Raw genomic sequence first — 56,651 nt, 5'->3', positions numbered from 1 at the left:
ATCACATTGAGCGATACCGGCATCGGTATGAACGAGGAAGATCTCGTCTCGCACCTCGGCACGATCGCCCGCTCGGGCACAAAGAACTTTCTCGCGCAGTTATCCTCCGATGCGAAGAAGGACTCGAACCTCATCGGTCAGTTCGGCGTGGGCTTTTATAGCGCCTTCATGGTGGCCGACAACGTCGAGGTGATCTCGCGGAAGGCCGGCGAAGAGCAGGCCTTCAAGTGGACGAGTGACGGCAAGAGCGGCTTCGAGATCGAGCCTGCAGAGCGTCATTCGCAAGGTACGACCATCAAGCTGCACCTGAACGAGGAAGGGAAGCAGTACGCCAATGGCTGGCGGCTGCAGGAGATCGTCAAGAAGTACTCGAACCACATCGCGTTCCCCATCTTCCTGACCTACGAGAAGAGCGAGTGGAACGAGGAAGAGAAGAAGTCCGAAAAGAAACTCGTTACCGAGCAGGTAAACGCCGCGAGCGCCATGTGGCGGCGCAGCAAGAGCGAGTTGAAGGACGAGGACTACAAGGAGTTCTATAAGTCCATCTCTGGCGACTGGAACGATCCGCTCTTCTGGTTCCACACCAAAGCAGAGGGCAGCCTGGAGTACACGACACTCTTCTTCATTCCGTCGAAGGCCCCGATGGATCTTTACAATGCGGACTATCGCGTCGGCGTGAAGCTATATGTGAAGCGCGTCTACATCATGGACGACGCCAAGGAACTGCTGCCGCAGTATCTGCGCTTCGTGCGCGGCGTTATCGACAGCGAAGACCTGCCGCTGAATGTGAGCCGTGAGATTCTGCAGCAGAACCGCGTCCTGACCAGCATTCGAACGGCGAGCGTGAAGAAGATCCTGACCGAGCTGAAGAACGCTTCGGAGTCGCAGCCTGAGAAGTACCTGGAGTTCATCCAGCAGTTCAATCGTCCTCTGAAGGAAGGTCTGTACAGCGACTATGCCAATCGCGAGACGCTGCTGGAGCTTGTCCGTTTCAAGTCCACGAAGGCGGAGGGGTTGACCAGCCTCGCCGATGTGAAGTCTCGGATGAAGCCAGAGCAGAAGGCGATCTATTACATCACTGGCGGGTCAGAGTCACTGCTGAAGTCTTCGCCGCTGTTGGAGATCTACAAGAAGAAGGACATCGAGGTGCTGATCCTCGACGACGACTTCGACGAGATCGTCTTTTCCGGTGTCGACAAGTACGGCGAGATTGAGCTAAAGGCAGTCAACAAGGCCGCAACCAGTGACGACCTGAAAGACGAAGCGGATGCCGATAAATCCGAGACACTGCAGCCGCTGCTCGACAAGCTGAAGGCCACGCTGGGCGATCGCGTAAAGGACGTTCGTGCGTCGGTGCGGCTGGCGGACAGCCCTTCCGTGATCGTGAGCGATGAAGATGAACCTTCCCTCCAGATGCTGCAGATGATGCGAGCGATGGGGCAGAAGGACATTCCCGCGCCGAAGCCTACGCTCGAGATCAATCCCGATCATGAGATCGTGAAGAAGCTGCTGGCTCGGCCGGACGATGCTCTGGCGACCGATGCGGCCTGGCTCCTACTCGACCAGGCTCTGCTGATGGAAGGCGTGCAGTTGCAGGACCCGGCCTCGTTTGTACAGCGGCTGAACCGGGTGTTGAGCAGTTCCATCTAGAAGTCACTTGCTGATTGAGATGACGGCCAGCGGGAATCTCGAAACCCGCTGGCCGTTTGTTATGCGGAGAAGGTACCATGGCAGGCCTATGCACACTTCATCCGTTCGCAAACTCCTGTTCATTATCCTATTCGTGTTGATGATGGGACATGCCTCCGCTCAACAGCCAGAAGCCGTAGCCTGTAAAGGTTTTGATCGCGCTGCCTCCAGTGCATTGCAGACGATGAAGGCGAAGGCCGAAGAGTTGAAGATCGGCGGCGCAGCCGTGCTCGCCTGCTTCGAGGGTGACTCGATTCAGTCGTGGAGTTCAAAGATGCTTGTCGTCGGGCGGATGAAGGACACTCCGACCGCCACAGACAAAGGCTCAAACCTGCTGGCGATTGCTTATGCCAAGGCCGCGGAGATGGCGGACACTCTGAAGGACAGCGGCAGCAAGGTTCGTCCACCGATGACGGGCGAGTTCGGCTGGGAGGGTGGCGTGATCGTCCCGATCAAGGGCGGCCACATCATCGCCGCCTTTAGCGGCGGAAAGTCGGAGGATGACGTGGCGACATCAGGTGCGGGAGCAGCAAAGTTGCAAGAACTCATCCGCAAATAGAAATATCAGAAACCAACGTAAGAGGTGAAGAGCATCTGTAGCTGCGGAACAGAATCAAGCCTCAGAAGCACTTCTGGGTCGCCGTGACGGAATGGTTCATTAAGATTGGTTAGCTCTATCCCATTCGAGACGTTTGGCGAGCATATCGATCATCATTTCGTCTGACCATATGGTGAAAGTGACGATGTTCTTGTGCAGTTGTTGGTCGATTCGCGCGGTCAAGCAAATCTCTCTCACCAAGCCTGCCATCAGATCTGCCACCTGAAGTTGCGGATACAGCTTATCGTCTCCGAAAAACAGGGTCTTCATTACTTTCCCTTTATCGGGGTTCATTGTTTTGAATGCTTTATAGATTTGTAACACGCGCCTAGAAGTATTGGAGTCGTCGGAAACAAAGGCAACCCGGTTTTTCTCTCCACTTTCCTGAGTCCTGTCGGCGCACTCTCCCATTAAGGTTTGCATTGCCGCCTCATACGGGTCTACAGGAAAAATGGAGGCAGCCCTGTCGCTGCTTTTCCTAATAGCGGCGTATGAGCAGAGAGGTATAGCATGAGCCATCCCCCTCACTCCCGAATTTGAGATGATTTCTTGAAGGTCTTGAAAAAGTGCACCGGCGATATGGGAGCCCTTTGGGGGAGGGTACAGGTCAACCTTCCTGAACTTAAAAAACTGGCCCCTAAATGCGCGATATTGGAAATACTTGAAGTATTCGATTCCATCGGCATCGAGTCGTTTATTCCACGAATCGGTGACTGCCTTCCACTGGTTCTTGGTGCCCACAGCGGCCCCAGCCACAGCTATGGCTTGCTTTTTCTGATCCGAACTGTCATCAAGATAAGCTCTGAATAGCATTGCAAATGATCTCATTCAGTCATGGAGTCAATCTCGCCATGAAAAGGCATCTTAATTTCGGCGCACCACCGACCCTCGCGTGAAAGGGTGGGTTCCTATAAGCAATTATGCACTTCCACAGTGAAAGAAGAAGCGCAGCAGGAAAGCCCCGGATTTCTCCGGGGCTTTCTCGTTCGTCTTTGCGCCAAAGGCGCGGTTGCCTGGATGGCAGATCCTAGTACATGCCGTCCATGCCGCCGCCGCCGTGGTTGTGACCGCCGCCGCCCGCTTCCTTCTTCTCGGGGATCTCGGAGATCATGGCTTCGGTGGTGAGCATCAGGCCTGCGATGGAGGACGCGTTCTGCAGGGCAGTGCGCGTTACCTTTGTTGGGTCGATGACGCCAGCCGCGACCAGGTCTTCGTAGACGCCGGTTCCGGCGTTGTAGCCGAAGTTAGTGTCCTTCGAATCGTGGATCTTGCCGATGACCACCGCACCTTCTTCGCCAGCGTTCGAGACGATCATGCGAAGCGGCTCTTCGATAGCGCGACGGATGATAGCTGCGCCGATCTTCTCGTCGCCTTCAAGCGTCTTGATGAGAGCGTCAACAACGTGCGTGCAGCGGATGAGCGCTACGCCGCCGCCGGGGACGATGCCTTCCTCAACTGCCGCACGGGTTGCGTGCATGGCATCTTCGACGCGGGCCTTCTTCTCCTTCATCTCGGTCTCGGTTGCAGCTCCCACCTTGATGACAGCAACGCCGCCAACCAGCTTGGCAAGACGCTCCTGGAGCTTCTCGCGATCGTAGTCAGAGGTGGTCTTTTCGACCTGCGCGCGAATCTCCTTCACACGACCGGAGATGTCATCGTCCGCTCCGCCGCCGTCGACGATGGTGGTGTTGTCCTTGTCGATGGTGACGCGCTTGGCGGTGCCGAGATCTTCGATCTTGACGCCCTCGAGCTTGATGCCGAGGTCTTCGGTGATGGCCTTGCCGCCGGTGAGGATGGCGATGTCCTGCAGCATGGCCTTGCGGCGATCGCCAAAGCCAGGCGCCTTGACGGCAGCGACGTTGAGCGTGCCACGCAGCTTGTTGACGACCAGGGTCGCGAGCGCTTCGCCGTCTACATCCTCAGCGATGATGACGAGGGGCTTAGCGGTGCGGGCGATCTGTTCGAGCAGGGGGAGCAGGTCCTTCATCGAAGAGATCTTCTTCTCGTAGATGAGAATGTAGGGGTTCTCGAGGGCAGCTTCCATGCGCTCTGCGTCGGTGACGAAGTAGGGCGAGAGGTAGCCGCGATCGAACTGCATACCCTCGACGACATCGAGTTGGGTCTCCATGGTGCGGGACTCTTCAACCGTGATGACGCCGTCCTTGCCGACCTTCTTCATAGCTTCCGCGATGATGGTGCCGATCTGCGAGTCAGAGTTAGCCGAGATGGTGCCAACCTGGGCGATCATCTCGCCGGAGACAGGCTTCGAGAAGGTGGAGAGGGCTCCGCCAACGACAACGCCGTTCTCATCGCGCTTGCCGATGATGGCTTCGACGGCCTTGTCGATGCCGCGCTTCAGCGCCATCGGGTTCGCACCAGCGGCGACGGTCTTCACGCCTTCGCGGTAGATCGCTTGGGCGAGAACGGTTGCGGTCGTGGTGCCGTCGCCGGCTACGTCCGAGGTCTTCGAAGCCACTTCGCGGACCATCTGTGCGCCCATGTTCTCAAGCGCGTTGCCGAGCTCGATCTCCTTGGCGACGGTGACGCCGTCCTTCGTGATGGTGGGCGAGCCGAACTTCTTCTCGATGACGACGTTGCGGCCCTTGGGGCCGAGGGTCACCTTGACCGCGTCGGCCAGGATGTTGACGCCGCGCAGGATCGCCTGGCGGGAATCTTCTCCGTGCAGAATTTGCTTTGCCATGATTCGTTGCTCCTAAAATTGTTCTTGCTGCTGCTTCTTAAGGTTTTGCGCCCAAGAGGGCGCGGTACACGGCGCGAAGCGCTACTTCTTCAGGATGCCGAGGACTTCTTCTTCGCGCATGATGAGGAACTCTTCGCCATCGAGCTTGATCTCGGTGCCGGAGTACTTGCCGAAGAGGATGCTGTCGCCAGCCTTGACATCGAGCGGGAAGGTCTTGCCCTCGTCGTTGGACTTGCCCTTGCCGACGGAGATGACCTTGCCCTCTTGCGGCTTCTCTTTAGCGGAGTCCGGGATGATGATGCCGCCGCGGATGCTCTCGCCCTCTTCAACGCGCTTTACCAGGATGCGATCGTGAAGCGGTGTGAATGATGATGCTGCCATAACTCGTATCTCCTTCATTCTTTAGGCGCGAATCGACGGTGCGAGACGCGCGAGTTGCCGGTGCCTTTGAACGACCAAGGCGGATGCCTGTAGATCGCAGTCGTGAGTGGGGTAGAGGCGTTAGCACTCTTACCCTTCGACTGCTAACGATAGGCTATCGCCGAGGGGCGTGTCAACACGGCATTGTGAAATATGAGTGAAAGACGCGCAGGTTTCAAGGAGGGGTGCAGCACGGGGTCGGAATAGCCCTCAGCGCACCTCGGCGGTGAATTGCCTCACCCACTCATGGCCTTTGAGTACAAAGATGGCGGGTGAGACCGTTCCGGCGGGCTCCAGACTGGTGACACTCATCTGCATCCCCAACTTGCCGCCATTCAGTACATCGATCCTGCGTGGTACGCTTACGTCGTTGAAGCTCTGGAAGTCCTGGAGTCGCACCTCTAAGCCGTTGCTGAAGGTCTGCAGTAGTCTGCCTGAGTTGTCGAACCAGTATGCGTTGAACTGTTTCGGGTCCGGGGTTCCGTCCGGGTTTTCGTAACCTCGGGCCACTCGAATGGCCGCAACCCCGCCGACCACATCTCGCTTGATCCTCCAATCGGATTCGACGAAGGTGTCGATCGCGGGTATCGGCTCCATATTGATGAGAACGAGCCGCAGCAGCGGGACCTCCGGGCCTTCAGTGACTACGTAACGCTTTTCGCCGTTTCTCGTCCTGATGACGCGGCTGTTGCCGACTACAGCTTCTCGTCGCCACTGGCTGTCGCTGAGCCAGGTGTCCGTATAGGTTCCTGTCTCCACCGCGCCAGAACTTCCGCGTGTCTTGAATTCAGCTTGCAGAATATAGGGCTGTTTCGATGCCGCAGCAGGAAAGTCTGCCTTTCGACCGTGCTCGAAGTAAGTCCTCGCACTCTCGAAGCTCTCGACACCTGCTGGCCTGCTCGTCTTGAAGGGCATGGTGATCGTCGTGACAACCTGAGCCGGCAGGCCGTTCACAAGATAAGGTTTGAAGCGCATACGCCTGATCCGGTCGCGTGCTGCGTCGCTGAGCCCCGGATTGTCGCTCAGCAGGCTGCCCATGTCGCGGATTTTGCCTTCGCGATCGATGACGACCTCGGCCAGCAGAACTCCCTCGAGTGGGCCTTGCTCCAGCGTGGGCCAGCCTGAGACTTCCTGTGGAAGAAGGTTCTTTCGAACTGCAATTTCATCCACGACGGCGGTCTCCAGGATGGGATCTGACGGATTGGGACCGGGATCGAGAAGCCTTGATGGGGACTCGTTAAGGTCTTCGAGAGAAGTGACCCGTGCGGTGACTTCGGCTCCGCCGCCGCCGGACGTCACCTTGCGAGCGATGTAGCGTCCATGGAAGTCGGTAAGCTCGCTGAGGCCAGCGTCGTAACCGATGCCGCTGGCGAAGGTGACGCCGTTGGGGGCAAGGTCGAGGCCAGCACCGATGCCTTTACTTACGGTCCCGTCGGTGCCCATCACGACCCAGCTAACATGAGTCTCAACAAGTTGATGCTTCTCTTCGCCCGTCTTCACGGTCCCGTCGGTGCCCATCTCGACCCAGCTAACATGAGTCCCACCAAGATTCTTCTCTTCACCTGTCTTCACGTAACGCAGCGTCTTATCGAGATCAGGAACCGGCTTGACCAGGGCGACGGCCGTCTCGCGGAGCCACTCTGGGAAGTAGTCTCCCTCGTTCTTCTGCCAGACCTTTCCATCATGGACAATCTCGATCTGGTGGAACTCTGGCGAGCGCACTTCGCGGCGCCAATTGTCCGGGCTAAACCACCAAATCTCGACTTCGCCGGAGCGCCCGGAAGAGTTGTCGCGCTCGAAGCTTGGCGAGAGGATCGCCTTGAGGTGGAACGGTTTCGTTCCGGGTTGGTCAAGCGTGTTGCGCTCGACGGCCTTTTTGACCCGGGTGGTGATGTCTTCTGCTTTTGTCGAAATGCACGGCAACATGGCCGCCACGATGCATGCTGCGATCAATCTCTGGCGCATGGCCGCAATGTACACTAAGTGGTCGCCTTGTCGATGAAGGCTGGCGAGCTCGAAATCATTCCACCGGCCGGAGTACGAGACCCGGCCCAATATGGAAGCTAATGTGGCACGCGATCCTCAGCATTCTTACGGGGAAGCGTCAATAGAATTCTCGTCAAGATGGACAGGCGTTCGAAGTCGCTTTCGAGCTTGAGCGCAAGCGACTGCTCATCTCCGATGCCGCTCTCCTGCTTCGCGATGTAAAGCAGATTGGTCAGGCTTTGCAAAGGGTTGTTGATCTCGTGGGCCAGATCGTTTGCCATGGCCATGGCAGCCGTCGCACGCGCCTGGGCCAGGAGCTTCTCCTGCTGACGTTGCTGTCTTATTCCCATTGCGGCGAAGTTAGCGAGGATCTGCATAAGATGAAGGTCTTCTGCGTCAAAGGCCTCTGCTTCGGTGTGGGAGATGACAAAGATCGTTCCGCGCATCTCATCGGTCTGCCATGGCAGCAGGATTCCATCCTGGACGAGCGCCGCCTCGACGCCGAGGATGTCGAAGAAGCGCTGATCCACGCGAAATAGCTGCGGCGTCCCACGCTCCAGGCACACTGTACAGGCGCTTGGATAACGGGGAAGTGAGGCGTTAAGGAAGGGACTGTACTCGCCGGCTGTGGCGATCCATTGATAAAACTGCTCGTCGGTACCGCCTTCTCGCTCGATGCTCACGCCTGCACTGTCGGCCCCGCACAGGCGGACGGCCGCGGTAACCAGCTCCTGGATAATCGTCTCGGGGTGATCGACGAAGGCGAGCGCGAGCTGGTTGAGCCCTTCCATCTGCAGGGTGCTGCTGCGGGACTGCCGGTGCCTTGTCGCGTAGGCCGCACCATTGGACAGGTCCGTTACTTCCAGCCCAACCTTGTCGAGTTCATTGTTCTGGATCATCAACGTCTCACGATTGTATCGACTTCGCCGACTGGCGGACCAAAACGAGACACCGAGTCCAAGTTGCCGAGAAGACATGCGAGTGACGGCTCGATCGCGGACCGGCGCGCCCGTGTTGGATCAAGCGGTGCCTAAGACCTCCGCTCCGCTCGTCAGCGCTGTGTCGCCGGGGTAGAATCAGTGCATGTGTCTTCGTCGCTATCTCGGCCTGGCCGGGCTGCTCTCTTTCAGTCTCGCTTCTGTTCTTCCAATGGCATCTGCGCAGGATCATTCGCGTGGCCGCAAGTACAAAGCTCCACCGGATACCTCTCACATTGAGGTCGAAATCGTTCGGGCGAGCAACGGCAAGCCCATTCCGAACGCCGCCGTGATCTTCAATCCGGAGAAGGATGGCAAGGACGAGGGCAATCTCGAGGTGAAGACCGGCCCCGATGGCAAGGCTGCCATCGACGTGATCCCCACCGGTAGCAAGTTGCGGGTGCAGGTGATTGCGGGCGGCTTCGCGACGTTCGCTGAAGATTACATGATCGACACCACGACCAAAGAGATCAGCATTAAGATGCTGCGTCCGCGGGCGCAGGTTTCGGCGTATGTGGACAACTCCGGCAAGGCCTCCGAACGCAAGCCGGGAGTGCAGGAACCTGTCAGGCCGCCCACTACGCCTCCGCCTGCCAGCGTAACTCCTCCAGCTACTCCGGACGCAGAATCGAAGACTCCTCCGGCACCTGAGACCAAGCCAAATCTGTAACGAAAAGTAAGAGACAAGATGAGCAGACCGTTGGCAGGCAAGACCGTGCTCGTGACCGGCGGCGCGAAGAGGATTGGGCGAGAGATCGCGTTGACGCTGGCACGGGCTGGAGCGAACGTTGCGATCACGTTCGGAGGCTCACAGGCTGAGGCGGAGCAGACGGTTGCGGACCTTGCAGCGCTCGATGTGGAGGCGATGGCCGTTCGCTGCGAGCTACGCGACCCTGAAGATGTGAAGCAGACGGTCGGTGCGGTCATCGAAGAGTTTGAGCGGCTGGATATTCTGGTGAACAACGCCGGGACCTTCGAGTCGGTCGCGCTCGAAGAGATCTCCGTGGAAGCGTGGGACAGGATGTTCGAGACGAACACGCGCGCTCCGTTCCTGGTAGCGCAGGCGGCGCATCCGGCACTACAGGCTGCGAGTGGGCGGATTGTGAACATCGGCTCATTGGGCGGGCTGCATCCGTGGGCCACCCATGCGCATTACTGCACGTCGAAAGCGGCGCTGCACATGCTCTCGCAGACGATGGCGAAGGCGTGGGCGCCGGAGATCAGCGTGAACTGCGTTGCGCCGGGGATGATTGTGCAGGGCGAGGTGGGCGCGGGGTACGAAGAGTTTGCGCGGAGAACACCGATGCAGCGAAACGGCTCCGCGGAGGATGTGGCGGCGGCGGTTTTGTTCTTTGCGACCGCGCCCCACTTTATTACCGGACAGTTGCTCGCGGTGGATGGTGGGTTGGGGCTGTAGATATTTGCGTTAGGATGCCCCTATGTCCGACATTGCCCTAACTTCTCTTGCCAGCCCCGACGTACTGGCGCGTGCCCGTAAGGTCAAACTCTTTCTGATGGACGTAGACGGCACGCTGACCGATGGCGGCGTATGTCTCATCTCGTCTACTTCTGTAGATCCCTCTGCAGAGGTGGTTGTTACCGAGATGAAGGTGTTCAACGCTCAGGATGGACAAGGGCTGTCGCTCGCTCACACCATGGGAATTCAGACCGGCTTTATTACAGGAAGGAAGTCACCCGCGGTTGCCAAGCGCGCACAGGAACTGAAGGTGACGTTTGTTTACCTGGGGCAGGCGACCAAGACCGAAGCCTTCGAGGAGTGTATGCGAAAGGCGGGGGTGACCGAGGAAGAGGTTGCTTACATGGGCGACGACCTGCCGGATATTCCCTTGGCGAAGAGAGCCGGTCTCGCGGTCTGCGTTGCCGATGGCGTGCCCGAACTGAAGGCTGTCTGCCACTTTGTCACTCAGCGGTTGGCTGGACGCGGAACCGCCCGTGAGGTCATTGAACTTATTTTGAAGGCGCAGGGGCGCTGGGAAGAAGCGGTACCGCTGGCGCTTGCTTAGTAGAAGCCGGAGGCGCTGTCGCAACTCTGAAGACCAGAACTAAAGAGTCTTGAGAAACGTGATCAGCGCCTGCTTTTCTTCGGGCGATATATCCAGTCCATACTCGTGGCCGGGGACGGCGCTGCTCTTCAGGTTGTAGCCGCGATAGCCGGTGCGAACGTAGTTTTCGTCGAGGCGGTGGACGTCGAACCAGTCCTCCAGCGTTGCGACTTCGCCGTTGTGGCCGAATGGCCCGCGATACCAGACGCCCTTGAGCGATGGCACTTTGTAGAAGCCGGTGCCGCGACGTGTGTTCAGGGCGTTGTAGGGATCGGTGCCGACGACTACGGGCATGATGCGGTAGTTCGCCTTCGCTTCATCCGTGACCTTGAAGCCTTCGACCGGCGTGAGCATGTTGTTGGTGTAGAGCGGCGGGGTGTGGCACTTTGGGCAGCCCTCGCGGGTGAAGACTTTCTGGCCTTTAGCTGCGAGCGCGTCGAACTTGTTCGGATTCTCTGGTGGCTTCAGCGAGTAGAGATACATGGCCAGCGCGTAGAGCGCGCGGTCGCTGTCGCGGGTCTGGGTCTTCGCGTCGGGCAGCTTGGTATCGCCGGGATCGTTGTTGGGGATGAAGCCGTCGTAGCTGGTGATCTCCTGGATGAAGTTGTTGATCGCGTCGTACCGCATGAGGTCGGCGATGTTGCGGTTCTGTTCGAGGCCAGTGCGGTCGAGGTAGAGCCGATCCCTGACGCCGATGAGGTCGGGGATCTGGATCGGGTACAGAAGACTCGTTCCCTGGCGTGGGTTGACGCCCTGAGGCAGCGAAGCGAGTTGATCGTGGAAGGGCTTGATGCCACCGCCTCCGAGAGGAAGTGATGGATCCGGCTTGATCCAGGGCGCTGCGTAGAAGACATCGTTGAAGGGCGCGGCTGGCGTCTTTTCCGGAATGTTGTGGATGGCGTAGGCGAACATTTGGCCGAAGGGGACGTTGCCCTGCGCTCCGCGAATGACCTTGCCGTCCGGCATTACGCGTGTGTGGCACTCGGCGCAGGCGTCCGTGGCGACCTCGACCTTGCCTTTCTCGCGGATGACATAACTTTCAAAGGGCATGATGCCCTCGGGCGTGGTCGGAGGGTTCACGGCCTGCCACCAGCCGGGATCACGCACGGGCATGAAGCCCTTATCCGGGGGGCCGTAGGTGTTGGCGGAGTCGAAGACGATGGAGCCTGCCTTGATCCAGTCCTCCTCGGTCTTCAACTTATCGAAGTCGACAGCGACCTGCGGCTCCTGCCGCTGCAGCCACTCCCAGTAGCCTTTGGGCTCCTTGCCGGGAGCGTAGACGGGATAGGTCTTCCAAAGAGTGCGCTCGGGGATGGTGTAGTAGTAGGCGCTGGAGAGCGGGCGTACATCGACCTTGGCGGCGCGAGGGAGCTCGATGGAGGCCATGGCAGCGTCGTCCCAGACTTTGGGAATGTCGGGAGTGAAGGGCTTTTTGCTGGAGGGAGACTGGGCCTGGGCGCAGAGCAGGGCGCTGCAGAGGAGGATTGCAATGCGTCGCATAGGGAGAATTTATGCGATGTTCGATGTCACGTCCAAGTAAAAGTTGAAGCAGCATGCGCTATCTTCGCTACGATCAGGCGTATGCTACTCCGCAAGGAGATCGTGCCATGCGGAGAAGAGACTTTCTTAGCAGGTCGGCCCGAGGTTTGGGCGCAGCTATCCTGGGTGGTTCAGCCGTTGCTCGCGCGGCGTTGTTCGAGCCCGAACCGCTTCCGAATAAGTTCAAGGCAAGTGACGAGGTCGTGCTGGGTAAGACCGGCATCCGAACCAGCCGGCTGGCGATGGGGACGGGCACGTTCGGTTACGGCGGACGGTCGAATCAGACGCAGCTTGGGATGTCTCCGCTGACAAGGCTGTTGTTGGATGGATATCACGATAATGGCCTGCGATTCTTCGATGCGGCGGACTCGTATGGCAGCCATCCTTATGTTGCGTCCGCGCTGAAGCAGCTGCCGCGCGACAAGGTGACGGTTCTGACGAAGACGGACACGCGAGATCCTGCTGGAGTGCGGGACGATCTCGACCGGTTTCGACGGGAGCTGGGTGTGGACTACATTGATGTGGTGCTGGTTCATTGCGTGACCGAGGCGGATTGGACGACGCGTTATCGCGGCGTGATGGATGTGCTTTCGGAGGCGAAGCAGAAGGGTGTCATTCGAGCGCATGGCGTCTCTTGCCACAGCTTTTCGGCGCTGAAGGCTGCGGCTGCATCGCCTTGGGTAGAGGTCGATCTCGTGCGGCTGAATCCGATTGGGTCGCACATGGATGCGCGACCGGAGGCGGTGATTCCGGTGATCCAGCATATGCGGGAGGAGGGTAAGGGCATCGTCGGGATGAAGATTCTGGGGCAGGGTGATCTGCGCGACAAGCCGGCAGAGGCGATTCGTTACGCGCTGGGAACGGGGGTGCTGGACGCGTTTACGATTGGGGCGGAGTCGCGGCAGGAGCAGGATGGGTTGACGCGGCATATCGCGGCGGCGTAACGAATGCAGGTCTTCTGATCGGGTTAGAAAGCGTACCTCAGCGGCTAAAGCCGCATTGCGAGGGCGACGGTTATGGCACGGCCTAAGCCGTGCCCTTAGGCAAGGCCAGCTTGAACGATCAAGACGGCTCGAACGAGCAACGCGGCTTGAACGAGAGTAAATTCAGCTTTGTCCAGAGATCGCCGGAATGAGCTATTTGCCCAGGAGCCTGCTCCACCAGCTGGACTTCGTCTCCCCGTCTTCGTAGAGGTTCAGCGGCTCTTCCTGTTCAGGCAGCGGCTGTCCATTGAAGACGGCAGTGGGGTTTGCGGTGCAGATAAGATCGGCGTAGGACTGGCCGTACTTCCTGGCGACGATCTCGTGGGCTTCGCGGATGCGGGGCGGCCGGCCGCGCATGCTGTGGGCGTCAGTGGCGAGGAAGTGGACCCAGCGGTTGGCGAGAAACTTGTGCGCCATCAGTTCGGCGCGCTTGCCCATCTTGCCGAGAACCGAGTCGGCCGTGACCTGGACAAGGAGACCGCCGCGTAGCCAGCCTTCCATGCGCTTGGGGTCGGCCTGGAGCGTCTGGTTGCGCTCCGGGTGGGTGAGGATGGGGGTGGCGTGGGCGAGGCGGAGCTCGTAGTAGGTCTGGGTGAGGCCCTTGGGAAGACCGAAGTCGGGAAGTTCGACGAGCAGGTAGCCATTGCCATTGATGCTGTAGGGGGTGTGGTCCTTCAAGGCGGCTTCGATGTTGTCGAAGGAGAGGTGGAAGTCGCAGCCGAGGCCGAGCGTGAGAGGAATGTTTGCGGCGTTGATCGCGGCCTGGAGCTCGTCCCTCTTCTGACGATTGATGGCAGGGTTGAACTCGTACTCGCCGTTAGCGTGCGGGGTACAGACGACGTGGGTGATGCCTTCGGCGGCGGCCATGCGGGCCATCTCGACCGAGGTTTCGAAGTCGCGAGCGCCATCATCAAGGCCGGAGAGGAGGTGGTGGTGAATGTCGACCATTGGGTTTAAGGGTAGCACTCGCGGGTTCATCCGATTCTTCCCCGCGAATGAGGACGAGCAGCGGGGATCCGAACCAAGCTATAACCCAAGAGTTGTAGAGCAGCGTCGATTTGATACGGATACGCTTTAGGATGCACCATGACCACGACAGTGGTGGGCCCGACGGGCATGGTCATTGGGTGCTTCCCCCGACGACTGGTTCTTTGCGAGATAGCGAAATGGCCGAGGTGTACAACTCGTTTCACAACGTGCCAGAGACCGAGTTTCTGTTCCGCCCCCTGTTTTTCTCAAAAATCCGGTGGCGAGGGCTTTTCTTCGCGTATTGCTCAGCGTTCGTGGTCTTAAATGGCCTTGCTCCGCTCTCGGCTTACTGCCAGCAAGGGATATCGGATCCAACCATTTTGTTGACTGCAGCGCAGGTGCATAGCCGGCCGGCGAGCGCTCCGGTTGCGAAGGTTCATCTAGTCGGAACGATCAGCTATTACGATCCTTCGGACGGGGTCTTGTTCTTCCAGGACGCTACGGGTGGTGTGTACATCAATTCCGGTAAGACCTACCCGATACGAACTGGGGATTCCGTAACGGTCGACGGATTTACGCACGCAAGTTTCCGCACCGAAGTTTCACTCGATCCCACAATTACTGTTTTGGGGCCAGGCAAGCAGTACCCAGCCCCCGAGTTCAGCTATTCAAGGCTGGCCTCCGGCGAGGGAGATTGCCTCCTGGTAAAGTTTCGCGGCATTGTTCGTGCTCAGGATGTCGAGCTGCACGAACTCACACTCTCCACCCATCCTTCCCCTTCGATCCATCTGGATGTGGCCATGGCGGGTGGCGAGGTTGAGGTGTATCTGGACCCATCGTTCGGGGCCAACCCAAAGTCCCTTGTGGATGCGACCGTCGAGATGACCGGCGTGGCGGGCGGAGCCTTTGATGCCAAGAACCAGCTGACGGGAATCATGCTGTACATTCCATCACCCGATTTCATCAAGGTGCTCAAGCAGCCCGCAACCCGGCTGGAAGACCTCGCTCTGACGGACATCGATGAAGTCTTTCCGTCGAGAAAGGTAGACGATACGTCCAGCCGTCTGCGAGTCCGCGGCACCCTCACTTACTATAAGAAGGGCGACTCGGCCGTCCTCGAACAGCAGGGCAAGAGCATCTATGTTCAGACGCGACAGACCTCCGATCTGGCGATCGGGGACGTGGTGGATGCGTTTGGATTTGCCAGCGATCGCGAGTACGCTCCAAGCCTGACCGAGGCCTCTGTCGTACCAACGGGCTTCTCCGCGAGACTCACTCCTCAAGCCGTGACCTACGCACAGGCCTACAGCGGCCTCTTTAGCGACAACCTCATCTCCATGTCGGGGAAGGTCGTCTCTCAGTTGCAAGGTACGAGCTCAGACACGCTTGTCGTCGATGTAGATGGACATCTTGTAAGCGCAACGCTTGATGCTGGACAACTCGCCAAATTTCTTCCCGGCAGCAAGGTGCAGGTAACAGGGATCTGCAGGATTATCGCGGGAGGACCCTTCCGCACTCCCTCCCTCTTTCGCATCGAGATGCGGTCAGGAGCGGATGCCCAGCTACTTGCCCAGCCATCGTGGTGGACCGTGCGTCACCTTCTCGAGCTTCTGGCAGTGTTCCTAGGTGTCGCCGTCGTGATCGCCGTATGGGCGATGTTATTGCGACAGCGGCTACTGGACCAGACGAACCGAATCCAGCGATCCATGTCCATCGCTCGCGAGCGCAGCAGGATTCTCGAGAAGATCAACTCCGGACCCACGCCAGATGCGCTTCTCACGATGATCTGCGACGCGGTGGTCTCGCTTCTTCCCGGCGTGGAATGCTCTTATCTCTTCGAAGAGAAGGGTCAAGACACACCTGCGCAGGCGATCAATCCTGCAAATCCGGCAAAGCAGCTCTACAAGATGGATCTCCACGGCAGCGAAGGAGAGATTGTTGGCTGGATCGTTGTCTCGGAGCTGAAGGGTTACGTGCCGTCTGCTGACCGGCATGAAGTCTTCGATATGCTCTTCGAGATCTCCAAGCTCGCGGTGAACCAGCTCTTGCTCCATCGCGCGCTGGTGCATCACTCTACGCACGACGCTTTGACCGAACTTCCGAACCGCCGCCTGTGTGATCGCCGGTTCGAGGACGCTCTTGAAGAAGCGCGAATCAACGGCAGCAAAGTCGCGGTGATTTATATCGATGTCGACCGCTTCAAAGAAGTGAACGATCAGCACGGTCACCGCATCGGCGATCTTTATCTGCAGCAGATCAGCGCGCGACTGCTAGCCGCCAAGCGGCAGAGCGATACGCTTGCTCGAATTGGTGGCGATGAGTTTCTTCTAATCATGCCGTCGGATTCGTCCTATGAAAATGCCGAAACAGTTCTATCCCGCCTGGAGAAGTGTTTCGACCATCCGTTTTCGATTGAAGGAAGACTGGTGCTGGGATCGGCAAGCCTCGGCTTCGCAAGGTATCCGGACCACGGTCAGACCACCGAGGAGCTGAAGCTCCACGCCGATCACCAGATGTACGCCTCCAAACGTAAGCGGAACGCCTCCGTATTGATGGTCGAGTCGCGCTCCGCATAATCGGAAGCCCACTTCCGCCTAGACGGTTGTCAGGAGGGCTTCGGCCATCGCCTTGAAGAGCCGCAGGCCGTCGGCGGAGCCAAGAAGCGTCTCGCTGGAGCGGTCTGGGTGGGGCATCATGCCGAGAACGTTTTTGCCCTCGCTGAGAATTCCGGCGATGTTTTCGAGCGAGCCGTTGGGGTTGGCTTGCGGCGTGACTTCGCCTGTTGAGGTGGCGTAGCGGAAGGCGATGCGGCCCTGCGACTTCAGTTCGGCTAGCGTGGAATCGTCACAGAAGTAGTTGCCCTCCATGTGGCCGATGGGCATCTTGAGCACCTGGCCAGGCGCGAGCGCGTTGGTGAAGGGCGAATCGGTTGTTTCGGTGCGGAGATGGACCTGCTTGCAGATGTAGTGCTGATTCGCGTTGCGCATCAGCGCTCCGGGCAGCAGGCCGGCTTCGCAAAGGATCTGGAAGCCGTTGCAGATTCCCAGGACCAGGCCCCCGTTCGCGGCGAACTTCTTCACCGACTGCATGACCGGGGCGAACTTCGCGATGGCACCGGTGCGGAGATAGTCGCCATAGGCAAAGCCGCCGGGGACGAGGATCGCGTCACAGCCTTCGAGGTCTTCCGAGGCGTGCCAGAGGAAGCTCACGGGCCGGCCGACGTGGCTCTCGATAACGTTGAAGGTGTCGTGGTCGCAGTTGGAGCCAGGGAAGACGAGAACGCCAAATTTCATACTGTCAGAATATCAGGGGTCCACTGATATAACCCCGGCGAAGGTATCAGCGAAAGACGCCTATTCCGCATCACAATATGCGTGATGCTTGTGCGAGAGGCCGTGCGCGAATTTTGCCGCTGCAGAATATTGCGCCCGTTGCTACGTCAACTTCGAGGCGGAGTGACGCCGCGCCGTCTGGCGTGGAGTCTCGCCTTTGGCATTGTTATCGGCATTAATCCGTCCGTTGGACTCACTACGCTGCTAGTCATCATGCTTGCCTGGGCCTTTGGTCTCAACCAGATCGCATCACAAATCGGCGTACACGCTGTGGCTCCCCTCCACCTATTGCTGTTTCTTCCATTCATCGAGTTGGGAGTCCATCTTTTTCACACGCATCGACTGCCGCTCAGCAGAAGCCAGCTCGAGCATCTGAGCCGTCATCCGTTTCGCCTCTTTCACGAGATTTGGCAATGGGAGTGGCACGCTCTGGTTGTATGGGGCATTATGGCCGTAATTACGATGCCGGTACTTGCGCGGTATATCCGGCGAGCACTCGTGTTGCTGATGCGTCGAAACAGAACACTGATGCGCGGAGCTCCTCAGTGATCAGGTTCGCTGTGGTTTGAAGTATGCGGAGTTGAGGATTCAGAGGTCGATCCTCCGAAGACCCAGGGCTCGATCAAAGAGTGGTTTGAGTCCTCGAAGGAATCGAATTTGAAGTTTGTACTAGAAGACCGGAGCGTAGATGCAGTAGCCGCGCGGTGGGGCGGGGAACTCGGCGTTGCCGTCGGCGTCGGTGGTGCGCTCGTCGGGGTGAGCGACTGCGCCGTAGAGTCCGTGGCCATCCCAGGCAATGGGGGCGAACTTCTGGTTAGCCCATTTCGTCTTGACCACCGTGCCGGACCACTTGTCGCCGAGGTTATTCAGCACGTACACGAGGCCGGGTTGGTCGGTGGTGTCGTCCTTCCACCCATGGCGCTGCATGATGTAGAGGTCGGGGTCGGCGTGGAGGATCTGGCTGTCGCCCCCGGCGTACTTGTGGTGGGCCTGGATGAGAGCGTCGATGCCGTTCGGCGTAAGCGGACGGGCGAGGCCGTTGTTGTAGTAGTCATACCAGAAGACGCTCGGGTAGCCCTCGTGGACCATGATGAACGAGTAGGCGAGCAGCTTGTCATTGACGATCATATCGTCGCCCATGTCGTGGTTATCGACGAAGGTGGCCGCGTGCAGCGGGCGCTTCATCAGGATGTTTTCGCCGTAGGTGAGGTTGCGGAGATCGTAGTTCGGCTGGTCGCAGACCTTCTTGAGTTGATAGCGAAGCGGGAAGTCGAAGGCGGAGATCTGGGTGTCGGTGTAGCTGTTGACCTTCTCCAGCCACGCGTCGATGTCCTGCTCGCCGGACCAGTATTCGCCGACGACCCATGGGGTGAACTCCTTGCCGTCCTTGACGTAGCGGTACTTGGCAAGGATGCCGATGATCCATGCGCCGAAGCCCTTGACGAAGTCGAAGCGGAAGCCGTCGAAGCCGAGCTCTTCGATGAGCATGCGGGAGTACTCGAACATGGCCGCGTAGACGGCCGGGTTGCGGTGACAGAGGTGGGGGAAGCCGGCGAAGTTTTCGCCCTCCATCATCACGTGCTCGTAGCGGCTGGGGTGGAAGCAGTTCCAGTCGCGTGGGAAGCGACCGCTCTTGGGAGTGAACTTGGTCCAGCGGGTCTGCCCGTCGAGCGGGTTGACCTCCTCTTCGTCCGCTCCGGAGTTGTGGTTAATGACCATGTCCGCGTACAGGCCGATCCCTTTTGCGTGGGCCTTCGCAATGAGGGCTTTTAGCTCTTCCGAGTTGCCGTACCAGGTCTTGGTGCCACCCTTCTGATCGAAGTCCCCCAGGTCAAAGTAGTCGTAGGGGTCGTAACCCATGGATTTGTGGTCTGCCGCCTTCGAAACTGGAGGCAGCCAGAGGGAACTGATACCGGCCTTGGCAAGATCGTCGATCTTCGAGGCGACGTGGTTCCACCAGTTATGTTCCTGTTGTTCGATCTTCGGGCAATCCCAGAAGAAGGCCTGCATCATGACTGCCATGATTATGTTCTCCAGTTTGTATCGTTGCTCTCCATCAGATGCTTGCGGTCAGGCGCAAGTTGGTATGGAAAGATGGATGCCGGTGGCGGCGCGCGTTGATGGGAGCATCAAATATCAGGATGAACGGTTCGACGATCAAAACGGCAGGAACGGCGCTCATGGGGTGGTGGCGCGCGACGACGCTCGACGCGCTCATCGTCAGCTGCATCTGGTTTGCGGGTCTTGAATTGATTGGCGTGGCCTTCGCGCCTCTGTGGGCGATCTTTGGCGCCCTGCTCCAGTTCATTCCAACCTATGGCGGAATGATCGCCCTGATCGGGCCGGTGCTGGCCGTCGCCTTCAGCGGGCACGACGAGTACCGGCTCGGTTTTGTGCTGGGACTTTATGGGTTGATCGTGGTGCTGGAAGGGCTGGTCATCGGGCCGTATATCCTGCACCGGACGACGCGCGTGCCGTGGTGGGCGGCATTCTTTGGGCCGATCGTGCTGGGGATTCTGATTCCGTTCTGGGGAGTGCTGCTTGCGCCTCCTCTGATGGCGGTTATTTTCGCCTTCGTCCGGCCCAAGCCGGTGACACCGCGCTGACGATTAGAATGTTGCCGAGGGTCATGCAATGGGATTGAGCGACGAAGCATTTGAGGTGAGTTGTCCGGATTGCGGCGGGATTTTGAAGATCGATCCGGTGAGCCGGGCGATCATTGCGCACACCTCCGCGCCGAAGAAGAAGATGTTTGAGGACTTTAGCGAGGCGGCGAGGGCGCTGCGCGAGAGCGACCAGAGGCGCGAGAGCCTGTTCCGGCAGTCGGTGGACGCGGAGAAGAACAAGGAGGATGTGTTGGCGAAGAAGTTCGCGGAGGCGGTGAAGAAGGCGAAAGAGAGTCCGCTGACGGAGAGGCCGTTGAGGGATTTTGATTTGGATTAGGGCGCTGCTTCGGAGCAGCTATTTGAGTTGGACCGCATAAGTTCCAAAGACTTCATCAAGCCAAAACTGTCCTCGTTTGCGATTGCGCTTGATAAATGGCGCGAGATAGGGCGTGCAGACTGCTACAAATCCGACCAAGGTTCTGAGAAATGCTCTTTGAACGGTCATCGGTCTTTCGTCGGCAGGTGCGATTTGATACCCAAGGACGCATGAACCCGGCGAAGGCGTTCCGCGCATCAAGGGATATGCCCAGTACGCGAGGATTGCTGTGAGGGATAGCAGGAAGGTAACTGCTGTCACCCAACCATCGCCCGGTGCGGAGGAGGTTCTCTCAAAAGACCACTCAAATATCCCGGTCCGGCGCCACTCGCGGATGCACGGGATAACGCCGAGGATCGGCGTAACCATCATGATGGCAAGTACAAAATCAATCCAGAATGCGAGCCATCTCCGGATGATTCCGGGCAGCGGATTTAGCGCGCTCGCGGAGGGTGTCACCATGAGCCAAAAGTAGAGGACAAGAATCACAACAGATGATCCCAATGCCCACGGAGCAGTTCCTCCGGCGAAACGATATCGGCCATCAGACCAGTCTGAAGTGATACCCAGGCTTGCTGGTTCTGCGAGGTTTCCAAGCAGTATCACGCCGCCGAGAACGATCAGAAATGGCCAGCGGAAGTCAGTTGCCTTCACTTACACAGCCTTACGCTGGAAGGTCGTCTTCTTGGTGTTAGCGAAGGAGTCCTTTGCCTTCATGTTGGTCGAGGCGGCGTTCAGAGGCTTGGCTCCGGTCTTGCCCTGGGCGGCCTTATCGCGGAGGGCCTGTAGCTTCTGCGCTTTGCGGCCAAGGCCGCCAATCTTGATTGCGCCGGGCTTGGGGATGAAATCGTTCGAGTCAGTCATAGAGAAAGTTTACAACCAGTGTGAATGCGCGGTGAAGTGCAAAGGCGAATGCGGGGATTCTTCGCTGAACTCAGACGGCATACCCCAGGGGCTGAAGCCCGCGTTGTCGGCTGGCGCGAAATGCCAAGGCTGAAGCCCTGGCTTACCTAGAAGCCAAGGCGATAGACGAATCGACGAACCGACTCAACCCACTCTAAGCGGCTAGCCCCCTCAGCGCGATTAGGTTGCGGGTCAGAGGAACGGTAAACTGGAGGAATGCCACCAATCCTCAACGCGCAGGGGCTGACCAAGGCCTTTGGCGCTACGCCCCTCTTTCACGACATCTCTTTTACCGTTTCGGACGGCGACCATATCGGGCTGATTGGGCCGAACGGAGCGGGCAAGAGCACGCTGATGAAGGTGCTCGCCGGTGATGAAGATGCCGACTCCGGCGACGTGGCCGTGCGCAAGCGGGCGCGGGTGGGCTATGTGCAGCAGGAGTCAGTCTTTGCGCCAAAGCTGACGGTGCGCGATGTGCTGGAGCGAGCGCTAGTTGCGGCTGGAATCCCCGAGGCCGAGCGCGAGGGGCGACTGCGCGAGACGAGCGGGCGAACGGGGTTTCCGTCCCTGGAGGCGGAGGCATCGCGGCTCTCTGGAGGTTGGCGGAAGCGGCTTGCGATCGCCGAGGCGATTGTGACCAAGCCGGAGGTGCTGCTGCTCGACGAGCCGACGAACCATCTTGATCTGGCGGGGATCGCGTGGCTGGAGCAGGTCATCAAGGAGACGGAGTCGGCGGTGGTTATGGTCTCGCACGACCGGTACTTTCTTGAGAACACGGCTGAAGAGATGGTCGAGCTGAACCGCGTGTATGCGGATGGGCTGCTGCGCGTGAAGGGGAGCTATAGCAAGTTCCTCGAAGGAAAGGAGCAGTATCTTGAGGCGCAGTCGAAGTTGCAGGACGCGCTGAAGAATCGCGTGAAGATCGAGACCGACTGGCTGCGGCGCGGACCGAAGGCGCGGACGACGAAGAGCAAGGCGCGCATCGACAGCGCGAACGATCTCATCGGCCAGTTGAAGGATGTGAATCAGCGGACGCAGACTTCGAGCGCTGGAATCGAGTTTGCGGCGAGCGAGCGGCAGACCAAGCGGCTGGTGGAGTTCGAGGATGTTTCAGTCGTTCTCGGAGAAGGCGCGAACGCCAGGAAGATCGTCGAGGGACTGAACTTCCTGATCACGTCAGGGATGCGCGTAGGCCTTGTCGGCCCGAATGGCAGCGGAAAGACGACGTTGCTGCGGCTTCTTACTGGCGAATTGAAGCCGGCATCGGGAGAGATCAAGCTGGCATCTTCGTTGAAGATCGTCTACTTCTCGCAGACGCGGGAGCTGGACGAGGACATCACGTTGCGGCGCGCGTTGGCACCGGATTCGGACTCGGTCGTCTATCAGGGCCGCGTCGTTCACGTGGCGAGCTATGCGACGAAGTTTCTGTTTACCAGCGAGCAGTTGAACCAGCCGGTATCGCGACTTTCGGGTGGCGAGCGCGCGCGTGTGTTGATCGCGAAGTTGATGCTGGAGCCTGCCGATCTGTTGCTGCTCGACGAGCCGACGAACGATCTCGACATCGCGACCCTAGAGATTCTGGAAGAGAGTCTGCTGGAGTACACGGGTGCTCTGGTGCTGGTGACGCACGACCGTTACATGCTGGATCGCGTGTCGACGATTGTGCTGGGACTCGATGGTCGCGGCGGAGCGGAGCGGTTCGCGGACTACTCGCAGTGGGAGCAGACGAAGGGGATCAAGGGCGAGGAGATCATCGCGGCTTCGATCGCTCCGGGAGCAGCGGGAACGGCGGTTGCTGCACCCGCAGCTCAGGCTCCGAGTGGCGGCAAGAAGAAGCTGAGCTATCTCGAAGCGCGGGAGTATGCGGCGATTGAGGCGGCGGTGGAGGCTGCTGAGGACCGGTTGCAGGCGGCCCGGGAGATGCTTGAGGACAACGCCGTAGCGGTCGATCCGGTGCGCTTGACGGCAGCGCTCGCGGAGATGGAGAAGGCTCAGGAAGCTGCGGATGCCTTGTATGCGCGGTGGGCAGAGTTGAGCGAGAAGGCAGGATAAGTCTGTCGACTATCTCTTCTCCATCGATCCATTTGCAATTCCACCAGTCTCAAAGGCATACTTCTCCCATGATTTTTCGCGCCGCTTACGCGATCTCAAAGAACATGCCGATGCGCGCGTGTTGTGTCTGTGTGAGCGGGTGCGGGAACAGCCGGATGCAATAGCGATAGACGGCAAAGGTTCCAAACGGCCCACGATCCTACGGATAGTGGGCCATTTGTCTTTCAAGAGACATTCGCAACAATAAGGAGAAGAGATGGCAGAGGAAGCAGCAGCACCGAAGCAACAGTTGGCGACGTTGGCGGTTCATGGCGGGCAGGTGGCAGACAGCGCAACGAACGCGCGCGCGGTGCCGATCTACCAGACCACTTCGTATCTCTTTCAGGACTCCGACCATGCGGCGCGGCTCTTCGGGCTGCAGGAGTTCGGCAACATCTACACGCGGCTGATGAACCCTACGACGGACGTCTTCGAGAAGCGAATTGCGGCGCTTGAGGGCGGCGTCGCGGCGCTGGCGACGGCTTCGGGGCAGGCGGCCGAGACGCTGGTGATCCAGACGCTGGCGAGCGCGGGCGATGAGATTGTCTCAACGACCTCGCTGTATGGCGGGACTTACAACCTGTTCCACTACACGCTGCCTCGGCAGGGCATCACGGTGCGCTTTGTCGATGCCGATGACTTTGAGGGGCTGCGCGCTGCGATCAACTCGAAGACGAAGGCGATCTACACCGAGACGCTCGGGAATCCAAAGCTGGACGTGGTCGATATCGAGAAGCTGGCTGCGATTGCGCATGAGCATGGGCTGCCGCTGGTGATTGATAACACGTCGGCCTCGCCTGCGCTTGTGCGTCCGATTGAGTGGGGCGCGGACATCGTCATCAACTCGGCGACAAAGTTCATTGGCGGGCATGGGACGACGATTGGCGGCGTGATAGTTGATGCGGGCAAGTTCGACTGGAAGGCTTCGGGACGGTTCACGGAGTTCACCGAGGGCGATCCCTCTTATCACGGGCTGGTCTACGCGGATGCGTTCGGGCCGCTGGCCTTCATTTTGAAGGCGCGGGTTCAAGGACTGCGCGATACGGGAGCGGCGATGTCGCCGTTCAGTTCGTTCCTTCTGCTGCAGGGCGCGGAGACGCTGCACCTGCGCATGGAGCGGCACTCGCAAAACGCGCTGGCGGTGGCGAAGCATCTTGAAGGGCATGAGGGTGTTGCGTGGGTGAACTATCCGGGGCTAGAGTCGAGCAAATTTTACGACCGCGCCAAGAAGTATCTGCCGGATGGACAAAGCGCTCTTGTGACCTTCGGCATCAAGGGCGGATACGAAGCGGGCAAGAAGGTCATCAATGCGCTGAAGCTCTTCTCGCACGTGGCGAACATCGGCGACGCGAAGTCGCTGGTGATCCATCCGGCGTCGACGACGCACTCGCAGCTCACGGTCGAAGAACAGGCGGCGACGGGCGTGGTGCCGGAGCTGGTGCGGCTTTCGATTGGTATCGAGGACATTCGCGACATTATCGCGGATCTTGACCAGGCGATTGCTGCGGCGAACAGTGCGGTGAGCGAGAAGGAACTGGAACTCGCGGCGAAATGACGAGCGGTTCTCCTTTTGAAATACCTAAGCCGTCCTTTGAGGGGGACTTCGTGTTGCACGAAGTCCTCGCTTTGGAGAGCGGTGAAGAGCTTGTGAATCCCACGCTGCACTATGCGGTGTATGGACGGCTGAATGCGGCGCGGGATAACGCGGTGCTGGTATGCCATGCGCTGTCGGGCTCCGCGCAGGTGGCGGAGTGGTGGCCACAGTTGTTTCTGCCGGGTGGGCTGCTTGATCTTGAGCGCGACTGCGTGATCGGGATCAACATCTTTGGCTCCTGCTATGGGTCAACCGGGCCGGGGTCGGTCGATCCGGCTACGGGCAAACTCTACGGGCCGACCTTTCCGCTCATCAACGTTCGCGATACAGTGCGGGTCGAAGCGAAGCTGATCGAGTCGTTAGGCATCGCCCGGCTGAAGCTGGCGATCGGCGCCTCGATTGGCGGGATGCAGGTGCTGGAGTGGGCGATCCTGTTTCCGGAGCGCGTGGCTCGGGCGATCAGCATTGGCGTGGCTTCGCTGGGGGCGATGGGACTGGGACTGAATCACCTGCAGCGTCAGGCGATCATGCTTGATCCGGCGTGGAAGGGTGGCTACTATGGTGACGGGCCGCAGCCCGAGGGCGGGCTGGCGCTGGCGCGAGCGTTGGGGATCATCAGCTACAAGTCGGTGCCGCTGTTTGAGCAGAGGTTCAACCGCAAGCCGAACCGGCCCGGGATTGGCAGCAGCGAGGAAAATCCGTGGATCTCGACTTCTGCCGGGCAGAACGGGCGCTTCGATGTGGCGGGGTATCTCGATCATCAGGGTGAAAAATTCAACCGCCGGTTCGATGCGAATTCCTACATCGCGATCACCCGGACGATGGATACGTTCGACCCGGTGCGCGGCCACGAGTCGCCCTTTGTGGCTTACAGCCGGATCACCGCGCACCTGACGCTGGTGGGCATCTCGACGGACTGGCTTTTTCCGCCGGAGGATATACGGTCACTCGCCGCGATTATTCGCGCGGCGGGAGCGAAGTGCGACTATCGCGAGATGGCGTCGGTGCATGGGCACGACGCGTTCCTGGCGGAGCCGGAGCAACTGGTGCGGCTGCTGACGCCAGTGTTCGAGTAGGCGCTTCACTGTATTCTGCTTGCACGATGAAAACTTTGTTTACGGCAATCGTGTTTTCCGGCCTTACGGTGTCGGCTGCGTATGCGCAGCTTGCTGAACCGAAGCAGGTAGTGGTGCTCCATGCGGCGCGCTTGCTAGATGTTGCAGCGGGAACGATGACAACGCCGGGCGAGATCCTCGTTCGTGGGGACCGCATCGTTGAAGTCGGAACAAAGGTGGCGCGACCGGATGGGGCGGAGGTCATCGACCTTGGCGACAAGACGTTGATGCCAGGCTTGATCGACGCGCACGTGCACCTGTTCCTGCATCCGGGCGACGAAGACTTGCAGACGGTGGAAGAGAGCGTTCCTAAGCGGACTTTGATCGCCGCGAGCGCTGCGAAGGCGGACCTGATGGCGGGCTTCACCGCAGAGCGCGATATGGGTACCGAGGGAGCCGGCTCAGCGGACTCAGCGGTGCGCCACGCGATCAACTCGGGGATGATTCCGGGGCCACGGATGCGCGTCAGCGGAAATGCAATCGACATCACGGGCGGGCATGAGGATGCAATCGGCTTCAACCCGGAACAGAAGGTGATGTCGAATGCGACGTATGCGGATTCGGCGGATGACCTGGTGCGCGTGGTTCGTGAAGAGCTAAAGGGTGGCGCGGACTTCATCAAGATCTACGAGACGGGCAAGGACTCCGAGGTTGATGGTAAGTTCCATACGCCGTATCAGTACACGACGGCGCAGCTTGAGGCGGCAATAACAGAGACGGCGCGGCAGGGAACGCATGTTGCAGTTCATGCGACGGGCGAGCCGGGGACAGGATATGCGGTGGCGGCGGGTGTGGTGTCGGTCGATCATGCGTACCAGTTGAGCGATGCGACCATGGCGGCGATGAAGGCCAAGGGCATCTACGCGGTGCCGACCTTCACCATTACGGAGTACTTCGCCGATCACGCATCCACTCCCGAGGGAGCGGCGAGGGAACGTAAGCTGCAGGCGATCCATGCGGAGGAGTTCAAGAAGCAGCTCGCGGCGGGCGTGCCGATGGCTGTGGGGAGCGACGTCGGGCCGTTCCCGCATGGGACTCAGGCGCGGGAACTTGAGCTGATGGTGCAGTATGGGATGGCTCCGCTGGCTGTGTTGCAGGCGGACGTACTGAATGGCGCGAAGCTGCTTGGCTGGGATGCGGAGATTGGCCAGTTGAAGGCAGGATACTTCGCGGACATCATCGCTGTTCCAGGTGATCCGGTGAAGGATATCGCGGTGACGAAGTCAGTGAAGTTCGTGATGAAGGGCGGCGTGATCTATCTGCGTTAGATCGAGAGATTCGGGCTAGCGTGCTCGCGCCAGCGTAAGTTCGAGCAGGTGTTGGCCGCCGAAGGTGTAGGAGCGATGGCTGACCTGAAGCTCCGCTGCGGCCTGGATTGGTTGGCTGCCGGGATCGTGCTTATGAAGATCGCAGCTTCTCACCGGAACGGTGATGTGGCATTCCGCAGAGAGGCTGGGGAGCCGGTCTTTCCAACCGCCGGCGAGCATGTTGCAGAGCTCGCCTACGGCATCGCAGACGGCGTCGCTTTGGGCGTCGACTTCAACGCCGCCGAGCATGGCGCTGGCGATGGCAGCAGACGCGTTGCGGCTGAGATGGATCTCGCAGTGGCCGGAGATGACGCCCTCGAATCCGATGTGGGCGGTGTGCGGGCCGTGGATGCAGTCTTCCTCGCAGAGAGGGCAGGGGCGGGTGGCAACGTCCATGCCGAGCATGGTGCCGAAGACCTCTTTCACCGTCTCGTCCATCCGCAGAAGGTTGTCGTGGCTGAAGAGTTCCGTGGCCGGGACAGCGGGTTCGGGTCGCGTCATCAGAGCTTCCTCAACGGCGGTTCTTCAAAGGCTAGGCGGCGAGCAGAGGGATTACCTTCAGCTTGACCTGTTCTGGAGAAAATGGCTTGCGGATGTACCCGCTGGCACCGGCGGCGACGGCCTCTCGGACGCGCTCGGCAGAACTCTCTGTGGTGACCATGACCACCGGTATTCCCGCGCCGATATTTTGCGTTCGCATGGCGCGGAGCATGTCGAGGCCGTTCATGCCGGGCATGTTGATGTCGCACATGATGAGCTGAACCTTGTTGGACTTGAGGACTTCGAGACCTTCGTTGCCATCGGCGGCCTCGAGGACCGAGTTGAACTCCAGACCAGCCACTGAGAGGGCGCGCAACACAATCTTTCGCATCATCGCCGAGTCATCGACGATCAGAACGGTATCCCTCATCTCAATCCACCCCTTGGGTGTGGTTATCGGCAGACGCCGTGGATGCTTGAGCGCCCAGGTGCGCGAAGGCCTGAATGGGCGGCGTTCGATAGATGGCGTGGACATCGAGGATCAGACCTACGCGGCCATCGGAGAGGACAGCGCATCCCGCTAGACCGGCAACGTCTTTGAAGGTTGCACCGAGGGTCTTGATGACAACCTCCTGCTTGCCGAGCACATCGTCTACAAAGAGGCAGAAGCGTTTGCCTTCGCTCTGCGAGACGATCAACATGCCTTCGGTTAGTTGTCGTGTGCTGGAGACAAGGTTGAATCGCTCGTGCAGCCGCACGATGGGTAGCAGGATGCCACGCACGGTCGCCATCTCACCGTTGCCCTGAACCGTCGATAGCGAAGATTCATCCGGTCGAAGGATCTCGAGGATGGAAAACATCGGAACGATGTAGCGGTTGTCTCCGACGCAGACGACGAGGCCTTCGATGATGGCGAGTGTCAGCGGCAGCCGGAGGAAGAAGGTGGCTCCCTTGCCTGGCTCCGATTGGATATCGATGCGACCGCGGAGTTTTTCGACGTGCTTCTTCACGACATCCATTCCGACACCACGGCCGGAGAGGCCGGTGACTGCCTCTGCCGTGGAGAAGCCGGGCTCGAAGATGAGCAGATAGACTTCGGTGTCGGTGAGCTGAGCGCCGGGGCGGACGAGGCCGCGCTCCGTCGCTTTCGCGAGGATGCGATTGCGGTCGAGGCCGCGTCCGTCGTCCGAGACCTGGACGACGATCTGGCCGGCTGTGTGATATGCGGCGAGGCGGATGTTGGCGGTCGGATCTTTGCCTACGGCGATGCGCTGTTCAGGGATTTCGATGCCGTGATCGATGGAGTTGCGGACCATGTGCAGCAACGGGTCAGCGAGCTCTTCGGCGATGGTCTTGTCGAGCTCGGTCTCTTCGCCAACGGTAGATAGAGCGATGCGCTTGCCGACCTGGCGGGAGAGGTCGCGGATGAGCCGCGCGGTGCGGTGAAACTGAGTCCCGATGGGCACCATGCGCATGCTGGTGGTGATGCGCTGAACCTCTGTGGTGACGCGGGTGAGCAGGGCGAGATCGCCGGTGAGACGGGAGTCTTGCAAGCCGAGGAGTCGCGGGTTGTGGCTGATGAGGGTCTGTGCGATGACGAGCTCGCCGATCATGTTCATCAAGTGATCGAGCTTGGCGGTCTCGACACGGAGGGAGGAGTTGCGAGTGGACTCTTGCTTAGCGGAGCTGGGCTGGGTCTCGGGTAATCGGATGTCGTGCGCGGAGGGCGCATCTCCTGCTGCGGACGGTTGATGTTCTTCACTGCTCTCTTGCGATGAGGAGGCGGTCGCGCGAATCTTCTGAATGATCGTGTCTGCAGATACAAGAGATGGGGCAGGCTCGGGGACGACTCCATCGGAGGTTGCTACGAGTTCGAGCCGGTCGGTCTCGGCGCGGATGAAGTCCATCGATTGCAGGACGACATCGGCTATCGATGAGAGCGAAGCAAGTTTGCGGGAGCGGCCAAGATCGAGCAGGGTCTCTACTTCATGCGCGACTTGCTGAATATCCGAAAGCTCGAGGAAGCCGGCGAGTCCCTTGATCGTATGGAAGACACGAAAGGCGGCGTTGATGTCGCCGGAGTCCGCGCCGGTGCTCTCGATGTGGAGGATCTTTTCTTCGATCGAGGTGAGGTGCTCGCGGACCTCGACGATGAAGTCGGTGAGCATCGCCGGGTCGGCGGTATAGGCGCTCATGTCGCCGGGTTCCTGCGATGGGAGGTCGAGGTCGTTGGGCGTGAGGTCTTCAGGCATCAAGGCTGTCCTGCGATATCGTGGCCCTTGAGCACCTCATCGATGTCGAGAAGGATTCTTACCTTGTCGTTGATGCGGGCCATGCCAAGAAGAAAGGGAGATGGGATCGAGGCGCCGAAGTCCGGGGTGTCCTGAACATCTTCGGCGAGGATGTTGACGACCTCCGATACCTCGTCGACGATGATGCCGGTGAGGAGATCGAAGCCTGCGGGCCGGGTTCGAACGACGACGATGCAGGTCTGCTCCGCGTAGGCCTGCGCGGGGAAGCCGAGGCGAAGCCGGAGGTCTACGACGGGAATCACGCGGCCGCGCAGGTTGATGACGCCCTTGACGGAGAGCGGCGTCTGCGGGACGGAGGTGATCTCCATGATGCCAAGGATCTCCTGCACGCTGGCGACGCGGATGCTGAAGTCCTCGCTGGCGAGGCGGAAGACGAGGTGCTTGCCGGCGCGGAGGTCGTTAGCTACAGGCGGGATGGACAGAGCCGGTGGCCTCTGATTTGTCTGGACCGCTGCTGCCGCGGGGCTCTCCATGGAGAGGTTATCGGCTTTAGGGAGGCAAGCGTTACCGCTGGGGAATCATTGCATCCCACCCATTCGCAAGGAGGCCCCGAATGGATGGGGCACCCGTGCTTTTGTGCCGGCCTGATTATGCTGCTGGGATCTGGCGTTCCTTCAGCGACTTCAGCGTGTCTTTGCTTAGAGCTTTCTCATGGAGGAGAAGCTCTGACGCCTTCACGCGCGGATTGGCGTGGAACCAGCGCTGGAAGATGTTGTCGCAGAGCAGATTGGTGAGCGCCAGCAGCGACATGCCCTGGTGGTGGGCCATCCATGACCTGACAAGCCGTGGTTCACGGTCTGCGGTGTAGTCCGCCGCTTCGTAGAAGCCGTAGGCTCCGACCCAGCCTTGCATGGCCATACGGCGGAGGTTGGCGATGGCTTCGCCGCGCAGGATGGGCAGCGCCAGAAACGTCGCATAGGGTGCGATGACGGGGCCGTCTTCAGCGCCATACTTCAATGCAAGCGAAGGGATGCCCCAGGCCTGATATCCGTAGCGTCCAATGGAATCCGTTTCGGCGAAGCCCGATTCGGAGATGCCCCATGGCATGTGGCCGGGGAATTTCTTGACGTGGTCGCGCTGGATCTGCACGGCGGACTCGAGCGAGCGGTAGATGAGCGTGTTGGGAAAGTTCTTCATCCACAGTGCGGGCATCATGTACTCGAACATGGTGCCCGTCCACGATAGGAGGCAGGCGCGGCCCTTCACCAGAACATGCGAGCGGTCGAGCCGGAACCACGACTGCTGCGGAATGTCGCCTTTGGCGACGGCGAGGAAGCTCGCAATGCGGGCCTCGGAGGCGAGCAGGTCGTAACAGGCGGAGTGGAGCTTCTCGGTGGGGCCGTCGTAACCGATGGAGAGCAGCTGGCGCTCTTCGACCAGCAGGAAGCCATATTCCATGGCCTCGGCGTGCGCCTGGGCCTGATTGGCCACGGCGAGGATGTCTGCGTGGAGCGCGCGAAGGTTGCGGTCGGCTGTGGGGATGAGCGCCTTCAGTTTGTTAGCCAGTTCGCCAAGGGGCGATCCCAATGCGAAGTTGCAGCAGGCTTCTTCGAGCTTAGCCTGGATGGTTTGGGCGTAGGCGGCGGCGTTCTCAAGCGCTGGTGACTTCGAGTCGATCTCGGTGCCTAAAGAGGCTGACTCGAAGAGCGGCTCGAACTCCGGCAGACGCCACGGCGCATAACTTTCAATGAAGTTGCGCAGCGCGACGATTCGGCGGCTGCATTCTGCGGCGATCCACGCGGTCTCAGACGAGTGGGACCCAATGGAGTCAGGCATCGCGAAGAGATCCTGGGTGAGTGCGCGGAGCGCGTTCGCCTCTTCACCCTTGTGCGACTTATGGGAGTTCGAGCCAGCCACCCAATCCTGCATAAGGTGGATGCCGGCGAACGAGGCAGGCGAGAGCACGGGACGCTTGAGCAGGTCCACGGCTCCTGCATGGAGCGTGTAAAGCCCCGCAGCGAGGTTTCCGCTATCGACGGCGGAGACGGTAAACGGCGGAATCGCGGAGAGCGTTTCGATGTCGTACCAGTTGTAGATGTGGCCGTGGTTCTTCTCGAGTCGGTCGTATGTCGCAAGGGTGCCGAGCGACGCGGAGGCATACTCCGGCAACGTGATGAAGCCGAACTCGTACGCCGCCTGGCGGGCGTTGAAGAGCATGCCGAGGTTGGTCGGCGAGAGCTTGAGGACCTGGAGCGTATCTTTCTCTTCCACGTTGTCGGGGATAAGCCAGTGGTTCTTCTCGTCGCCGAACTCTGCGTAGTAGCGCCAGAGCAGAAGCGCCTGCTGGCGGAGGAAAGTAGTATCGGCAGCGGTAAGGGGCTTCTCTGTGCGCGTGGGAGAAGAGTTCAGCCAGCTCGATACCAGCGGCGCGATGGCCCACAAGAGCAGGATCGGTGCGGCGGGCAGCAGTGCGCTGCGATGCCGGAGGAAGATGATGGCGGCGAAGGCCAGCGCGAGTACGGGCGAGAGACGCAGGTAGAAATCCAGGTGGGTCTTCTTGCTGCCGGACTCGGATTGAGCAGCCGTCTCCCACTCCAGCATGTGTTTGCCGGAGACGAACTTGCGGTTGAGCGAGCGGATGATCGCATCCAGCGAGAGCAGCATGTGGTGCGGAAGAAAGATGAGGTTCAGCAGCGTAATTCCGCACGATGCCCAAAAGGCAGCAATTCCGTCGCGTGCTGTAGGAATGCTCATCTTGAGGGCAGCACGACCCAGGCCGAAGCCAAGCTGAACGAAGTTAGGCAGCAGAAGCAGGATGAGCGTCGCGGCGGTCCAATAACGAGGGCCGCCGGTCAGGAAGAACCAGCCGCAGATCAACAGCAAAAAAGTGACGGGTTCGACGAGCGAGCGGCGCAGATTGTCGAAGATCTTCCAGCGCGAGATAGTGCTGATCGGGTTCGCAACCATGCGGTTGTCTTCGTTTGGAACGCGGCCGAAGAGCCACTGCGCGATCTGCCAGTCGCCGCGCAGCCAGCGGTGTTTGCGGCGGGTGTGGGCAGAGTAGTGCGAGGGGTAGTCGTCGATGATCTCGATGTCGGTGACGAGGCCGGCACGGACATACGCGCCTTCAATCAGATCGTGGGACAGGAGAGCGTTGCGCGGAAAGCGGCGATCCAGGACCTGGTGCAGCACAGAAACGTCGTAGATGCCTTTGCCTGCGAAGATGCCTTCGCCGAAGAGGTCCTGATACACGTCGGAGACGGCCCGGGTGTAGATGTCGAAGCCAGTCTCGCCGGAGTAAAGCGCGGCGAGACGCGAGCGAGAGGCCGAGCTGACGGAGACACCCACGCGCGGCTGAAGGATGCCATATCCGGCGGTGACGATGCGGCTGCGGGGATCGATGATGGCTTGGTTCAGCGGATGGGCCAGCGTGCCGGACATGCGTGCTGCTGTGCCGCGTGGGAGTTGGGTGTCGGAGTCGAGCGTGATGACATAGCGGATGCCCTTGAGGAGTTCGACCGGACCCGCCTTGATGGGGAAGGCGTCTTCGATATTGAGAAGGTACTTGTTCAGGTCGAGGAGTTTGCCGCGCTTGCGCTCCCATCCCATCCATACGCCCTGGCGCGCGTTGAAGACGCGATGCCGGTGGAGCATGACGAACTTGCCGCCGACTTCGCGAGCGTACTTCTCGTTGAGCTCGTCGATGAGCCGGACAGCGAGGTTGACCAGGATGTTCTTATCTTCGTCGAAGGGACGAGCCGCGGAGTCGGCGAGGTCGGTGAGAAGACCGAAGTGGAGGTTAGGGTCCTGGTTCGAGAGATAACGCGCTTCAAGCTCTTCGAAGAGATCGCGCACCTGGGCCTCGTTCAACAGAAGCGACGGGACGATCACAAGGGTACGAGATTCATTGGGGATGCCCTTGGAGAAGTCGACCTTGGGCAGCGCTTCGGCGTGAAGCAGCGCGGAGACGGTGGAGTTGATGAGGTCGACTCCGCCCTGCGTCGCGGGAAGGAGTGCCAAGAGGAGAGCGAAGATGACGGCGGCGAAGTCGTGGTGGGGTACGAGAGGAAGGATGAGGGCCGCGATGAGCAGGACCGAGAGGGTGAAGATGCCGAGGATGTAGAAATCTTCGTTATAGCGGCGGAGGCCATCGCGCAGGGCTTGCATGAAGGGCGGGTGGTAGCCAATCTTGTTGCGGAGTTCGGGCAGGCCTTCAGCGAAGAGATAGTAGCCGATATGGGAGACGCGGAATTGTGTCTTGGGATCGGAACTCTTTCGCTGCGCGGCGCGCGTGGCCATATCGAGCGCGGTCTGCGCGGTCTCGAGCTCGCTCTTGTCGGCGCGGGAGGCAAGCGATGCGACGCGCTCATGATACGAGGCGCGAGTCTCGTCTTCCATCCGGGCGAAGATGCCGGTCGGATCTTGCCGCAGGACAGCGTCGAATTTGAGGATCGATTCAAGCAGCTTGCGCCACTCGTACTGGTTAAGGCGGCGCAGGCTGTGGATGGGAGCAGAGAAGGGCGACTCCTCGATGGACGGCATCGTAGGCGCGGCGAAGGTCTCGTCTGCCCGGTCGAGGATGTACTCGAGTTGTGCGAGCTTGAGCGCCTCGGGGAGAAGGCGGACCTCGTCGAGCGATAGAGGGTCGTGTTGCTGGGCTTCGGCGGTGTAGACGGAGAGCGAGGCAGGGGACCAGATGCCCTCGGCGGTGGCGAGGTAGTTCTCCGCGAGGTTCACGATGCGCGGAAGCTCCGAGCCGTCGGGGAGCTGGATGCGCTGAATGGAGGCGAACTTGTCGCTGGCAGCATTGGCGGAGATGATGGCCGCCTCGAACATGCGGCCGCTCTCGAGCAGTTCAAGCTGCGGCGTGAGCTCCTTGGTGTTGGCGATGGCCTTCGCGGCGGCGAGGCGGGTTTTCAGGCGTTCGGAGAGCGCTTTGAGGCGGAGCTTCAACCCTTCGGACGAGACCGCCTTCGGAAGCGGCTGCCAGCGGCTTATCAGGGCTGCGGCATTGGCGCGCAGGATCTCATCGGATACAGATGGGGCTTCGGGCAGGCCCGCAGTGGGGATCTCGATGTCGGGGACGGTCGAGTGCGGGGCTTGTTCTTCTCTTTGAATCACGGTGTCGTCTGTGATGGCCATGACTGAATCCTTCCTGGTTGAGACGGACGAGGTGAAACGGGCAATGCGAAGTGCAGAAGCAGGTTCTTCGACTTCGTCACTCGCGATGAAGCGCTGCGAGTGACTTCGCTCAGGCTGACAAGGTGAGAGGTCAGCGGTAGCTGGCCGCCTGCATCTCGAACATGGAGGCGTAGAGGCCGCCCTCTTCCATCAAACTCTTGTGATTTCCCTGTTCCACCAGCTTACCTCCGGAGAGGACGACGATTCGGTCGGCCATGCGGACGGTGGAGAAGCGATGCGAGATGAGCAGGGCCATCTTGCCCTGCGTAAGTTCGGCAAAGCGTTCGAAGACCTCCAACTCACTTTTGGCATCGAGGGCTGCAGTGGGCTCGTCGAGGATGAGAAGCTGTGCATCGCGGAGATAGGCGCGGGCCAGGGCGATCTTCTGCCACTCGCCGCCGGAGAGTTCGACGCCGCCCTCGAAGCGGCGGCCGAGGACCTGGTCGTATCCGCCTTCGAGTTTGGCGACGACGGTGTCGGCGAGGCTCTTGTGGGCGGCCAGTTCGATCTCACCGTCTTCGTAGTCGCGCTCGACGCGACCGACGGCGATGTTTTCCTTCGCGGTCATCTCGAAGCGCATGAAGTCCTGAAAGATGACGCCGATCTGGCGGTGGAGGTCAGCGAGGTCGTACTCACGGAGATCGATGCCGTCGAGGAGAATCTGTCCCTCGGTGGGATCGTAGAGGCGCGTGATGAGCTTCACGACGGTTGTCTTGCCCTGGCCGTTCTCACCGATCAGGGCGATGCGTTCACCGGGCCGCAGGGTCAGGTTGAAGTTGCTCAGGATCTTGCGGTCGCTGCCGGCGTAGGAGAACGAGACGTTGCGGAACTCGAAGCCCTGCTGGATGACCGTCGGTGCGGGAAGGCCGTTCGGCTTTGACTTGACTGTGGGCTCCATCTCGAAGAAGGCAAGCAGGTCGGTGAGGAAGAGTGCCTGGTCGGCGATGCCGCTGGCGGTTGAGAAGACCTGCTGCAGGTTCGAGCTGGCCTGCTGGATCGAGGTGGTGAGGAAGGTGAACTCGCCGATATCGTAGCGGCCACCGAGTGTGCGATAGATGACGTAGACGTAAGCGCCGTAGTAGCCCAAAGTGCCGATGATGCCGAGAAGTCCGCCGACGATGAGCTTGGAACTTGCGAGGGCGGTGTCCTCAACGTAGATGGCGTGGGCAAGGGCCTGGAAGCGGTCAGTGAAGAACTTGTTGAGGCCGAAGAGCTTGACCTCCTTCGCGCCTTCACGGGATCCGGCGACCTGGCGGAGATAATCCATCTGGCGCTTGGCCGGGGTCTGGCGAAAGTTCTTAGCGTAGCCAAGGAAGGCGTAGTGGGTCTCGCCAAGGAACGACGGCAGCACGCCGAGCGCGAGCAGAAGAACGAGCCACGGGGATGCGACGGCAAGTGCCGCAGAGAACGCCAGGGTCGTGATGACCTGCTGGAACAACCGGCCAAGCTGCTGAATCATGGCGAGGCGGTCGGTCGCCTGCACACGGGCGCGCTCCAGGCGGTCGTAGAAGACGGGGTTCTCGTAGGTCGTCAGGTCAAGGCGTGCCGCTTGCTCCATCACGCGGACACTGACGTGCTGGGTGTAACGGTTGGCGAGCAGAGCGTCCGAGTAGTCGACGGCGCGGGTCATCAGCCCTAAAAGCACATTCAATCCGACTTCGGTTCCTACCAGATACCAGAAATTGGCGGGAAGGTCTTGATGGCGGGCTACTTTATCGGCGATGTCCTGGATGATGTACTGGGCTACCTTAGCGAGGGCGAAGGGAAGGACGGCGACGATGACGCGAAGAATGAGGCCGCCCGAAACGACACCGGGGCCCGAGTCCCAGAGAATCTTGAGGACAGGTGGCATGTTCTTCAAGGCACGGACGCGCTCGCGCCAAGGACTCTCTTTCGGCTGCTCGTCGACACGCTCAGGCGTTGAAGTCAATAAGGACTCGCTTCAGAGGGATTGAGCACCTGGCCGCGCGGCCTGCATTGCTCATTTAAAGAGATGCCGCGAGATGGCTAAGTGTTGGTTGGGAGACACTTGGTGCAGAATGCTTGAATGACGCTGGAGGGTGCCTAAGTTATTTGCTGGCACCAGAGGTTACGTCAGCCTTGTCCGTGCGGGGATAGTAGCCGCTGCGCGTCCGGACCTGCAGCTTGCCGTATCCCTTTTCCTTCGCATCCACATGTATCTGCCGATAGCCGCCAAGAGTAGGCGACTTGGTGGAACGGTAGGCGAGGGTGTACTGGGTGCGGATGTCGTGGGCCACTTCGGCGGCGATCGCGTCCACTTCCTTGATGTTCTTCGGGAAGTAGGCGACGCCGCCGGTCTGCTCGGAGAGAGCCTCCAGCACGCGGCGGGCGGTGCGGACCTCATTCTTGTCGGTGTCGGGGCCGAAGAGCAAGCCGACGCAGTAGATGACCGGGCCGTCGAGATCCTGAATCCGGCGGATGGCGTCCTCAAGCGTGGCGCTGGAGGCGTTGTCTTCGCCATCGGTCACGACGAGCAGCACCTGCTTCGGGTGCTTGGCGTTCTTGGCAAGATAGTCAGCCGAGGCGACGAGAGCGTCATAGACAGCAGTGCCGCCGCTGGACTTGATGAGGCCGAGGCCCTGCTTCAGCTTCTCGCTATCTGAGGTGAAGTCCTGGTCGATGAAGGCCTCCCAGGAGAAGTCCACGAGAAAGGCCTCGTCGTCAGGATTTGAGAGCTTCACCAGATCGAGAGCTGCCTGATTTACGGCGGCACGTTTGTCGTACATGGAGCCGGAGCTATCGATCAGGATGCCCAGCGAAACGGGAAGGTCTTCATGGCGAAAGGAGGCGATGGTCTGCGGGACACCGTCTTCGTAGACGTGGAAGGCGTCCTTGTTGAGATCGAGGATGGAGCGGCCCGATCCGTCGAGGACGGTCGCGTTGAGGCGGACCTCGTACGTGTCCTGACGCAGAACGTACTTTCCGCCAGAGCCCTTGGTGATTGCACCCTGCGGAGACTCCGGGGCGGTCTGGTTGACCGAGCCGGGTGCGGGGTCAGGGTCGGGCGAAGGAACCGGGTCGCGATCGACGGTGAGCGAGGGCTGGCCTGGAACGGGCGGAGGACTCTGAACCGGCTGAGGCGTCTGGCCATGAAGCAAAACAGTAGAGGCCAATAGCAATGATCCGGCCAGGAGAATTGAAAATCGGGCAGATGGCCTCGTCGACTGGAGTTGAGTCGCTAGGGGAGCACGATTGGCCCTGGTTGCCGTTTGGAGGAGGTCTAGAAGCACGACGTCGTCCTATGCTATCGGTTTACTGTGAAGGTGCATAGTACCCTTGGCGATAATGCACGTCGAGGATGGGAAGTCCCGGCGGCGGCAGCAGACGCACCTTCAATTTACGCCAGTTTCCGTCCTTCCTCACCTCGGAAGGTTTGTAGCCGATGACGTACTCGTTGCGGAGCTCGGCACTGATGCGGGTGGCGATGTCCCCCATCTCGCCCATGTCTGTGATGCGGAAGAGACGGCCTCCGGTCAGCTCGCAGATGTCCGTCAGCAGAATCGGGCCGTTCTGCTCCTCGACTGTGGAAGCGTACATGTCGAAGATGCCGATCGAGTAGATCTGGACGTCGGACTCGCGGACGATGCGGCGCAGTTCGCCTTCGGAGTAGCGGCTGCGGTTGTCGCCGCCGTCGGAGATGATGAGGAGGGCTTTGCGGTCGTACTTGGCGTCGCGGAGCTTGCTCACCCCCAGGTAGACGGCATCAATCAATGCCGTCCGGTTCTCGGGTTTCAACATCACCATGCGAGCTTCGACGTCATCAACATCCGATGTGTAATCGACGATGACGGCAGGGCGATCATTGAACCCGACAACGAAGAACTCATCCTGCGGATTGCAGGTCCGCATGAACTCGGAGAGTGCCTTGCGGGCGCGGGCGAACTTGGACGTCATGCTTCCGGAGAGGTCGAAGACGATGCCGATGGTGACGGGGGCGTCCTCGGTGGAGAAGGTTTTGATGACCTGTCCCTGATTGTTGTCGAAGACGTTGAAGTTCTCCTTTTCAAGGCCGGTGACGAGACGGTTCATGGGGTCGGTGACCGTCATGGGAACGAGGACAAGATTTGCGTCCACCCGGATAGGGGCGTTCCTGCGCGCGGGTGAACCGGGCGCGGCTGGATTTGGTGCGGGTAAATCCGCCGTCGGTGCGGGCTTAGGTGGTGCCCCGATGGTCGTGTTGGGCGAATCGAGAGGATTTTCCTGCGCGGCCGCGACGCCTGTGGCGAGCATTGCGAGAAGTATTACGGACAGAAAACGCCGCACCGCAGGAGAGGCTGCGGCACGCTGTGACTGGGGGCCTGAGGTGAGGTATTCCATGACATCACTCCCTGATTCTCTTCGCCGGGATCCACCTCGAACGTTAGGAAGCCGATCTTGACGGTTTCCGGTAGCTGCTACTTTAGACCTTTTCGTCATCCATAGATGTCACGAAGATGGAACCACCGCCGAATGCGGGCGATATTCGGATCGGACGGGTTCATTATGGCTTACGTTGCCCGGAGGGAATCGGATGCCACCAAGGTGCTTTGCGAGCGGCTGAATGCGCGAACTGTAACGTAAAGCTCGTACAATCGAGAAAACTACTGACGGAGTAAACGACCCACGCATGGCCCGTATCTATCAATTCCGCGCACTTCGCTACGATCCCTCCCGCGTCCACATGGAAGACGTGGTGACCCAGCCTTACGACAAGATCACTCCGGCGATGCAGCAGCACTACTACGACGCCAGCCCTTATAACCTTGTCCGCGTGATCCTGGGAAAGCACGAGCCTGAGGACAACGAACAGGACAATGTCTATACGCGGGCTGCCGGTTATCTCAAGGAGTGGCGCAAGGAGAACATCCTGGCGGAAGAGTCCGAGCCGGCAATTTACGGGTACTCCCAGACTTATAAGGTTCCGCACACGGACGAGACTCGCGAACGCCGGGGCTTCATTGCGCTCGGTCATCTATATGACTATGCGGACAAGGTCGTCTACCGGCACGAGCAGACCTTCCCTAAACACAAGTCCGACCGGATGAGCCTGTTCAAGGCGACGCGCGCGTACTGCGAACAGATCTACATGCTCTATTCCGACCCGGCCTTTACGGCGGAAAAGCTGATCTTTGGCACAAACGGGAAGCCCGCGCCTGCCGATCTCTCCATTACAGACGAGTACGGCGTCGTGCACCGCGTCTGGAAGCTCACAGACCCAACGCTGATCAATTTGATCCTGACCGCGATGGCGGACAAGAAGCTGATCATCGCCGACGGCCATCACCGCTACGAGACCAGCGTCGCCTATGCCAAGGAGCGGTCGGCGCAACTGCGGCTGCCGCTGAACCAGCCCGCGGACGAGGATGAGCGTCTCGCCCCGAGCCAGTTGCCGGCACCGCCCTTCCCAGAGGCGGCGATGATGATGACCTTCGTGAACATGGATGCGCCGGGAATCACGATTCTTCCGACCCACCGCGTGGTCCATGGTCTGCACGACTTCTCAGGGGCTGCGTTCGCCGAGAAGGCTTCTGAGTTCTTCGAGGTGAGCAAACTCGCCGAGGTTGACCTGGGCGTGTTGAAGACGATGGAAGGCGTCGCGTTTATCGCTGCGACGGCGGCTGGCTCGTATTTACTCAAGGCCAAGCCGGACGCGATTGCCGCGGCGCTGGGAGGCATCTCGCCTCGCCAGGCAAAGCTCGACGTGGTGCAGCTTCACCTGATCGTGCTCGACCGGCTGCTGGGGTTGAACCAGGAGACGATTACCAAGCTGGGCAACGTTCGCTACATTCGCGAGGCGGATGAGGCTTTGGGCCAGGTGAAGAGCGGCGAGGCGGATGTGGCGTTTCTCATCAAGCCGATCACGCTGGACCAGTTGCGCGACATCTCGCTGTCGGGCGATGTGATGCCGCAGAAGTCGACCGATTTCTACCCCAAGCTGTTGAGCGGATTGGCGATCTACGCGCTCGACTAAAGGGTTGCGATGTCTCTGAGAACGGCCCCTGGCAGCGATGCCCGGGGCCGTTTTCGGTTGAATCGCCGGAAATTCGCGATGGAGACGAGATTGCGGGTCTTCGCAGGGCGGGCGGCCTTCTAAGCAAAGCCTGTGAGCGAGGTTTGCGTGGGTGTAGGAGGCGTAAGGCTGGGGTTGGCGGCTGCGATCTGCGTGTTAGCGATGGCCGCAGCACAGCCTGCCGGCGCTCAGGTAGTGAGTTTCGACCGTAGCGCGATCGTGATCGATCCCGCTCATGGAGGCGTTGACGATGGCGCGCGGATAGGGGAACAGACGCTGGAGAAGGATGTGACCCTGGCTGTGGCTGAGAGGCTGCGTGCGCTGCTTGCGGCACGTGGATTCCGTGTCGTTATGACACGGGACGGTAGTGGGGATGGCGGAACTCTTGACCAGCGGGCGCAGTTGGCAAACGAATCCCACCCGTTTGCATGCCTGGTGCTGCATGCGTCGGGTAGGACGAAGGGTGTCCTCGTAGGAACTTCCGCTCTCCGGTCGGCGGTGATGCGGGCGGCGAGCCATCCCGGCGAAGATGCGAAGGCCGGGGTGCCCTGGAATCGCGCACAGGAGGCCTATGTCTTGCAGAGTGGACTGCTCGCGAATCAAATCGGGACTGGGCTGACGCGGAAGGGGATCGCGGTGACGATGATGCGAGTGATGATGCGACCACTCGACAATCTCACCTGTCCGGCGGTGTCGATTGAGATCGGAGTCCTGCGCGAATCGGGGTCGAACTCGACTCCGGTCACGGACGCAGGCTACCAGCAGCGGATAGCGGAGTCGATCGCCGCCAGTCTTCACGCGTGGCGAAATCAGGCGCAGCCGCCGGACTCCGTGCAGGGACCTGGGCTTTGATTCCGCGATACCAGCGGGTGTTGTTTTACGGTCTCCTGGCGAGCATCGTGCTGATGGCGCTCTTTCTCTTCTACGAGCGCGAGCGGGTACGCAAGCGGTGGCTGGTCAAGGCCGACTCGACGCCGCTGACAGCGCCGGCGCATGCCAGCGAGACGTCCGTAATCTTCGACTTGGCAAGCGACCGCGACGGAACGATTACGGCGGTACAGCGGCAGTTGGCGCTCCCCGATGAGGCGTCGGTGAGAGCGCGGGCGCTTCTGGATCGGTTGATGGCCGAGTATGCCCTGCCGCGCTCGGACCATCCGCTGGCAGGAGGGGCGGCGGTGGACGATGTCTTCCTGGTCCGATTGCCTATGGCGGGCGACACAACGGCAACGGACGAGTCGGGCGAGATGGCGGTCGTCAATCTGCGAGGCAGTTTCATCGATCAGCATCCCTCCGGAGTCGAGACCGAGATGCTCAGCCTGCTGTCCATGCTGGGAACACTTCACGCGAACTTTCCGGAGATTGCAACGGTCCGGTTTGTCGTGGACGGCAAGACCCGCGAGACAATTGCTGGACACGTCGATCTCTCGCGCCTGTATCCAGCACTAGACACTCCGGCCGCCCCTGCTGATCTGCAGCCGGCGCCTTAGGGGTGGGCCGAAGTAAGATAGAGGAACCGCGGAACGAGGCTGCGATTCTCTGGATTCTTCTCTTGAAATGCCACAATCTTCTCCTCCACGAAGACTGAAGCTTGGCGTCTTCGACTCGGGTTTCGGAGGGCTTACTGTCCTTCGGGAGCTGGTGAAGTTGTTGCCCGACGCGGATTCTGTCTACCTTGGAGACACAGCGCGACTGCCGTATGGATCGAAGTCGCAGAAGACCATTAGCCGTTACGCTGTGGAGAGTTCGAAGTTCCTTGCCGACCAAGGCGCCGACCTGCTGGTGATCGCTTGCAACACCGCGACGGCGATGGCGCTTCCCGATATTCAGCAGGCGATGGCGATCCCGGTGGTCGGAGTGATTGAGCCGGGCGCGAAGGCGGCGCTGTCGACAGGAACGGGCGATGTGCTGGTGCTGGCGACGTCAGCGACGGTGCAGTCCGGGGCCTATACGGCGGCTCTGAATGCCGAGGGCCTGCGGGCGTACGAGAAGGCGTGTCCGCTGCTGGTGCCGCTGGTGGAAGAGGGCTGGACGTCGCATCCCGTGATGGACGAGGTGCTGAAGATCTATCTGTCAGAGGCGCTTGCGGAGGCACCGGATTCGGCGACGCTGCTGCTGGGATGTACGCATTATCCCCTGATTCAATCGGCGATACGAGACGCGGCGGAGCGGCTGGGACATCCGATGGAGATCATCGACTCGGCGCGGGCTACGGCAATGGCTACGGCTGAGGTGATCGCTGCAAAGTTCGGTGACGTTCACTGTCAGGTGTCAGGCGAGGCGAAGCGCGAGTTCTATGCGACGGATTCTGTAGAGAAGTTTCAAAGGCTGGGCGCTGGATTTCTGGGTCAGCCGATTGATGAAGTGCGGCTGATTGATCTTGGTGGATAGAGAAAAATCAAAGGAGCAAGACGAACGATGCCATTTTTGTTGAAGACGGAACCGAATAAATACTCCTACGAAGACCTCGAACGTGATGGCGAGACGGTGTGGGATGGCATCGCCAACAACCAGGCGCTGCTGTATCTGCGCGGGATGAAGAAGGGCGAAAAACTCGTCATCTATCACTCGAACATCGGTAAAGCCGCGGTGGGGACGGCGAAGGTGGCGAGCGTCGATGCCAGCGACCCGAAGAATCCCAGGGTCATCATCAAGCCGGTGAAGAAGTTCAAGGTGCCGAAGGAGTTGGCGGAGATTCGCGCGGCCTCCGTGTTCACGGATTCGATCATGTTCCGGCAGTTCCGGTTGTCGGTGGTGCCGATTACCGACGATCAGTACGACTGGCTGGTCGGGTAAAGACAAGGTCGAGATGATGTGCAACTGCTATGCTTACGGTTGCGTTTCACACGATGAAGGAAGGGAAGTTCGATGATTGATATGACAGGCAAGGTGGCCGTGGTGTTTGGCCTGGCCAACAAGCGCAGTATCGCCTACGCGATCGCGCAGAAGTTGTCGGAGGCCGGCGCAACGCTGGCGATCTGTTACCAGAATGAGCGGCTGCGACGCGACGCCGAAGAGCTGGCCGCTGGCCTTGAGGGCGCAGGCGGCCCGGCGAAGACGTTTATGTGCGATCTCTCGTCGGACGAGCAGATCGATGCGACTTTTGTCGCAATCAAGGAGACCTATGGGACGATCCACCATCTCGTCCACGCGGTCGCGTTCGCGCCGGCAGAAGCGATCCACAACGACTTCATCGAGACCTCGCGCGAGGCCTTCCGCATCGCCCACGATGTGAGCGTCTACACGCTGGTTGCGGTAAGCCGCGCGGCGGTTCCGCTGATGACCGAAGGCGGATCGATCCTCACGCTGACCTACTATGGCGCGGAGAAGGTCGTGCCGAAGTACAACGTGATGGGCGTAGCTAAGGCCGCGTTGGAAGCGACGGTGCGTTACCTGGCAAGCTCGCTGGGGACGAAGGGCATTCGCGTCAATGCGATCTCCGCTGGGCCGATCAAGACGCTGGCCGCGCGCGGCATCGGCGATCTGCAGAAGATGCTCGATTCGCACGCCGAGCGCTCGCCGCTGCATCGCAACGTCGAGCAGAGCGAAGTGGGTGGAGCTGCGCTCTTCCTCGCATCGCCGCTGGCTTCGGGCATCACCGGCGAAGTAATGTACGTCGACTGCGGCTACAACATCATGGGCTTCTAACCAGTCAGTCAGTCAGGCAGGCAGGCTTAGAGATTGTGGCGGCCACGGAAGATTCCGTGGCCGTTTTTCATGCGGCAATGCTGGGCGAACTTGAGCCTCCAGCAGAGGACGCAGTTCTGTAGGCTGAAGGATGGCAGGTGCTTATGGCAGAGTTTGATGCGGTAGACGCGGTCGATCCGATCGCCTTGTTCGAGACATGGTTTGAGCTGGCGAAGGCGAGCGAGGTGAACGATCCGAACGCGATGTCGCTGGCCACGGCGACGGCGGATGCTCGGCCTTCGGTGCGCATGGTGTTGTTGAAGAAGGTGGATGCGAAGGGCTTCACCTTCTATACAAATGAGCAGAGTCAGAAGGGGCAGGAGCTGATTGCGAATCCCCATGCGGCGCTCTGCTTCCACTGGAAGAGCATGCGGCGGCAGGTTCGGGTGGAGGGGCCAGTTGAGCCGGTTTCGGCGGCTGACTCGGACGATTACTTTCATAGCCGTTCGCGGCGGAGCCAGATCGGGGCGATCGCCTCGCAGCAGAGCCGTCCGTTGGCGAGCCGCTCTGCGTTAGAAGAAAAGGCCGCGGAACTGGCGGCGAAGTATCCAGGCGTGATTCCGCGACCGGAGTATTGGCGAGGATTTCTGGTGGTTCCGGAGCGGATTGAGTTCTGGCAGGATGGGGCGGACCGGCTGCACGACCGGATTTTGTTTACGCGGGATGGGGATGGCTGGGGGAAGGTCAGGCTTTACCCGTAAAACCTTTGAGCGGGTTGCGTTCCATGTATCCATGTCAAGGCATGGCTCCGCAGAGAAAGTCGTATCAACGTCAAACTACTTAGCTTGAATAAAGGAATCCGGTGTCCCATCTTTCGGGTTCACAAAGACGATGTCCTTGGGGTCGCGCCTCGGTGTATCCACCGAGAGAAAGACGACCGGGCTTTCAAGAATCTTTGGCAAGGAATGAACGATGCGGCGTTTGAAGAAGAGGAGATCGCCGGGAGCGAACTCCGACTCGTTTGCTGGGTCCTGCATCCAGAAGGTTCCGCGACCCGAGAGTACGTAGAGGTATTCGTCCGAATTCTCGTGATAATGAGGCGGCGTACCCCGGTAAACGCGGAAGACGCGGCTACTGGCCGCGTCTTCGTTGGTGAGGTAGGTGTCGAGAAGCAGCGTCTCAGAGGTCTCTGGAAACGACCGCGCGATCTCGTTCAGGTCGAAGCGTCCAAATGCTACGGGATCAGCCATACGCACCTTCTATTCGATCAGTACGCCTGCTATTTGACCAGGTCAACGGTGATGGTTTTGGTATCGGGATCGATGGCAGTGATACGGAAGTTGCGGATCTGGCCTTGTTGCGGAGCTTCGGACTTCGGCTTGGCGGTTGAAGATCCGCCCTTCCACTTGTCCTTGAGCATGGTACTGAAGGCGGAGAGATCGACCGCGCCGGTCGCCTTCGGTTCCTCGACTGCCGGCTCGGCCGCCTTGATCGTGCATGTAGCGTAGATGCCTTCGCCGAGTTCGATCCGCGCACTGGTGCCGTCGAGCTTCACGATGCGGGCGGTGACCGTGTCGCCTGGTTTGTGCTCGGCGATGTACTCGTCGAGGCCAGTGGGGATAAGCTGCTTCATGCTCAGCTTGATCTGGCGTTTGGCCCCGTCGATTTCGAGGACCTTGGCCTGCACGACCTGCCCGGTGCGGAGGACGTCCTGCGGACGTTCCACGCGCTTATCGGCGAGGATCTCGCTGACGTGGACCATGCCCTCGATGCCGTCGGCGAGGGTGATGAAGGCGCCGAACTTGGTGAGTGACGAGACGGGGCCAGTGACGGTAGAGCCGGCGGGGAAGCGCGATGGGGCGTCGGCCCAGGGGTCGCCGAGGGTCTGCTTGAGGCCGAGACCGATACGTTGGGCTGCGGTGTCGATCGCCAAGATGACCGCATCGACAGTGTCGCCGACCTTGAGCATGTCTTCGGGCTTGCGGACCTTCTTGGCCCAGGACATCTCGGAGACGTGGATCATCCCCTCGATGCCGGGGGAGAGTTCGACGAAGGCGCCGAAGTCGGTTAGGCGGGTGACGGAGCCAGTGACGCGCTCGCCCACGGTGTAGGTGGAAGGGACCGCGTCCCAGGGGTGAGGCTGGAGCTGCTTGAGGCCGAGGCCGATGCGCTTGGTCGCGGGATCGATCTTGAGGATCTTGACTTCGATCTGCTGGCCGGCGGTAAGGACGTCGGCTGGGTTGGCAATGCGCTTCCACGAGATGTCGGAGATATGAAGAAGGCCGTCGACTCCGCCGATCTCAACGAATGCGCCGAAGTCCATCAGGCTGCGGACGGTGCCGGTGACGATGTTGCCTTCGGCGAGCTCGGAGTAACGGCGGGTCTTGAGGCCAGCTGCCTCTTCTTCGAGGACGACGCGACGGTCGACGACGATGTCTACCTTTTCATCTTCTTCCTTCTCGAGCTTGATGATGCGGCAGAGGATCTCTGTCCCGACGAGCTTCTCGAGGTCGGCGGCGTCGCGCGCTCCGCTGCGTGAGCCGGGCATGAAGGCACGGACGCCGATGTCGACCGAGAGGCCGCCCTTGACGGCGGCGGTGACGGTGCCGGGGATGGTCGTTCCCGCGGCAAAGGCTTCTTCGAGCGAGGAGATGTCTTTGGGCTGCGCGACGCGCTGCAGCGAGAGGTCGTAGTAGCCCTCGTCGTTGCGGCCCTTGCTCGTGACGAGGAGTTTGTCACCAATTGCAGGCGGCTTTTCGCCGAAGATGGTAAGCGGCAGAGTGCCTTCGGTCTTGTAGCCGATGTCGACGAGGACGGCGTCCGCCGTGATGCTAACGACTACGCCGTTGATCTGGTTGGAGCGTGCGCCGTCATCGGAGACAGGCCGGCGAACGTTCTCGCGCTCGTAAGCGGCGAGTTCGTCTTCGAAGGAGATGTCCGTCTCCGGCGGAGCTTCACCGCCTACGGTGACGCTGGCTTCGGATTCTTGTGGCAGGGAGGATGCTACGGCTTCTTCGTTGACTACTTCAGGATTCAGCGGATTGATATCGGACATTTACGGGAAGGGCCTCTTCGAGTTTCGGTTGGGTCAGGATATCACTCGATGTCACTCGGACGGCGTATGTCCGAATTGGTGTTTTATGATGGAGAGATGAGCGAAGCGACTGCAACCTTGGAATCGACCCCGGCGGGTCACGCGCAGAAGTACACCCGCAACAACCCCTACATCTCGGCAGTAACCGAGAACTACCGGCTGACGGCCGAGGGCTCCGAGAAGGAGACGCGTCACTTTGCGATGTCGCTTGAGGAGGGGATGCACTACACCCCCGGCGATGCTGTGGGCATCCTGCCGGAGAACCGCAAGAGCGAAGTGGACCTGGTGCTGAACGCTCTGGGTTTTACGGGCGAAGAGCGCGTGCTCGACCACTACAAGGTTGAGATCAGCCTGGAAGAGGCGGTTCGGACGCGGCTTGCGATCGGTAAGTTAACGCGGAGCACGATCAACCAGTACGCCAAGCTGGTCGATCCTTCGACACCGATTCCGAGGCTGGCTTCGATGTGCGGGGCCGATGGCAAAGCGATGGCCGAGGAGCACTGCTGGGGTCGCGAGTTCATCGACCTGCTCGAAGAGTTCCCAGGCGTGGTGAAGGAGCCGCAGAAGCTGTTCACCGTGCTGCAGCGGTTGACGCCGCGGATGTACTCCATCTCGTCGAGCCAGAAGATGCACCCGAACACTGTGGAGACGACGGTCCGCGTGATCCGCTATGACGCGCACGGGCGCGAGCGGCAGGGTCTGTGCAGCGGACACATGGGCGAGCGCGCGCCGGTAGGATCGACAATGCCGATCTTTCTTCATGCGAATGCGAACTTCCGGCTGCCGGAGGACACGAACGCTCCGATCATCATGATCGGCCCCGGAACCGGCCTTGCGCCCTTCCGGGCGTTCCTGGAAGAGCGGCAGGCAAACGGCGATAAGGGTAAGAACTGGCTCTTCTTCGGCGACCAGCGGAAGAAGCTGGACTACCTCTACGAAGACCAGTTAGAAGGTATGCACAAGGACGGCATTCTGACGCATCTCGATCTGGCGTTCTCGCGCGACCAGCAAAAAAAGGTCTACGTGCAGGACAAGATGCAGGAGCAGTGCGCCGGCCTTTACAAGTGGCTGGAGGAAGGTGCGTACTTCTACGTCTGCGGAGATGCCACTCGCATGGCCAAGGACGTGGAGACGGCACTGCTGGACGTGATCGCGAAGGGCTCGCATGGAACGCTGGATCACGCGGCGGAGTACCTGGAAGTTATGAAGAAGCAGAAGCGGTACCAGCGGGACGTTTACTAGGTCTGGAGTTTGAAGTAGGTACGGACGGCGCGAGGCGAGAGCTTCGCGCCGTCTTTTTGTCAGGCCTACTCTTTCTGGATCGGGCTAGACGCGAAGGTCGTCTGCGCGCCAGGTGGTGATGCTTTCCTTGATCTGCTTCGAAGTCAGGTTTTCTGCGATCGCTCGGGCGATGAGGGCGGGCAGTTCAGCGTCGGAGGCGAAGCGGAGAGCGATGATCTGGCGGAAGGTTAGCTTCGACGATGCGGCAAGGTCTGCTGGTTGGAGAAGGGCGGCGTAACGTAGACGCTCTTCGAGGCGGATGACACGGTCCTGGACGCGGAGATCTTTGATGCGCATGTTGACCGCAGCCACGAGGAGCGCGAACGAGACGATGACGAGCCAGATATGCAGGCCGAGCATCTGGGGTTCGTGGCTGATCGCGATCCTTACCGTGATGACAATGCAGGCGATGAAGTTGATGAACAGAATCGGAACCGCGATGAAGTGTTGGGGCGGGTCGAGGCGGCCGTGGTTCTTGAAGGATTGCGGTTCGGGCATGACGCGAGGATACACGTTTGCAACGCTTTGGCGATGGCGTCGATTGCGGTAGGCTCTGGATATGGCGACTGGAACGAAGAAGCGGATAGGTGTTCATCTGGGGACGGCGGGCGGAACCTGGACGGCGGTGAATCGGGCGATTGAGGCGGGGGCGAATACGTTCCAGATATTTACCGCAAGCCCGCGGATGTGGAAAGCTGCTCCGGTGAAGGCGGAGGATGCCGCGAAGATGGCGGCGCTGCGGAAGGAACACGACATTGGGCCGGTTGCGGTCCACGCGAGCTACCTGATCAATATGTGCAGCCAGACCGAGACGGTTCGGGAGAACTCCATTGGAGCGTTTCGCGGCGAGGTGGAGCGGGCACTGGCGCTGGGAGCGGAGTACCTGGTGCTGCATCCGGGAAGCTGGAAGGGGTTAACGCGGGACGAGGGGCTGCGTTTGGCGGCGGAGTCGATTGAGCGGGCACTGGATGGGGTGCCGTGGCGGGGGAAGGACTTCAAAGTGTTGATCGAGAACACGGCCGGGGCAGAGTTCTCGCTGGGCGGGAAGCTCGAGCAGGTGGCAGAGCTGGTTGAGCTGCTGAAGGCTTGCGCTCCGGTGGGCGTGTGTCTCGATACCTGCCACACGCATGTTGCCGGATACGATCTTGTGAGCGAGGCGGGCTACGCTGAGACGATGGGAATGGTCGAGGCGACCATCGGTTTCGATGCGGTGAAGGTCTGGCACTGCAACGACGCGAAGGCGGCGATGGGGTCGAAGCTGGACCGCCATGAACATATCGGCGAAGGAACGATGGGAGCGGAGGCTTTCAGGCGGTTGCTGCACGATTCGCGGTTCAATCACGCGGCGTTTATCGCGGAGACGCCGGTAGATGCTCCCGGGGATGAGGCGAGAAACGTTGGCGTGCTAAGGACGCTGGCTGCAGGTTAGCCCGCCGCCTTCATGTGAAATTGCGATAGTTTTACGAAAGAATTACAGCCGTCATGTCACACCCGTTAATGTTCCACGTGGAACACTAACGGCTCTCGGCTGGCTGGCAGAGGTATGCCGCGCTTAGCACTCCTCAAATTGCCGCAAAAACTATATTTCAGTCATTAGCTGCCCCAGGAATACCGCGCCCATCGAGATCCGAATCGCCTGAAAATGGGCAAAGTTGAGCTATGCGGTTTTCAGCGCGGAACGGCTCACAGGGTATCGAGGTGGAAAGCGGTCTCGTAGGTTTCGACGGGGCAGCCGTTGGCCTTCCACGCGGCGAGGCCACCGCGAAGGAACTTGACGCGCTGGTGATTCGTGGCTCGGGCTTTGTGGAGGGTCTCGCGGGCGGTCTCGTCGCTGGGGCAGGTGCAGTAAAAGACCACGTCACGATCGAAGGGGACGAGAGCCGGGTTAGCGAGGACTTCCTTCGGAGGGATCCGGACGCTGCCGGGGATGATGTGCGGGTCGGCGAGCAGGTCGAGCGGGTGGCGGACGTCCAGCAGGAAGACCGGCTCCGGGGCTGCGAGCAGAGATCGGAGTTGATCTGCTGAAATGCTGAAACGGGCGGTCTCCTCGTTGGCGCGCTTGCGTTTGAGGTAGAAGAAGACAGCGATTGCGAGGACAAGGATTGCGGATGCTGCGAGAGCAATTGCCATGACTTACCCCCTTTGACGCAATTGGATGTCGCGATTCGTGTGCCGGCTTCAGTGATTCGAGAGTTCCGTGATGGAACGCGATTCTGGCCTTATTTGTTGAAACTGTTGGCTACCGCCGCTGCGAAACCTGACGCTGCTATCCTAACCTGTGGCTGCGGAGTGCTCCAAGCCTGGTTAAGGTGTGCCCTCGGGCATGTTGCGACCTCTCTGGGGATACCCCAGGGAAGATGAAGGAACTGGCAGATCGTCGCGGAACCGGCGCTGCGCTCACGCGCAGACATGGTGCCGCAGAGTTGGACTGGTTGGAGCACTCCGCTGCTCTTACTTCCGGGCAGCGTGCAAACTTGTAAGCGAGGCGAATGGCGAAGCCCAATCCGCAGGTCGTCAAGGCGCTGGCTCGGTTTGTGCTTTCAGGCGAGTGCAGCGCTGACGTGATCGCTCAACGGTTGACGGAGGCGCTGGGTAAGCGCCGGAGGTGGATAGCTCCGTTCGCTGCGCGATATGTGACGGTGTTCGGGGGGAAGACGCGGCCTCGAAGCAGGGAAGTGGTCGAGTTCTTTTTGGCTGACCGAAGATTTTGCCGGGCGTATGATCGCGATCCTGTCGGGATGGCGGCGGTAAGCGGCTTTACTCCGAAAGCCGAGATGCAGCCGGTCGAGGCGGCGAAGAGCTGGGAGATTCCGACGATCCGCGATGTGGGTGGACTCGCTGAATGGCTCGGTGTCAGCGTAGGGGATCTGGAATGGTTTGCTGATCTCGGGCAGTTTGAGATTGGGCGGGGCGAAGCCTTGAAGTTGCAGCACTATGACTACCAGTTTCGGCTCAAGGCATCCGGTTCTTACCGGCTGATCGAGGCTCCGAAGCCGCGATTGAAGGAGCTTCAACGGCAGGTGCTGGCTCGGCTGCTGGATCGCGTTCCGGCGCATCCGGCGGCGCATGGGTTTGTGCGCGGAAGGTCGATCCGGAGCTTTGCAGAGCCGCATATCGGACAGCAGATCGTGCTGCGGATCGACCTGAAGGAGTTCTTTCCGTCCATTCGCGCCGCGAGGGTGCAAGCGCTGTTTCGGACGATGGGATATCCGGAGCCGGTTGCGGATCTGCTGGGAGGCATCTGCACGGCCAGTGTTCCGCGCTATGCGTTGCGCGAGATGCGGCTTGCTCTTCCTGCTGCGGAGTTTCAGGACTTGAAAACGACCTACCGGCGGAGACATCTGCCGCAGGGAGCACCCACTTCGCCGTCGCTGGCGAATCTTTGCGCCTACCGCATGGACTGCCGTCTGGCTGGTTTGGCGGAGGCTGCGGAAGCAAAATACACGCGGTACGCAGATGATCTCGCGTTCTCCGGCGGAGGTGAGTTCGCTAGGGGCGCCGAGCGATTCGCGCTGCGTATGGCGGCGATCGCGCTGGAGGAGGGATTCGCAGTCAACCATCACAAGACCCGAATTATGCGGCAGGGTGTGCGTCAGCATCTTGCTGGGTTGGTGGTCAACGAGAAGGTCAATGTGGATCGGCGGCATGTCGACGAGTTGAAGGCGATTCTGCATAACTGCGTCCGGTTTGGGCCGGAGAGTCAGGCGCGAGATGTTCGCGGATCGTTCCGGGAGCATCTGCTGGGTAGGATCGGCTTTGTGGAGATGGTTCGCCCTGAGAGGGGCGCTCAACTAAGGCGGATCTTCGATGAGATTCGGTGGCCGTAGTTGCTGTTCGGGCAGGCGCTTGACCGCTTCTTTACAATGAAGAGATGCAAGAGATGAAGCAGAGCGAGAGTGAGCCGCAGCAGCGATATTCGCCGGCGGAGATAGAGCCCAAGTGGCAGGCGAAGTGGGACGCGAACGCGACGTTGTATTCGGCTGAGGGGCATGACTCCGGCAAGCCGAAGTATTACGTGCTGGAGATGTTGCCGTATCCGAGCGGCGCGCTGCACATGGGGCATGTGCGGAACTACGCGATCGGCGATGCGCTGGCGCGGTTCATGTGGATGCGCGGCTATAACGTGCTTCATCCCATGGGTTGGGACGCGTTCGGTCTCCCGGCGGAGAATGCGGCGCTGAAGAACAACACGCCTCCGCGCGAGTGGACGCTGAATAATATCTCCGCGATGCGCAAGCAGATGCAGCGTATGGGGCTGAGCTACGACTGGTCGACCGAAGTCACGACTTGTCTGCCGGACTACTACCGGTGGAACCAGTGGATCTTCCTGAAGATGTACGAGGCGGGACTCGCATACCGGAAGAAGAGCAAGGTGAACTGGTGTCCGCAGTGCGCGACGGTGCTGGCGAATGAGCAGGTGATCAACGGCAAGTGCTGGCGGCATGAAGACCAGACCGTGGAGTTGCGCGATCTGACGCAGTGGTTTTTGCGCATTACGAAGTATGCCGATGAGCTGCTCGAGGGGTTGGACACGCTGGATGGATGGCCGGAGAAGGTCAGGACGATGCAGCGGAACTGGATCGGGCGCAGCGAAGGAACGCTTGTCGACTTCGCGGTGGACTGCAGTGCTGATACGAAGATCACCGTGTTTACAACGCGTGTGGATACGATCTTCGGTGCTACATCGGTGCAGGTTGCTCCGGAGCATGCTGTTGCGAAGGCTTTCTTGGCGGATGATGCCGTGCTTGCAGAGCAGATCGACGAGATGATCGAGCAGCAGAAGAAGGCTCGCGAGTCTGGCGATCTGGGCGCGATTGAAAAGCATGGCGTGCCGACGGGGCGGTTTGCGGTGAATCCGTTCAACGGCGAACTTGTGCCGATCTGGGTTGCAAATTACATACTGGCTGACTACGGTACCGGTGCGATCATGAGCGTTCCCGCGCATGATGAGCGGGACTTCGAGTTCGCGACGAAGTATGGTTTGCCGGTGAAGCGCGTGATCGCGCCGAACGTGGATACGGCAGATCTTGCGCTGCCCTATACGGCTGAAGACGATGCGGTGCTGATCGACTCCGGTGATTGGACAGGCGAGAGCTGCCTCGAAGCGCAGGGAAAGATGGCGGCTTTTGCAAAGGCGAATGGATTTGGAACCGCCACGGTTACATATCGGTTGAAGGACTGGGGCGTTAGCCGGCAGCGGTATTGGGGTACGCCTATTCCGATGGTGTATTGCACGAACGGTCACGATGGCGTTGAGGCTGGCGGGCTGGTGGCGTTGCGCGAGAGCGACTTGCCGGTGATTCTGCCGCCGCAGATTGAGATCACGCAGCAGGGCGGGTCGCCGCTGGGACGTGTGCCGGAGTTCGTGAATACGACGTGCCCGGTGTGCGGCGGCCCGGCGACGCGCGAGACCGACACGATGGACACATTCGTCGATTCGAGCTGGTACTTCTACCGGTATACGGATGCGAAGAACTCGACCGCGCCGTTTGCGAGCGAGAAGGCGAACTACTGGTTTCCGATCGATCAGTACATCGGCGGAGTGGAGCACGCGATTCTGCATCTGATCTATTCGCGCTTCTGGACCAAGGTGATGCGGGACATCGGGCTGATTGTGAACGATGAGCCGGCTGCGCGTTTGTTCACGCAGGGCATGGTGGTGAAGGACGGCGCGAAGATGTCGAAGTCCAAGGGCAACGTGGTCTCGCCGGACTTGATGATCGAGCGCTATGGTGCGGATGCCACGAGGATGTACGCGCTGTTTGCGGCTCCGCCGGATCGTGACCTGGAGTGGCAGGAGGATGGAGTTGCGGGGATCAGCCGGTTCCTTGCAAAGGTCTATCGGCTGTCGATGAAGTACAAGGATGTTGCACCGCGTGGCGATGGCGAGTTGACGGAGGCGGATAAGACGTTGCTGCGTAAGCTGCATCAGACGATTGCGAAGGTCACGCAGGACTTCGATGGACGCTGGCACTTCAATACGAGCATCTCATCGATCATGATTCTGGTGAATGAGATCTCGGCCAATGAAGCTGCGATGGATGCGGGCGAGATCTCTACGTCGGCGATTGCGGCGGTGTTCCGTGCGCTTACCCAGATGCTTGCGCCATTCGCGCCATTTCTCGCTGCGGAGCTTTGGGAGGAGATGGGACAGGCTCCTCCGATCTTCCGTCAGAGCTGGCCATTGGTCGATGAGGGGCTGGCACGGGAGAGCGAGATTGAGGTGCCTTTGCAGATCAACGGAAAGCTCCTCTGCATCTTGAAATTATCCGCCGGGATTAAAGAAGAAGCTATGAAGGAGACTGCTCTTCGGGCAGCACGTAATCTGGGTCGCCTCGAAGGCAAGACCGTGGCGAAGATCATCGTGGTGCCGGGCAAGCTCGTCAACCTCGTGGTTAAGTAACGATGGCGGTTACAAATAAAACGGTTCCGTATTACAAAGCGGATGCGCCGGTGCGAGGGACGCAGTCGTTTGTGCATACTCTCTCGTCATGCTGGTCGCGGCCTTCGCTGACGGGGCTGGAGGTGTTGTGGCGATGGGTGTATGGCGTGCCTGCGCTACTGGTGCTTTGGGCGCTGGGGCGGCGGGTACTGGCGGAGCATACGGCGGGGACGTACGAGCTTTCGGTGCTGGGGCTGAACCGGGCGTTGGTAAACGATCCAGTGGGGTCGCTGACGGCGGACCCAATGGGCGTGGTCGCGAAATTCGAAGGTGCTGCTGGGCTGGTGCTCCCGGACTTCTTGCGGATTGCGGTGTGGCTGGCTCCTTTGCTGGTTGCGGTGTGGATTGTGGTGTCGTCGATTGGCAGGACGGTGGTTCTGCGGCGGGCGGATTCGGCTTTGAAGCCCAGGGTGCTCACCCTGATGCTGCTACAGGTGATCCGGCTGGCTGCGTTGGCAGGAAGCTTCTGGGTGTGGTTCAGCGGAATCCAGCTGGCGGCGCGTGTCGCGGTCATCGGACCGATGGCTGCGGGACAGGAGCCGAACCTGCTGCTGTACTGCGCGATCTCGATTGTGACGACGCTGGGGTTGTTCGTGCTTTGGGGTGGGGTGAGCTGGTTCTTTTCGATCGCTCCGCTGCTGGCGATGCTTCAGGGCTTGGGGGTTGCGGGCAGCCTGAAGGCGGCGCTGCGGCTGGGGTCGCTGAAGTCGAAGCTGGTGGAGATCAACCTGGTGATGGGGATCGTGAAGATCGGTTTGATCGTGTTGGGGATGGTGTTTTCGGCCACTCCGCTGCCGTTTCAGACGGTGACGACCCCCGGATTTCTTGCCTGCTGGTGGGCGGGTGTGACGGTGCTGTATCTGGTCGGGTCGGATTTCTTTCACGTGGCGCGGCTGGTGGCCTACCTGAACCTGTGGCGCGGGCATGAGGAAGAAATTTCTTTGCGAGATAAGTGAAATCTGCATCCTACCGTGGATAGTTCGTACTTTGAACGGGCACGGGGGAATGCAATGTCTTTTGCACTTTACGGCGTAGGGC

Annotated in this window: 50 protein-coding genes (2 of these 50 cut by a window edge); 27 read left to right on the top strand and 23 right to left on the bottom strand. The window is 60.0% G+C overall.

The window, feature by feature from the left end; translation table 11 throughout:
- Both htpG and OHL18_RS21880 read left to right on the top strand, forming a co-directional pair.
- Positions 1 to 1,650, top strand: the 3' portion of a protein-coding gene (htpG, locus tag OHL18_RS21885; RefSeq protein WP_263377013.1) for a molecular chaperone HtpG. 231 nt of this gene lie to the left of the window's left edge; only the last 1,650 of its 1,881 coding nucleotides appear in the window; its start codon lies beyond the left edge, outside the window; the stop codon is at positions 1,648 to 1,650.
- 88 nt (positions 1,651 to 1,738) lie between these two features.
- Entirely contained in the window at positions 1,739 to 2,248 is a 510-nt protein-coding gene (locus OHL18_RS21880) for a hypothetical protein (protein WP_263377012.1), read from the top strand.
- Between the two features lie 99 nt (positions 2,249 to 2,347).
- Here OHL18_RS21880 and OHL18_RS21875 read toward each other — a convergent pair whose 3' ends face one another.
- The 5 genes from OHL18_RS21875 to OHL18_RS21855 all read right to left on the bottom strand — a co-directional run bounded on the left by OHL18_RS21875 (position 2,348) and on the right by OHL18_RS21855 (position 8,293).
- A complete protein-coding gene (locus tag OHL18_RS21875) occupies positions 2,348 to 3,100 on the bottom strand; it encodes a DUF3800 domain-containing protein (protein WP_263377011.1) in 753 nt (250 codons plus the stop codon).
- Between the two features lie 214 nt (positions 3,101 to 3,314).
- Positions 3,315 to 4,988: a chaperonin GroEL gene (gene groL, locus OHL18_RS21870; RefSeq protein WP_317890522.1), complete on the bottom strand. Its 1,674-nt coding sequence runs from the start codon at positions 4,986 to 4,988 to the stop codon at positions 3,315 to 3,317.
- Between the two features lie 81 nt (positions 4,989 to 5,069).
- The gene (locus OHL18_RS21865) at positions 5,070 to 5,369 is read right to left on the bottom strand and encodes a co-chaperone GroES (RefSeq protein ID WP_184221635.1); all 300 of its coding nucleotides are present in this window, start codon (positions 5,367 to 5,369) and stop codon (positions 5,070 to 5,072) included.
- Positions 5,370 to 5,618: 249 nt separating this feature from the next.
- The gene (locus OHL18_RS21860) at positions 5,619 to 7,361 is read right to left on the bottom strand and encodes an energy transducer TonB (protein ID WP_263377010.1); all 1,743 of its coding nucleotides are present in this window, start codon (positions 7,359 to 7,361) and stop codon (positions 5,619 to 5,621) included.
- 110 nt (positions 7,362 to 7,471) lie between these two features.
- Positions 7,472 to 8,293, bottom strand: coding sequence for a GAF domain-containing protein (locus OHL18_RS21855; protein WP_263377009.1), 822 nt, complete (start codon positions 8,291 to 8,293; stop codon positions 7,472 to 7,474).
- A 184-nt stretch (positions 8,294 to 8,477) separates the two neighbouring features.
- Here OHL18_RS21855 and OHL18_RS21850 point away from each other — a divergent pair, with 184 nt between their 5' ends.
- From OHL18_RS21850 to OHL18_RS21840, 3 genes are read left to right on the top strand one after another with little or no spacing between them, the layout of a single operon-like run.
- The gene (locus OHL18_RS21850; RefSeq protein ID WP_263377008.1) at positions 8,478 to 9,041 is read left to right on the top strand and encodes a carboxypeptidase-like regulatory domain-containing protein; all 564 of its coding nucleotides are present in this window, start codon (positions 8,478 to 8,480) and stop codon (positions 9,039 to 9,041) included.
- A gap of 18 nt (positions 9,042 to 9,059) precedes the next feature.
- Positions 9,060 to 9,788 carry an SDR family NAD(P)-dependent oxidoreductase gene (locus OHL18_RS21845; protein WP_263377007.1) on the top strand — a complete coding sequence of 243 codons (729 nt, stop codon included), beginning with the start codon at positions 9,060 to 9,062 and terminating at the stop codon, positions 9,786 to 9,788.
- A gap of 22 nt (positions 9,789 to 9,810) precedes the next feature.
- Positions 9,811 to 10,395: a KdsC family phosphatase gene (locus OHL18_RS21840; protein WP_263377006.1), complete on the top strand. Its 585-nt coding sequence runs from the start codon at positions 9,811 to 9,813 to the stop codon at positions 10,393 to 10,395.
- Positions 10,396 to 10,434: 39 nt separating this feature from the next.
- Here the strand turns inward: OHL18_RS21840 and OHL18_RS21835 are convergent, their stop codons facing one another.
- Positions 10,435 to 11,934 (bottom strand): hypothetical protein, encoded by a 1,500-nt coding sequence (locus OHL18_RS21835; protein ID WP_263377005.1) that lies wholly within the window; start codon positions 11,932 to 11,934, stop codon positions 10,435 to 10,437.
- Positions 11,935 to 12,041: 107 nt separating this feature from the next.
- On the opposite strand from OHL18_RS21835, the gene OHL18_RS21830 reads away from it, so the two are divergent.
- Positions 12,042 to 12,917, top strand: coding sequence for an aldo/keto reductase (locus OHL18_RS21830; protein ID WP_263377004.1), 876 nt, complete (start codon positions 12,042 to 12,044; stop codon positions 12,915 to 12,917).
- Between the two features lie 192 nt (positions 12,918 to 13,109).
- Here OHL18_RS21830 and OHL18_RS21825 read toward each other — a convergent pair whose 3' ends face one another.
- Complete coding sequence (locus OHL18_RS21825) at positions 13,110 to 13,934, bottom strand: tyrosine-protein phosphatase (protein WP_263377003.1); 825 nt, start codon at positions 13,932 to 13,934, stop codon at positions 13,110 to 13,112.
- A 371-nt stretch (positions 13,935 to 14,305) separates the two neighbouring features.
- On the opposite strand from OHL18_RS21825, the gene OHL18_RS21820 reads away from it, so the two are divergent.
- Positions 14,306 to 16,501 carry a GGDEF domain-containing protein gene (locus OHL18_RS21820; RefSeq protein WP_263377002.1) on the top strand — a complete coding sequence of 732 codons (2,196 nt, stop codon included), beginning with the start codon at positions 14,306 to 14,308 and terminating at the stop codon, positions 16,499 to 16,501.
- A gap of 18 nt (positions 16,502 to 16,519) precedes the next feature.
- Here OHL18_RS21820 and purQ read toward each other — a convergent pair whose 3' ends face one another.
- Complete coding sequence (gene purQ / locus OHL18_RS21815) at positions 16,520 to 17,218, bottom strand: phosphoribosylformylglycinamidine synthase subunit PurQ (RefSeq protein ID WP_263377001.1); 699 nt, start codon at positions 17,216 to 17,218, stop codon at positions 16,520 to 16,522.
- Positions 17,219 to 17,302: 84 nt separating this feature from the next.
- Here purQ and OHL18_RS21810 point away from each other — a divergent pair, with 84 nt between their 5' ends.
- The gene (locus OHL18_RS21810) at positions 17,303 to 17,806 is read left to right on the top strand and encodes a DUF2062 domain-containing protein (protein ID WP_263377000.1); all 504 of its coding nucleotides are present in this window, start codon (positions 17,303 to 17,305) and stop codon (positions 17,804 to 17,806) included.
- Positions 17,807 to 17,926: 120 nt separating this feature from the next.
- On the opposite strand, the gene OHL18_RS21805 is transcribed toward OHL18_RS21810, so the two are convergent.
- Positions 17,927 to 19,279 carry an alpha-amylase domain-containing protein gene (locus tag OHL18_RS21805; protein WP_263376999.1) on the bottom strand — a complete coding sequence of 451 codons (1,353 nt, stop codon included), beginning with the start codon at positions 19,277 to 19,279 and terminating at the stop codon, positions 17,927 to 17,929.
- Between the two features lie 119 nt (positions 19,280 to 19,398).
- On the opposite strand from OHL18_RS21805, the gene OHL18_RS21800 reads away from it, so the two are divergent.
- Entirely contained in the window at positions 19,399 to 19,863 is a 465-nt protein-coding gene (locus OHL18_RS21800) for an AI-2E family transporter (protein ID WP_263376998.1), read from the top strand.
- A gap of 28 nt (positions 19,864 to 19,891) precedes the next feature.
- The gene (locus OHL18_RS21795) at positions 19,892 to 20,200 is read left to right on the top strand and encodes a hypothetical protein (RefSeq protein WP_263376997.1); all 309 of its coding nucleotides are present in this window, start codon (positions 19,892 to 19,894) and stop codon (positions 20,198 to 20,200) included.
- Between the two features lie 18 nt (positions 20,201 to 20,218).
- Here OHL18_RS21795 and OHL18_RS21790 read toward each other — a convergent pair whose 3' ends face one another.
- Together OHL18_RS21790 and OHL18_RS21785 are read right to left on the bottom strand one after the other, a co-directional pair.
- Positions 20,219 to 20,893 carry an RDD family protein gene (locus OHL18_RS21790; protein WP_263376996.1) on the bottom strand — a complete coding sequence of 225 codons (675 nt, stop codon included), beginning with the start codon at positions 20,891 to 20,893 and terminating at the stop codon, positions 20,219 to 20,221.
- The gene (locus tag OHL18_RS21785; protein ID WP_184221609.1) at positions 20,894 to 21,103 is read right to left on the bottom strand and encodes a hypothetical protein; all 210 of its coding nucleotides are present in this window, start codon (positions 21,101 to 21,103) and stop codon (positions 20,894 to 20,896) included.
- Positions 21,104 to 21,358: 255 nt separating this feature from the next.
- Here OHL18_RS21785 and OHL18_RS21780 point away from each other — a divergent pair, with 255 nt between their 5' ends.
- From OHL18_RS21780 to OHL18_RS21765, 4 genes are all read left to right on the top strand, one after another.
- On the top strand, positions 21,359 to 23,194 hold the full coding sequence (locus tag OHL18_RS21780) for an ABC-F family ATP-binding cassette domain-containing protein (RefSeq protein WP_263376995.1): 1,836 nt from the start codon (positions 21,359 to 21,361) through the stop codon (positions 23,192 to 23,194).
- Positions 23,195 to 23,450: 256 nt separating this feature from the next.
- A complete protein-coding gene (locus tag OHL18_RS21775) occupies positions 23,451 to 24,788 on the top strand; it encodes a homocysteine synthase (RefSeq protein WP_263376994.1) in 1,338 nt (445 codons plus the stop codon).
- Positions 24,789 to 24,838: 50 nt separating this feature from the next.
- Positions 24,839 to 25,903, top strand: a complete 1,065-nt coding sequence (gene metX, locus OHL18_RS21770) for a homoserine O-acetyltransferase MetX (RefSeq protein ID WP_263376993.1) — start codon at positions 24,839 to 24,841, stop codon at positions 25,901 to 25,903.
- A gap of 26 nt (positions 25,904 to 25,929) precedes the next feature.
- Positions 25,930 to 27,210 carry a metal-dependent hydrolase family protein gene (locus OHL18_RS21765; RefSeq protein WP_396275069.1) on the top strand — a complete coding sequence of 427 codons (1,281 nt, stop codon included), beginning with the start codon at positions 25,930 to 25,932 and terminating at the stop codon, positions 27,208 to 27,210.
- Between the two features lie 15 nt (positions 27,211 to 27,225).
- On the opposite strand, the gene OHL18_RS21760 is transcribed toward OHL18_RS21765, so the two are convergent.
- The 8 genes from OHL18_RS21760 to OHL18_RS21725 all read right to left on the bottom strand — a co-directional run bounded on the left by OHL18_RS21760 (position 27,226) and on the right by OHL18_RS21725 (position 39,500).
- Positions 27,226 to 27,750 carry a chemotaxis protein CheX gene (locus OHL18_RS21760; RefSeq protein ID WP_263376991.1) on the bottom strand — a complete coding sequence of 175 codons (525 nt, stop codon included), beginning with the start codon at positions 27,748 to 27,750 and terminating at the stop codon, positions 27,226 to 27,228.
- Positions 27,751 to 27,781: 31 nt separating this feature from the next.
- A complete protein-coding gene (locus tag OHL18_RS21755; protein WP_263376990.1) occupies positions 27,782 to 28,159 on the bottom strand; it encodes a response regulator in 378 nt (125 codons plus the stop codon).
- 1 nt (position 28,160) lies between these two features.
- On the bottom strand, positions 28,161 to 29,981 hold the full coding sequence (locus tag OHL18_RS21750; protein WP_263376989.1) for a chemotaxis protein CheA: 1,821 nt from the start codon (positions 29,979 to 29,981) through the stop codon (positions 28,161 to 28,163).
- A complete protein-coding gene (locus OHL18_RS21745; protein WP_263376988.1) occupies positions 29,981 to 30,514 on the bottom strand; it encodes a chemotaxis protein CheW in 534 nt (177 codons plus the stop codon). Before OHL18_RS21745 ends, OHL18_RS21750 begins: the two co-directional genes overlap by 1 nt.
- Before the next feature lie 115 nt (positions 30,515 to 30,629).
- Positions 30,630 to 35,123, bottom strand: a complete 4,494-nt coding sequence (locus OHL18_RS21740; protein ID WP_263376987.1) for a glucoamylase family protein — start codon at positions 35,121 to 35,123, stop codon at positions 30,630 to 30,632.
- A gap of 130 nt (positions 35,124 to 35,253) precedes the next feature.
- Complete coding sequence (locus OHL18_RS21735) at positions 35,254 to 37,014, bottom strand: ABC transporter ATP-binding protein (RefSeq protein WP_263376986.1); 1,761 nt, start codon at positions 37,012 to 37,014, stop codon at positions 35,254 to 35,256.
- A gap of 217 nt (positions 37,015 to 37,231) precedes the next feature.
- Entirely contained in the window at positions 37,232 to 38,296 is a 1,065-nt protein-coding gene (locus tag OHL18_RS21730; protein WP_263376985.1) for a VWA domain-containing protein, read from the bottom strand.
- 139 nt (positions 38,297 to 38,435) lie between these two features.
- Positions 38,436 to 39,500 (bottom strand): VWA domain-containing protein, encoded by a 1,065-nt coding sequence (locus OHL18_RS21725; protein WP_263376984.1) that lies wholly within the window; start codon positions 39,498 to 39,500, stop codon positions 38,436 to 38,438.
- A 289-nt stretch (positions 39,501 to 39,789) separates the two neighbouring features.
- Between OHL18_RS21725 and OHL18_RS21720 the strand changes: the two genes are divergently transcribed.
- From OHL18_RS21720 to pdxH, 7 genes are all read left to right on the top strand, one after another.
- Positions 39,790 to 41,133: a DUF1015 domain-containing protein gene (locus OHL18_RS21720; RefSeq protein WP_263376983.1), complete on the top strand. Its 1,344-nt coding sequence runs from the start codon at positions 39,790 to 39,792 to the stop codon at positions 41,131 to 41,133.
- Positions 41,134 to 41,265: 132 nt separating this feature from the next.
- Positions 41,266 to 42,024, top strand: coding sequence for an N-acetylmuramoyl-L-alanine amidase family protein (locus tag OHL18_RS21715; RefSeq protein WP_263376982.1), 759 nt, complete (start codon positions 41,266 to 41,268; stop codon positions 42,022 to 42,024).
- Entirely contained in the window at positions 42,021 to 42,659 is a 639-nt protein-coding gene (locus tag OHL18_RS21710; protein ID WP_263376981.1) for a GerMN domain-containing protein, read from the top strand. The genes OHL18_RS21715 and OHL18_RS21710 overlap by 4 nt, the downstream gene beginning before the upstream one ends.
- A 67-nt stretch (positions 42,660 to 42,726) precedes the next feature.
- On the top strand, positions 42,727 to 43,560 hold the full coding sequence (gene murI, locus OHL18_RS21705) for a glutamate racemase (protein WP_263376980.1): 834 nt from the start codon (positions 42,727 to 42,729) through the stop codon (positions 43,558 to 43,560).
- Between the two features lie 27 nt (positions 43,561 to 43,587).
- Complete coding sequence (locus OHL18_RS21700; protein WP_263376979.1) at positions 43,588 to 43,965, top strand: EVE domain-containing protein; 378 nt, start codon at positions 43,588 to 43,590, stop codon at positions 43,963 to 43,965.
- A 72-nt stretch (positions 43,966 to 44,037) separates the two neighbouring features.
- Positions 44,038 to 44,817: an enoyl-ACP reductase FabI gene (locus OHL18_RS21695; RefSeq protein ID WP_263376978.1), complete on the top strand. Its 780-nt coding sequence runs from the start codon at positions 44,038 to 44,040 to the stop codon at positions 44,815 to 44,817.
- Positions 44,818 to 44,960: 143 nt separating this feature from the next.
- Complete coding sequence (pdxH, locus tag OHL18_RS21690) at positions 44,961 to 45,557, top strand: pyridoxamine 5'-phosphate oxidase (protein ID WP_263376977.1); 597 nt, start codon at positions 44,961 to 44,963, stop codon at positions 45,555 to 45,557.
- A gap of 75 nt (positions 45,558 to 45,632) precedes the next feature.
- On the opposite strand, the gene OHL18_RS21685 is transcribed toward pdxH, so the two are convergent.
- Together OHL18_RS21685 and OHL18_RS21680 are read right to left on the bottom strand one after the other, a co-directional pair.
- Positions 45,633 to 46,046, bottom strand: coding sequence for a cupin domain-containing protein (locus OHL18_RS21685; protein WP_263376976.1), 414 nt, complete (start codon positions 46,044 to 46,046; stop codon positions 45,633 to 45,635).
- Between the two features lie 29 nt (positions 46,047 to 46,075).
- Positions 46,076 to 47,851 (bottom strand): S1 RNA-binding domain-containing protein, encoded by a 1,776-nt coding sequence (locus OHL18_RS21680; protein WP_263376975.1) that lies wholly within the window; start codon positions 47,849 to 47,851, stop codon positions 46,076 to 46,078.
- A gap of 96 nt (positions 47,852 to 47,947) precedes the next feature.
- Here OHL18_RS21680 and OHL18_RS21675 point away from each other — a divergent pair, with 96 nt between their 5' ends.
- Positions 47,948 to 49,132: a diflavin oxidoreductase gene (locus OHL18_RS21675; protein WP_263376974.1), complete on the top strand. Its 1,185-nt coding sequence runs from the start codon at positions 47,948 to 47,950 to the stop codon at positions 49,130 to 49,132.
- Between the two features lie 84 nt (positions 49,133 to 49,216).
- On the opposite strand, the gene OHL18_RS21670 is transcribed toward OHL18_RS21675, so the two are convergent.
- Positions 49,217 to 49,669, bottom strand: a complete 453-nt coding sequence (locus OHL18_RS21670; protein WP_263376973.1) for a DUF6526 family protein — start codon at positions 49,667 to 49,669, stop codon at positions 49,217 to 49,219.
- Positions 49,670 to 49,730: 61 nt separating this feature from the next.
- On the opposite strand from OHL18_RS21670, the gene OHL18_RS21665 reads away from it, so the two are divergent.
- Positions 49,731 to 50,600 (top strand): deoxyribonuclease IV, encoded by an 870-nt coding sequence (locus OHL18_RS21665; RefSeq protein WP_263376972.1) that lies wholly within the window; start codon positions 49,731 to 49,733, stop codon positions 50,598 to 50,600.
- A gap of 254 nt (positions 50,601 to 50,854) precedes the next feature.
- On the opposite strand, the gene OHL18_RS21660 is transcribed toward OHL18_RS21665, so the two are convergent.
- Positions 50,855 to 51,301, bottom strand: coding sequence for a rhodanese-like domain-containing protein (locus OHL18_RS21660; RefSeq protein ID WP_263376971.1), 447 nt, complete (start codon positions 51,299 to 51,301; stop codon positions 50,855 to 50,857).
- Positions 51,302 to 51,660: 359 nt separating this feature from the next.
- Here OHL18_RS21660 and OHL18_RS21655 point away from each other — a divergent pair, with 359 nt between their 5' ends.
- The 4 genes in view from OHL18_RS21655 to OHL18_RS21640 are tightly spaced (at most 54 nt apart) and all read left to right on the top strand, a layout consistent with a single transcriptional unit that may run on beyond the window.
- Entirely contained in the window at positions 51,661 to 52,998 is a 1,338-nt protein-coding gene (locus OHL18_RS21655; protein ID WP_263376970.1) for a reverse transcriptase family protein, read from the top strand.
- Between the two features lie 53 nt (positions 52,999 to 53,051).
- On the top strand, positions 53,052 to 55,574 hold the full coding sequence (gene leuS, locus OHL18_RS21650) for a leucine--tRNA ligase (RefSeq protein WP_396275060.1): 2,523 nt from the start codon (positions 53,052 to 53,054) through the stop codon (positions 55,572 to 55,574).
- A gap of 2 nt (positions 55,575 to 55,576) precedes the next feature.
- Positions 55,577 to 56,569 carry a hypothetical protein gene (locus OHL18_RS21645; protein WP_263376968.1) on the top strand — a complete coding sequence of 331 codons (993 nt, stop codon included), beginning with the start codon at positions 55,577 to 55,579 and terminating at the stop codon, positions 56,567 to 56,569.
- Between the two features lie 54 nt (positions 56,570 to 56,623).
- Positions 56,624 to 56,651 carry the start of a hypothetical protein gene (locus OHL18_RS21640; RefSeq protein ID WP_263376967.1) on the top strand. Its footprint extends 143 nt past the window's final position, so 28 of the gene's 171 nt are visible here — the first part of the coding sequence; it begins with the start codon at positions 56,624 to 56,626; the stop codon falls past the right edge of the window.

Origin of the sequence: Granulicella aggregans, from assembly GCF_025685565.1 — a bacterium.
In the GTDB taxonomy this organism is placed as follows: domain Bacteria; phylum Acidobacteriota; class Terriglobia; order Terriglobales; family Acidobacteriaceae; genus Edaphobacter; species Edaphobacter aggregans_B.
Note: the sequence above shows the minus strand (reverse complement) of the source record. Positions and strands in the feature narration are given on the sequence as shown.

What these genes read in the sequence shown, in the direction of transcription:
- OHL18_RS21880 (WP_263377012.1), top strand. Translation starts at nt 1,739, where the DNA reads ATGCACACTTCATCCGTTCGCAAACTCCTGTTCATTATCCTATTCGTG.
- OHL18_RS21875 (WP_263377011.1), bottom strand. Translation starts at nt 3,100, where the DNA reads ATGCTATTCAGAGCTTATCTTGATGACAGTTCGGATCAGAAAAAGCAA.
- groL (WP_317890522.1), bottom strand. Translation starts at nt 4,988, where the DNA reads ATGGCAAAGCAAATTCTGCACGGAGAAGATTCCCGCCAGGCGATCCTG.
- OHL18_RS21865 (WP_184221635.1), bottom strand. Translation starts at nt 5,369, where the DNA reads ATGGCAGCATCATCATTCACACCGCTTCACGATCGCATCCTGGTAAAG.
- OHL18_RS21855 (WP_263377009.1), bottom strand. Translation starts at nt 8,293, where the DNA reads ATGATCCAGAACAATGAACTCGACAAGGTTGGGCTGGAAGTAACGGAC.
- OHL18_RS21850 (WP_263377008.1), top strand. Translation starts at nt 8,478, where the DNA reads ATGTGTCTTCGTCGCTATCTCGGCCTGGCCGGGCTGCTCTCTTTCAGT.
- OHL18_RS21845 (WP_263377007.1), top strand. Translation starts at nt 9,060, where the DNA reads ATGAGCAGACCGTTGGCAGGCAAGACCGTGCTCGTGACCGGCGGCGCG.
- OHL18_RS21840 (WP_263377006.1), top strand. Translation starts at nt 9,811, where the DNA reads ATGTCCGACATTGCCCTAACTTCTCTTGCCAGCCCCGACGTACTGGCG.
- OHL18_RS21835 (WP_263377005.1), bottom strand. Translation starts at nt 11,934, where the DNA reads ATGCGACGCATTGCAATCCTCCTCTGCAGCGCCCTGCTCTGCGCCCAG.
- OHL18_RS21830 (WP_263377004.1), top strand. Translation starts at nt 12,042, where the DNA reads ATGCGGAGAAGAGACTTTCTTAGCAGGTCGGCCCGAGGTTTGGGCGCA.
- OHL18_RS21825 (WP_263377003.1), bottom strand. Translation starts at nt 13,934, where the DNA reads ATGAACCCGCGAGTGCTACCCTTAAACCCAATGGTCGACATTCACCAC.
- purQ (WP_263377001.1), bottom strand. Translation starts at nt 17,218, where the DNA reads ATGAAATTTGGCGTTCTCGTCTTCCCTGGCTCCAACTGCGACCACGAC.
- OHL18_RS21810 (WP_263377000.1), top strand. Translation starts at nt 17,303, where the DNA reads ATGCTTGTGCGAGAGGCCGTGCGCGAATTTTGCCGCTGCAGAATATTG.
- OHL18_RS21805 (WP_263376999.1), bottom strand. Translation starts at nt 19,279, where the DNA reads ATGGCAGTCATGATGCAGGCCTTCTTCTGGGATTGCCCGAAGATCGAA.
- OHL18_RS21800 (WP_263376998.1), top strand. Translation starts at nt 19,399, where the DNA reads ATGAACGGTTCGACGATCAAAACGGCAGGAACGGCGCTCATGGGGTGG.
- OHL18_RS21795 (WP_263376997.1), top strand. Translation starts at nt 19,892, where the DNA reads ATGGGATTGAGCGACGAAGCATTTGAGGTGAGTTGTCCGGATTGCGGC.
- OHL18_RS21785 (WP_184221609.1), bottom strand. Translation starts at nt 21,103, where the DNA reads ATGACTGACTCGAACGATTTCATCCCCAAGCCCGGCGCAATCAAGATT.
- OHL18_RS21780 (WP_263376995.1), top strand. Translation starts at nt 21,359, where the DNA reads ATGCCACCAATCCTCAACGCGCAGGGGCTGACCAAGGCCTTTGGCGCT.
- OHL18_RS21775 (WP_263376994.1), top strand. Translation starts at nt 23,451, where the DNA reads ATGGCAGAGGAAGCAGCAGCACCGAAGCAACAGTTGGCGACGTTGGCG.
- OHL18_RS21765 (WP_396275069.1), top strand. Translation starts at nt 25,930, where the DNA reads ATGAAAACTTTGTTTACGGCAATCGTGTTTTCCGGCCTTACGGTGTCG.
- OHL18_RS21760 (WP_263376991.1), bottom strand. Translation starts at nt 27,750, where the DNA reads ATGACGCGACCCGAACCCGCTGTCCCGGCCACGGAACTCTTCAGCCAC.
- OHL18_RS21755 (WP_263376990.1), bottom strand. Translation starts at nt 28,159, where the DNA reads ATGAGGGATACCGTTCTGATCGTCGATGACTCGGCGATGATGCGAAAG.
- OHL18_RS21750 (WP_263376989.1), bottom strand. Translation starts at nt 29,981, where the DNA reads ATGCCTGAAGACCTCACGCCCAACGACCTCGACCTCCCATCGCAGGAA.
- OHL18_RS21745 (WP_263376988.1), bottom strand. Translation starts at nt 30,514, where the DNA reads ATGGAGAGCCCCGCGGCAGCAGCGGTCCAGACAAATCAGAGGCCACCG.
- OHL18_RS21740 (WP_263376987.1), bottom strand. Translation starts at nt 35,123, where the DNA reads ATGGCCATCACAGACGACACCGTGATTCAAAGAGAAGAACAAGCCCCG.
- OHL18_RS21735 (WP_263376986.1), bottom strand. Translation starts at nt 37,014, where the DNA reads ATGCCACCTGTCCTCAAGATTCTCTGGGACTCGGGCCCCGGTGTCGTT.
- OHL18_RS21725 (WP_263376984.1), bottom strand. Translation starts at nt 39,500, where the DNA reads ATGGAATACCTCACCTCAGGCCCCCAGTCACAGCGTGCCGCAGCCTCT.
- OHL18_RS21720 (WP_263376983.1), top strand. Translation starts at nt 39,790, where the DNA reads ATGGCCCGTATCTATCAATTCCGCGCACTTCGCTACGATCCCTCCCGC.
- murI (WP_263376980.1), top strand. Translation starts at nt 42,727, where the DNA reads ATGCCACAATCTTCTCCTCCACGAAGACTGAAGCTTGGCGTCTTCGAC.
- OHL18_RS21700 (WP_263376979.1), top strand. Translation starts at nt 43,588, where the DNA reads ATGCCATTTTTGTTGAAGACGGAACCGAATAAATACTCCTACGAAGAC.
- OHL18_RS21695 (WP_263376978.1), top strand. Translation starts at nt 44,038, where the DNA reads ATGATTGATATGACAGGCAAGGTGGCCGTGGTGTTTGGCCTGGCCAAC.
- pdxH (WP_263376977.1), top strand. Translation starts at nt 44,961, where the DNA reads ATGGCAGAGTTTGATGCGGTAGACGCGGTCGATCCGATCGCCTTGTTC.
- OHL18_RS21685 (WP_263376976.1), bottom strand. Translation starts at nt 46,046, where the DNA reads ATGGCTGATCCCGTAGCATTTGGACGCTTCGACCTGAACGAGATCGCG.
- OHL18_RS21680 (WP_263376975.1), bottom strand. Translation starts at nt 47,851, where the DNA reads ATGTCCGATATCAATCCGCTGAATCCTGAAGTAGTCAACGAAGAAGCC.
- OHL18_RS21675 (WP_263376974.1), top strand. Translation starts at nt 47,948, where the DNA reads ATGAGCGAAGCGACTGCAACCTTGGAATCGACCCCGGCGGGTCACGCG.
- OHL18_RS21670 (WP_263376973.1), bottom strand. Translation starts at nt 49,669, where the DNA reads ATGCCCGAACCGCAATCCTTCAAGAACCACGGCCGCCTCGACCCGCCC.
- OHL18_RS21665 (WP_263376972.1), top strand. Translation starts at nt 49,731, where the DNA reads ATGGCGACTGGAACGAAGAAGCGGATAGGTGTTCATCTGGGGACGGCG.
- OHL18_RS21660 (WP_263376971.1), bottom strand. Translation starts at nt 51,301, where the DNA reads ATGGCAATTGCTCTCGCAGCATCCGCAATCCTTGTCCTCGCAATCGCT.
- OHL18_RS21655 (WP_263376970.1), top strand. Translation starts at nt 51,661, where the DNA reads ATGGCGAAGCCCAATCCGCAGGTCGTCAAGGCGCTGGCTCGGTTTGTG.
- leuS (WP_396275060.1), top strand. Translation starts at nt 53,052, where the DNA reads ATGAAGCAGAGCGAGAGTGAGCCGCAGCAGCGATATTCGCCGGCGGAG.
- OHL18_RS21645 (WP_263376968.1), top strand. Translation starts at nt 55,577, where the DNA reads ATGGCGGTTACAAATAAAACGGTTCCGTATTACAAAGCGGATGCGCCG.